This window comes from Streptomyces sp. AC627_RSS907 (genome assembly GCF_019049165.1).
The window spans coordinates 113,893-168,538 of sequence record NZ_JAGMUE010000042.1; the positions used below are offsets into that span (position 1 = coordinate 113,893).

The 54,646-nt window shown below is 72.2% G+C and carries 45 protein-coding genes and 1 pseudogene; 7 read left to right on the forward strand and 39 right to left on the reverse strand.

What is annotated here, in order from left to right:
- From KUM32_RS11745 to KUM32_RS11800, 13 genes are all read right to left on the reverse strand, one after another.
- The coding region (locus KUM32_RS11745; protein WP_302185134.1) for a carboxyl transferase domain-containing protein at nt 1-342 on the reverse strand (342 nt) is incomplete at its 3' end.
- A gap of 326 nt (nt 343-668) precedes the next feature.
- Nucleotides 669-1,247: a cysteine hydrolase family protein gene (locus tag KUM32_RS11750; protein ID WP_217141787.1), complete on the reverse strand. Its 579-nt coding sequence runs from the start codon at nt 1,245-1,247 to the stop codon at nt 669-671.
- Nucleotides 1,248-1,286: 39 nt separating this feature from the next.
- Nucleotides 1,287-2,642 (reverse strand): hypothetical protein, encoded by a 1,356-nt coding sequence (locus KUM32_RS11755; RefSeq protein WP_217141788.1) that lies wholly within the window; start codon nt 2,640-2,642, stop codon nt 1,287-1,289.
- Between the two features lie 70 nt (nt 2,643-2,712).
- On the reverse strand, nt 2,713-4,317 hold the full coding sequence (gene cimA / locus KUM32_RS11760; RefSeq protein ID WP_217141789.1) for a citramalate synthase: 1,605 nt from the start codon (nt 4,315-4,317) through the stop codon (nt 2,713-2,715).
- A 309-nt stretch (nt 4,318-4,626) separates the two neighbouring features.
- Nucleotides 4,627-5,241, reverse strand: a complete 615-nt coding sequence (locus KUM32_RS11765; RefSeq protein WP_217141790.1) for a TetR/AcrR family transcriptional regulator — start codon at nt 5,239-5,241, stop codon at nt 4,627-4,629.
- A gap of 11 nt (nt 5,242-5,252) precedes the next feature.
- Nucleotides 5,253-6,272 carry an agmatine/peptidylarginine deiminase gene (locus KUM32_RS11770; protein ID WP_217141791.1) on the reverse strand — a complete coding sequence of 340 codons (1,020 nt, stop codon included), beginning with the start codon at nt 6,270-6,272 and terminating at the stop codon, nt 5,253-5,255.
- Nucleotides 6,273-6,289: 17 nt separating this feature from the next.
- Nucleotides 6,290-7,969: an urease subunit alpha gene (locus KUM32_RS11775; protein WP_217141792.1), complete on the reverse strand. Its 1,680-nt coding sequence runs from the start codon at nt 7,967-7,969 to the stop codon at nt 6,290-6,292.
- Nucleotides 7,966-8,649 (reverse strand): urease subunit gamma, encoded by a 684-nt coding sequence (ureA, locus tag KUM32_RS11780; RefSeq protein ID WP_217141793.1) that lies wholly within the window; start codon nt 8,647-8,649, stop codon nt 7,966-7,968. The genes KUM32_RS11775 and ureA overlap by 4 nt, the downstream gene beginning before the upstream one ends.
- A 204-nt stretch (nt 8,650-8,853) precedes the next feature.
- Nucleotides 8,854-9,954, reverse strand: a complete 1,101-nt coding sequence (locus KUM32_RS11785) for a branched-chain amino acid aminotransferase (protein WP_217141794.1) — start codon at nt 9,952-9,954, stop codon at nt 8,854-8,856.
- 262 nt (nt 9,955-10,216) lie between these two features.
- Entirely contained in the window at nt 10,217-11,269 is a 1,053-nt protein-coding gene (locus KUM32_RS11790) for a 3-isopropylmalate dehydrogenase (protein WP_217141795.1), read from the reverse strand.
- Nucleotides 11,270-11,346: 77 nt separating this feature from the next.
- On the reverse strand, nt 11,347-11,478 hold the full coding sequence (locus KUM32_RS44700) for a hypothetical protein (protein ID WP_302185135.1): 132 nt from the start codon (nt 11,476-11,478) through the stop codon (nt 11,347-11,349).
- Nucleotides 11,479-11,785: 307 nt separating this feature from the next.
- Nucleotides 11,786-13,426 carry an L-glutamate gamma-semialdehyde dehydrogenase gene (gene pruA, locus KUM32_RS11795; RefSeq protein ID WP_217141796.1) on the reverse strand — a complete coding sequence of 547 codons (1,641 nt, stop codon included), beginning with the start codon at nt 13,424-13,426 and terminating at the stop codon, nt 11,786-11,788.
- A 49-nt stretch (nt 13,427-13,475) separates the two neighbouring features.
- On the reverse strand, nt 13,476-14,402 hold the full coding sequence (locus KUM32_RS11800; RefSeq protein WP_217141797.1) for a proline dehydrogenase family protein: 927 nt from the start codon (nt 14,400-14,402) through the stop codon (nt 13,476-13,478).
- Nucleotides 14,403-14,567: 165 nt separating this feature from the next.
- Here KUM32_RS11800 and KUM32_RS11805 point away from each other — a divergent pair, with 165 nt between their 5' ends.
- A complete protein-coding gene (locus KUM32_RS11805) occupies nt 14,568-15,785 on the forward strand; it encodes a CdaR family transcriptional regulator (RefSeq protein WP_217141798.1) in 1,218 nt (405 codons plus the stop codon).
- Here KUM32_RS11805 and KUM32_RS11810 read toward each other — a convergent pair.
- Entirely contained in the window at nt 15,766-16,356 is a 591-nt protein-coding gene (locus KUM32_RS11810) for a TetR/AcrR family transcriptional regulator (protein ID WP_217141799.1), read from the reverse strand. The genes KUM32_RS11805 and KUM32_RS11810 overlap by 20 nt on opposite strands.
- 110 nt (nt 16,357-16,466) lie before the next feature.
- Between KUM32_RS11810 and KUM32_RS11815 the strand changes: the two genes are divergently transcribed.
- Nucleotides 16,467-18,014: an MFS transporter gene (locus KUM32_RS11815; RefSeq protein WP_217141800.1), complete on the forward strand. Its 1,548-nt coding sequence runs from the start codon at nt 16,467-16,469 to the stop codon at nt 18,012-18,014.
- Between the two features lie 53 nt (nt 18,015-18,067).
- Here the strand turns inward: KUM32_RS11815 and serA are convergent, their stop codons facing one another.
- From serA to KUM32_RS11845, 6 genes are all read right to left on the reverse strand, one after another.
- Nucleotides 18,068-19,657, reverse strand: a complete 1,590-nt coding sequence (serA, locus tag KUM32_RS11820) for a phosphoglycerate dehydrogenase (RefSeq protein WP_217141801.1) — start codon at nt 19,655-19,657, stop codon at nt 18,068-18,070.
- Nucleotides 19,658-19,924: 267 nt separating this feature from the next.
- Nucleotides 19,925-20,923 carry a ketol-acid reductoisomerase gene (gene ilvC / locus KUM32_RS11825; protein WP_217141802.1) on the reverse strand — a complete coding sequence of 333 codons (999 nt, stop codon included), beginning with the start codon at nt 20,921-20,923 and terminating at the stop codon, nt 19,925-19,927.
- Between the two features lie 117 nt (nt 20,924-21,040).
- A complete protein-coding gene (gene ilvN, locus KUM32_RS11830) occupies nt 21,041-21,565 on the reverse strand; it encodes an acetolactate synthase small subunit (protein ID WP_216723142.1) in 525 nt (174 codons plus the stop codon).
- Nucleotides 21,566-21,600: 35 nt separating this feature from the next.
- Nucleotides 21,601-23,445, reverse strand: a complete 1,845-nt coding sequence (locus KUM32_RS11835) for an acetolactate synthase large subunit (RefSeq protein ID WP_217141803.1) — start codon at nt 23,443-23,445, stop codon at nt 21,601-21,603.
- A 242-nt stretch (nt 23,446-23,687) separates the two neighbouring features.
- The gene (locus KUM32_RS11840; RefSeq protein ID WP_254405389.1) at nt 23,688-26,993 is read right to left on the reverse strand and encodes an EAL domain-containing protein; all 3,306 of its coding nucleotides are present in this window, start codon (nt 26,991-26,993) and stop codon (nt 23,688-23,690) included.
- 196 nt (nt 26,994-27,189) lie between these two features.
- Nucleotides 27,190-28,131 carry a 2-hydroxyacid dehydrogenase gene (locus tag KUM32_RS11845; protein WP_217141805.1) on the reverse strand — a complete coding sequence of 314 codons (942 nt, stop codon included), beginning with the start codon at nt 28,129-28,131 and terminating at the stop codon, nt 27,190-27,192.
- A 75-nt stretch (nt 28,132-28,206) separates the two neighbouring features.
- On the opposite strand from KUM32_RS11845, the gene KUM32_RS11850 reads away from it, so the two are divergent.
- Together KUM32_RS11850 and KUM32_RS11855 are read left to right on the forward strand one after the other, a co-directional pair.
- Nucleotides 28,207-29,205 carry an aldo/keto reductase gene (locus tag KUM32_RS11850; RefSeq protein ID WP_217141806.1) on the forward strand — a complete coding sequence of 333 codons (999 nt, stop codon included), beginning with the start codon at nt 28,207-28,209 and terminating at the stop codon, nt 29,203-29,205.
- 170 nt (nt 29,206-29,375) lie between these two features.
- On the forward strand, nt 29,376-30,575 hold the full coding sequence (locus KUM32_RS11855; protein ID WP_217141807.1) for a sorbosone dehydrogenase family protein: 1,200 nt from the start codon (nt 29,376-29,378) through the stop codon (nt 30,573-30,575).
- Nucleotides 30,576-30,587: 12 nt separating this feature from the next.
- On the opposite strand, the gene KUM32_RS11860 is transcribed toward KUM32_RS11855, so the two are convergent.
- The 14 genes from KUM32_RS11860 to KUM32_RS11925 all read right to left on the reverse strand — a co-directional run bounded on the left by KUM32_RS11860 (nt 30,588) and on the right by KUM32_RS11925 (nt 49,180).
- A complete protein-coding gene (locus KUM32_RS11860) occupies nt 30,588-30,890 on the reverse strand; it encodes a DUF6191 domain-containing protein (RefSeq protein WP_217141832.1) in 303 nt (100 codons plus the stop codon).
- Nucleotides 30,891-30,928: 38 nt separating this feature from the next.
- Nucleotides 30,929-34,024, reverse strand: coding sequence for a LuxR family transcriptional regulator (locus KUM32_RS11865; RefSeq protein ID WP_217141808.1), 3,096 nt, complete (start codon nt 34,022-34,024; stop codon nt 30,929-30,931).
- A 321-nt stretch (nt 34,025-34,345) separates the two neighbouring features.
- Nucleotides 34,346-34,939 carry a hypothetical protein gene (locus tag KUM32_RS11870; RefSeq protein ID WP_217141809.1) on the reverse strand — a complete coding sequence of 198 codons (594 nt, stop codon included), beginning with the start codon at nt 34,937-34,939 and terminating at the stop codon, nt 34,346-34,348.
- Between the two features lie 35 nt (nt 34,940-34,974).
- The gene (locus tag KUM32_RS11875; RefSeq protein ID WP_217141810.1) at nt 34,975-35,559 is read right to left on the reverse strand and encodes a GNAT family N-acetyltransferase; all 585 of its coding nucleotides are present in this window, start codon (nt 35,557-35,559) and stop codon (nt 34,975-34,977) included.
- Nucleotides 35,537-37,783: an MMPL family transporter gene (locus tag KUM32_RS11880; protein ID WP_217141811.1), complete on the reverse strand. Its 2,247-nt coding sequence runs from the start codon at nt 37,781-37,783 to the stop codon at nt 35,537-35,539. Before KUM32_RS11880 ends, KUM32_RS11875 begins: the two co-directional genes overlap by 23 nt.
- Nucleotides 37,784-38,211: 428 nt before the next feature.
- Nucleotides 38,212-39,723 carry an Asp-tRNA(Asn)/Glu-tRNA(Gln) amidotransferase subunit GatB gene (gene gatB, locus KUM32_RS11885; RefSeq protein WP_217141812.1) on the reverse strand — a complete coding sequence of 504 codons (1,512 nt, stop codon included), beginning with the start codon at nt 39,721-39,723 and terminating at the stop codon, nt 38,212-38,214.
- Between the two features lie 15 nt (nt 39,724-39,738).
- Nucleotides 39,739-39,978 (reverse strand): hypothetical protein, encoded by a 240-nt coding sequence (locus tag KUM32_RS11890; protein ID WP_030402391.1) that lies wholly within the window; start codon nt 39,976-39,978, stop codon nt 39,739-39,741.
- The gene (gatA, locus tag KUM32_RS11895) at nt 39,975-41,468 is read right to left on the reverse strand and encodes an Asp-tRNA(Asn)/Glu-tRNA(Gln) amidotransferase subunit GatA (RefSeq protein ID WP_217141813.1); all 1,494 of its coding nucleotides are present in this window, start codon (nt 41,466-41,468) and stop codon (nt 39,975-39,977) included. The genes KUM32_RS11890 and gatA overlap by 4 nt, the downstream gene beginning before the upstream one ends.
- Before the next feature lie 5 nt (nt 41,469-41,473).
- Complete coding sequence (gene gatC / locus KUM32_RS11900) at nt 41,474-41,770, reverse strand: Asp-tRNA(Asn)/Glu-tRNA(Gln) amidotransferase subunit GatC (RefSeq protein WP_003973500.1); 297 nt, start codon at nt 41,768-41,770, stop codon at nt 41,474-41,476.
- Nucleotides 41,771-42,190: 420 nt separating this feature from the next.
- The gene (locus tag KUM32_RS11905; RefSeq protein ID WP_217141814.1) at nt 42,191-44,413 is read right to left on the reverse strand and encodes a bifunctional diguanylate cyclase/phosphodiesterase; all 2,223 of its coding nucleotides are present in this window, start codon (nt 44,411-44,413) and stop codon (nt 42,191-42,193) included.
- Between the two features lie 261 nt (nt 44,414-44,674).
- Nucleotides 44,675-46,870: an NAD-dependent DNA ligase LigA gene (ligA, locus tag KUM32_RS11910; protein WP_217141815.1), complete on the reverse strand. Its 2,196-nt coding sequence runs from the start codon at nt 46,868-46,870 to the stop codon at nt 44,675-44,677.
- Nucleotides 46,871-46,885: 15 nt separating this feature from the next.
- Nucleotides 46,886-47,893, reverse strand: a complete 1,008-nt coding sequence (locus tag KUM32_RS11915) for a methionine synthase (protein WP_217141816.1) — start codon at nt 47,891-47,893, stop codon at nt 46,886-46,888.
- 30 nt (nt 47,894-47,923) lie between these two features.
- A complete protein-coding gene (locus KUM32_RS11920; RefSeq protein ID WP_217141817.1) occupies nt 47,924-48,613 on the reverse strand; it encodes an SDR family oxidoreductase in 690 nt (229 codons plus the stop codon).
- A 27-nt stretch (nt 48,614-48,640) separates the two neighbouring features.
- A complete protein-coding gene (locus KUM32_RS11925) occupies nt 48,641-49,180 on the reverse strand; it encodes a TIGR00730 family Rossman fold protein (RefSeq protein WP_217141818.1) in 540 nt (179 codons plus the stop codon).
- Nucleotides 49,181-49,275: 95 nt separating this feature from the next.
- On the opposite strand from KUM32_RS11925, the gene KUM32_RS11930 reads away from it, so the two are divergent.
- Nucleotides 49,276-49,599 (forward strand): DUF427 domain-containing protein, encoded by a 324-nt coding sequence (locus KUM32_RS11930; RefSeq protein ID WP_217141819.1) that lies wholly within the window; start codon nt 49,276-49,278, stop codon nt 49,597-49,599.
- A gap of 225 nt (nt 49,600-49,824) precedes the next feature.
- On the opposite strand, the gene mnmA is transcribed toward KUM32_RS11930, so the two are convergent.
- Nucleotides 49,825-50,955, reverse strand: a complete 1,131-nt coding sequence (gene mnmA, locus KUM32_RS11935; RefSeq protein WP_217141820.1) for a tRNA 2-thiouridine(34) synthase MnmA — start codon at nt 50,953-50,955, stop codon at nt 49,825-49,827.
- A 60-nt stretch (nt 50,956-51,015) separates the two neighbouring features.
- On the opposite strand from mnmA, the gene KUM32_RS11940 reads away from it, so the two are divergent.
- Nucleotides 51,016-51,738 carry an N-acetylmuramoyl-L-alanine amidase gene (locus KUM32_RS11940; protein ID WP_217141821.1) on the forward strand — a complete coding sequence of 241 codons (723 nt, stop codon included), beginning with the start codon at nt 51,016-51,018 and terminating at the stop codon, nt 51,736-51,738.
- Between the two features lie 70 nt (nt 51,739-51,808).
- Here the strand turns inward: KUM32_RS11940 and KUM32_RS11945 are convergent, their stop codons facing one another.
- The 3 genes from KUM32_RS11945 to KUM32_RS11955 form a co-directional block, all read right to left on the reverse strand.
- A complete protein-coding gene (locus KUM32_RS11945; protein ID WP_217141822.1) occupies nt 51,809-52,978 on the reverse strand; it encodes a cysteine desulfurase family protein in 1,170 nt (389 codons plus the stop codon).
- 86 nt (nt 52,979-53,064) lie between these two features.
- On the reverse strand, nt 53,065-53,334 hold the full coding sequence (locus tag KUM32_RS11950) for a DUF4190 domain-containing protein (RefSeq protein WP_217141823.1): 270 nt from the start codon (nt 53,332-53,334) through the stop codon (nt 53,065-53,067).
- Between the two features lie 86 nt (nt 53,335-53,420).
- On the reverse strand, nt 53,421-53,588 hold the full coding sequence (locus tag KUM32_RS11955) for a hypothetical protein (RefSeq protein ID WP_217141824.1): 168 nt from the start codon (nt 53,586-53,588) through the stop codon (nt 53,421-53,423).
- Between the two features lie 115 nt (nt 53,589-53,703).
- On the opposite strand from KUM32_RS11955, the gene KUM32_RS11960 reads away from it, so the two are divergent.
- Nucleotides 53,704-54,330 carry a TetR family transcriptional regulator gene (locus tag KUM32_RS11960; RefSeq protein WP_217141825.1) on the forward strand — a complete coding sequence of 209 codons (627 nt, stop codon included), beginning with the start codon at nt 53,704-53,706 and terminating at the stop codon, nt 54,328-54,330.
- Here KUM32_RS11960 and KUM32_RS43410 read toward each other — a convergent pair.
- Nucleotides 54,299-54,646 (reverse strand): annotated as a pseudogene (locus KUM32_RS43410) (hypothetical protein); the annotation flags it as partial. The gene KUM32_RS11960 and the pseudogene KUM32_RS43410 overlap by 32 nt on opposite strands.

Genomic DNA, 54,646 nt, shown 5'->3' on the forward strand with positions numbered 1-54,646 from the left:
GCCCAGCGCACCCCCGAAGATCCGGAAGTCATGCGCGTAGACGAAGACCGTACGGCCCTCCACCGTCCCCCAGCCGGTGACCACACCGTCCGTGTACGGCTTCTTCTCCTCCAGCCCGAAACCCGTCGCCCGGTGCCGCCGCAACTGCTCGACCTCACGGAACGAACCCGCGTCCAGCAGCAGCTCGATCCGCTCCCGCGCCGTCAGCTTGCCCTTGGCGTGCTGCGCCGCCGTCGCCTTCTCGCTCGGCCCCGCCAGCGCCTGCGCACGCACCCCGTGCAACTCGGCCACTCGCCCGCGCGCGTCCGTCGGCTCACCCGGCGCCTCATCCAAAACGGTCATGTAGTGACTCTACGAAGCAGACCGCGGAATGCGAGCCGTCGACTCCGTACAGTCTCCGGCGTGTTTTCCTGGTACCCCTGAACAGAAACACGAGGGCATGCAGCTCTTCTGACTGCTCAGAGGGCGTGTCGCTTGTAGGAGACGTACAAAGGCGTCACCTGAGAGTCACCTCACATTCATGGGTGGCGCATACCGCCCCTGGAGTGACACGGACGTGCGGTCGGCGGCCCGTCGCGAGGATCCCGGCCCTCTCGTCGACGCTCTCGCCGCCTCGCGCAGAGGGCAGCGGCGCGGCTCCCCGCGGCTGGGACGCGCCATCTCGGCGATCAAGCAGACGTGCCGCCCGGCGCACCCCCGGAGGCGGCGAGTTCCACGTCGGCGGCGGCCCGGACCCGGATGCGGCGGCCGGGCCAGCCGATCGTCCGGTAGATCGCGTTGTAGTGGGCGACCGACCGGTCCGCCGGCGCAAGGTCACCGTCGTCCGCCGCGGTCCGCACCGACGTGGTGTGCCCGTCGGCCACGACGACCAGGTCGTACCCGAGGCTCAGGGCCTGCCGTGCCGTGGTGTCCACGCAGACCTCCGTGGCGAACCCGGTGACGATCACCTCGCTCACCCCGAGCCCCTTCAGGAGCGCGTCGAGACCGGTGCCGAGGAAGCTGTCCGGGGTCGTCTTGTCGACGACCGGCTCCCCCGCGCGGGGCGCCAGCTCGGACACGACCCGCCAGTCCCCGGTCCCGGGCACCAGGTCGTCGCCCCGCTGCCGCACCGTCACCACCGGCACTCCGGCACTCCGGGCCCGCCGGCTCAGCCCCGCGATCGCGGCCACCGTCTCGGCGGCCCGGTGCGCCATGGCGACCACGGCGTTCTGCATGTCGATGACGAGGAGTGCGCTGCGAGGTGGCATGGGCCCCACCGTAGCGACCCGCGGCACCCCCGCGCCCGTTCAGAAGCCTCCGCCGAAGTCACCGCCCCCGCTGAAGCCGCCACCGCCGCCGAAGTCACCGCCCCCGCCGAAATCGCCTCCGAAGTCACCGGCGTCGAAGTCCGCGCCGGAGACGTCGCCGCCTTCGTAGCCGCCGAAGTCGCCATAGCCCGCACCGTAGCCCGCGCCGTAGGCGGGGCTCGCCATCATGCTGCCCAGCAGGGTGCCGACCAGCAGGCCGGGCAGGATGCCGCCGCCGAAGTAGCCGCCCGCCCAGGGACCGTAGGCCGGGCCCGCGTCCCAGTAGGGGCGGCGGCCGTGGTCGGTGTCCACCTCGCGGATCGCGGGGTCCAGGCCCTCGGACAGCCGGGTCCGGTCGGCCGCGCAGACCGGGACCTGGCGGGTGGCGCCGCCCGGCGGGGTCCAGGTGACGTCGGCGACCGAGGGGCCGTGGCGCGGGTCGAAGAAGCAGGGAGGCCGGCGTTCGGGCAGCGGCTCTCCCTGGCGGCGGGCGGCGAGGCGGGCGAGCGAGAAGCGCCCGTCCTCGATGGCCTGGGTGACCGCGCGGACGTCCTCCGGTTTCCGGGCGTCCGCCATGAACGTCTTGGCCTGCTCGTAGGCGTCGAGGGCGTGGGCGTAGTCCGCGCGCATCGCGTCGTCGGCGCCCGGTTCCGCCGGGTGGAAGTCCAGGCGGTCCAGTTCCTCGCCGAACGCGGTGATGTCCTCGTCGACCACCACCCGCAGCCGGTCCAGTGCCGCCCGCTGCTCCTCCTCGCGGCGGCGCCGGTTGCGCCGGGCGATCGCGTAGGCACCCGCCCCGCCGGCCGCCACGACCGCGCCGGCGGTGATCAGGGCGCCGGTCGGCACGGAGGCGCCGCCGGAGTCCCAGGACGAGGGGGCCGAGCCGCGCACGCTGCGCAGCGCGTCGTCGACGAAGTCGTTGAGCTGGGCCTTGGGGTCGCCCGCGCCCTGGGCGGCCGTGACCAGGTTGTTCACGCCCTGGCGGCTCAGCACGCTGCTGTCCGCCCGCGCGTCGAAGCGGTCACCGAGGCGTACGCCGTACAGGCCGGTGATGCCGGTCTCGGTGCGCAGGTTCCGGAAGAGGTTCTCGGTCGGATAGCCGGCCGGGAGGACCGCCACGAAGACGGGTTCGTCCGCGTCCTCGATCTTGTCGGCGAGCGCCTCCGCGTCCGACCTCGACAGCAGGTCGGACGCGGCCGGGTCCACGTACACGGGGGACTCGCGCAGGGCCGCGCCGATCTCGGAGACGTCGGTGGCCGCCTGCGCGCCGGGCGCACCGGCCATCAGCACCGCCAGCGCGGCGATGACCGGCGCCACCAGGAGGCGTATGAGGACTCGGATGCGGGCGTCCTTCATACGTTCGAAAATACCCGAATCCCCACGAATAAGACATCAGTGCGGCCAAGAAGCCGCGGGGACCGCGCGCTCACTCGGCGGGCGAGACCCCCGCCCGCAGCAGCCCGTACGTGTAGGCGTCCTCCAGGGCCTGCCACGAGGCGGCGATGACGTTCTCCGCGACGCCCACCGTGGACCACTCCCCCGCCCCGTCCGACGTGGAGATGAGGACCCTGGTCGTGGACTGGGTGCCGTGGACGCCCTCCAGGATGCGGACCTTGTAGTCGACCAGGTCCAGCTTGGCGAGCTCCGGGTAGATCTTCTCCAGGGCGACGCGCAGCGCCCGGTCCAGGGCGTTGACCGGGCCGTTGCCCTCGGCGGTGGCGACGATGCGCTCACCCTTGGCCCAGAGCTTGACCGTGGCCTCGTTGGCGTGGGTGCCGTCGGGGCGGTCCTCGACGATCGCGCGCCAGGACTCGACGTCGAAGTACTTGAAGGCCCTGCCCTCGGCCTCCGCGCGCAGCAGGAGCTCGAAGCTCGCGTCCGCCGCCTCGTACGTGTAGCCCGCCAGCTCCCGCTCCTTCACCCGCTCGACGACCCGGCCGACCAGTTCGCGGTCGCCGCCGAGGTCGATGCCGAGTTCCTTGCCCTTGAGCTCGATGGACGCGCGGCCCGCCATGTCGGAGACGAGCATCCGCATGGTGTTGCCGACCAGCTCCGGGTCGATGTGCTGGTACAGGTCCGGGTCGACCTTGATCGCGGAGGCGTGCAGGCCCGCCTTGTGCGCGAACGCGGAGACGCCGACGTAGGGCTGGTGGGTGGAGGGCGTGAGGTTGACGACCTCGGCGACGGCGTGGGAGATCCGCGTCATCTCCCGCAGACGGCCCTCCGGCAGGACCCGCTTGCCGTACTTCAGCTCCAGGGCGGCCACGACGGGGAACAGATTGGCGTTGCCGACACGCTCGCCGTAGCCGTTCGCCGTGCACTGGACGTGGGTCGCGCCCGCGTCCACCGCGGCGAGGGTGTTGGCGACCGCGCAGCCGGTGTCGTCCTGGGCGTGGATGCCGAGCCGGGCGCCGGTGTCGGCCAGCACCGTGGTGACCACGGCCTGGATCTGCGCGGGGAGCATGCCGCCGTTGGTGTCGCACAGGACGACGACGTCGGCGCCCGCCTCGGAGGCGGCGCGGACGACCGCCTTCGCGTACTCGGCGTTGGCGCGGTAGCCGTCGAAGAAGTGCTCGCAGTCGACGAAGACGCGGCGGCCCTGCGCCTTGAGGTGGGAGACGGTGTCGGCGACCATCGCCAGGTTCTCGTCCAGAGTGGTGCGCAGGGCGAGTTCGACGTGCCGGTCGTGGGACTTGGCGACCAGCGTGATCACCTGGGCGCCGGACTCCAGAAGCGCCCTGACCTGCGGGTCCTCGGCTGCGGTCGTGCCGGCGCGTCGGGTGGAGCCGAAGGCGACCAGCTGGGCGTGCCGGAAGGCGATCTCCTCCCGGGCGCGGGCGAAGAACTCGGTGTCCCGCGGGTTCGCGCCGGGCCAGCCGCCCTCGATGAAGCCCACGCCGAAGTCGTCCAGGTGCCGCGCGATCGCCAGCTTGTCCGCGACCGTGAGGTTGATGCCCTCGCGCTGTGCGCCGTCGCGCAGGGTGGTGTCGAAGACGTGGAACGAATCGTCGAGTTCGCTGGTTGCGGTCATGATCTGAAGGCTCCTGTAGGGGATCTCGGTCTACCGGAATGACCGGCTCCACCGTCCTGCCATGATCCCTCGCGCTCTCTTCCCGGCTCCGGGTGGGCCAGGAAAACGAAAAACCTCTCGCGGGTGCGAGAGGTCTGCGCGCGGGTCGAGGACGACGGTGTCCACCCGTACCTGGTCGTACGTGGTGGTCACTGCGGACCGGCGCGCCTGCTGCCAATAATCATGGCGAACGAGAGCACGGGGGAAGTCTGGCACAGTCCGTCCGCGTTCTCACCGCCCGTCTCAGGATGCGAGCGGGGAGTGTCCACGTCACGTCGGCGCGACCAGGGTGTCGGTGAGGAACTCCCGCACGTGGCCGAGGACCTGCTCCCGGTCCGTGCCGCGCAGCCCGATCGCCACGTGGATGGCGAAGCCGTCGAGGAGGGCGCGCAGACGCGCCGCGAAACGGTCGGGGTCGACACGGCGGAACTCGCCGCGCGAGACGCCCTCGGCGAGCAGGGCGACCAGGTCGCGGTGCCAGGCCCCCTCGATGGCGGCCTGCCGGTCGCGGGCGTCGGATTCGACGGCGGCGCTCTGCGAGCGGTTCCACACCTCCAGCCACAGCGTCCAGTGCGGGTCGCGGTGGCCGTCGGGCACGTACAGGTCGACGTAGGCGTCGAGACGTTCGCGGGCCGTGCCGGTCCGGGTGAGCAGGCGGGCGCGCTCGGCTCCGAGGCGGCCCTCGCTCCACTCCAGGGTGCGCAGCAGCAGCTCGTCCTTGGAGCGGAAGTAGTACAGGAGGTGGCCGCTGCTCATGCCGACCTCGCGGCCGAGCGCCGCCATGGTGAGCTTCTCCAGACCGCGCTCGGCGATCATCTCCATGGCGGCGGCGAGGACCTCCTCGCGCGGCGGTGCGTTCTTGCGCGCCCTGGCCGCACCGGCCATCCCCGGCTCCTTCAGATCCTCGGCTGCTGTTGGGTGATGCAGTGGATGCCTCCACCGTTGGCGAAGATCGTACGGGCGTCCACCAGCGTCACCGTGCGTTCGGGGAACAGCCGCCGGAAGATGCCCGCGGCGAGCTCGTCGTTCGGGTCGCCGAAGGCGCACAGGACGACGCCGCCGTTGCAGAGGTAGTGGTTGATGTACGAGTAGTCGACCCAGTCGCCCTCCTCGTCCTTCAGGACGGTCGGGGCGGGCACCTCGACGACCTCCAGCGGGCGGCCCTTGGCGTCGGTCTGGCCGCGCAGGATCTCCAGGTACGTCTGCGAGCGGGCGTGGTCCGGGTGGACGGGGTCGCGCTGACTGTGCACGACGACGGTGCCCGGCCGCGCGAAGGCCGCGACGATGTCGACGTGGCCCTGCGTGCCGTACGTGCCGTAGTCGGCGGCCAGGCCGTGCGGGAGCCAGATCGCCTTGCTGGTGCCGAGCTTGGCGTGGACCTCCGCCTCGACCTGCTCGCGGGTCCAGCCGGGGTTGCGGCCCGCGCCGAGCTGGACGGTGTCGGTCAGCAGGACCGTGCCCTCGCCGTCGACGTGGATCGCGCCGCCCTCGTTCACGAGCGGGCTGCTCAGCACGGGAACCCCGGCGAGGTCCGCGACCTGGCGGGCGATCTCGGAGTCGTGCCCCCAGCGGGCCCAGTCCTGGGCGCCCCAGCCGTTGAACACCCAGTCCACGGCGGCCGGCCGGCCCTCCTCGTCCTTCACGAAGGTCGGGCCGATGTCCCGCATCCACGCGTCGTCCAGCTCGCGCTCCACCAGCGCGACGTCCGGTCCGAGCAGTTCGCGCGCCGAGTCGCCCTGGCCGGGGCCGTGCACCATCGTCACCGGCTCGAAGCGGCTCACGGCACGGGCGACGGACGCCCAGGCGGCACGGGCGTCCGCCAGCTCGGCTCCGTCGCCGAACGTCGGGTTGGGGCCGGGCCAGGCCATCCAGGTGCGCTCGTGCGGGGCCCACTCGGGGGGCATGCGGAAGGTCATGGAGGTGTCCCAGGAGGTCAGAGGAAGTACAGGCGGTTGAGGGAGACGGACTCGGCCGGTTCGGAGCGGAGGGGGTCGCCGTCCAGGGTGACCAGGCCGGTGCGCTGGTCGACGTCGACCTGCCCGGTACGGGAGTTGAGGCGCAGGTCGGCCGGGCCGATGCCGCGGGTGCCGCGCACGGCGACCCTGCGGCGGCGGGTCGGCATGGTGTCGTTGCCCTGGTCCAGGGCGGCCTGCGCGACGAAGGCCACGGAGATGTCGGCGGGCGTCGCGCCGTGCGCGCCGAACTGGGGGCCGAGGACCAGGGGTTCGCAGGTGTCGGTGGCCGCGTTCGGGTCGCCGACCACGCCGTAGGCCGGGAAGCCGGACTTGAGGACGAGCTGCGGCTTGGCCCCGAAGTACTCAGGGCGCCACAGCACGATGTCGGCGAGCTTGCCGGTCTCGATCGAACCGACCTCGTGGGCCAGGCCGTGGGCGATGGCGGGGTTGATGGTCAGCTTGGCGATGTAGCGCAGGACGCGCTCGTTGTCGTGGTCGGCGTCCGGTGCGCCGAACTCGGCCTTCATCTTCCCGGCCATCGCGAAGGTGCGGCGGACCGTCTCGCCGGCGCGGCCCATGCCCTGCGCGTCGGAGGAGGTGATGCCGATCGCGCCCAGGTCGTGCAGCACGTCCTCGGCGCCCATGGTCCCGGCGCGGATGCGGTCGCGGGCCATGGCGGCGTCGCCCGGCAGGTCGGTCTTGAGGTCGTGGACGGAGACGATCATGCCGTAGTGCTCGGCGACCGCGTCCCGGCCGAAGGGCAGGGTGGGGTTGGTGGAGGAACCGATGACGTTGGGGACGCCGGCCATCTTCAGGACGTTGGGGACGTGTCCGCCGCCGCAGCCCTCGATGTGGAAGGCGTGGATGGTGCGGCCCTCCAGGACACGGAGGGTGTCCTCCACGGAGAGGCACTCGTTCAGGCCGTCGCTGTGCAGGGCGACCTGGACGTCGTGCTCCTCGGCGACGCGCAGCGCGGTGTCGAGCGCGCGCGTGTGGGCGCCCATGTCCTCGTGCACCTTGAAGCCGCTCGCCCCGCCCTCGGCCAGCGCCTCGGTCAGGGGCGCCGGGTCCGAGGACGAACCCCGGCCCAGGAAGCCGATGTTGACCGGCCAGGCGTCGAACGCGCCGAACGCGTGCCGCAGCGCCCAGGGCGAGTTGACGCCGACGCCCCAGACCGGGCCGAACTCCTGCCCGATGATCGTCGTCACACCGGACGCCAGCGACGCCTCCATGATGCGCGGGGAGAGCAGGTGGACGTGGGTGTCGACGGCCCCGGCGGTGGCGATGAGTCCCTCACCGGAGACGATGGACGTGCCCGTGCCGACCACGACGTCGACGCCGTCGAGGGTGTCGGGGTTCCCGGCCCGGCCGATCCCGCATATCCGGCCCTCGCGGATGCCGATGGAGACCTTCCTGATCCCCTGCGCCGCGTCGATCACGACGACGTTGCTGATGACGACGTCGCAGGTCTCGCGTACGGCGGCGGCCTTGAGGTGCAGTCCGTCGCGGGCGGTCTTGCCGAAGCCCGCGAGGAACTCGTCGCCGTAGTGCTGGGCGTCGGACTCCACCCGGATCACCAGGCCCGAGTCACCGAGCCGGAGCCGGTCGCCGGCGCGGGGGCCGTGGGTCGCGGCGTACGCGTACGGGTCCATGCTCATCGGTCTGCTCCCAGGTATCCGCAGGCGGCGGCCCGGCGCAGGGCCTCTTCCTTCGCGCCCGGCGCGTCCAGCGGGCCGTCGACCAGTCCGGCGAAGCCGATCGCCACGCGCGCGCCGCCGATGGGCACGAGGCCGACCTCGACGCGCTCGCCGGGGCCGAAGCGGACCGAGGAGCCGGCGGGGACGGCGAGGCGCATGCCGTAGGCGCGTGCACGGTCGAAGTCCAGGCGCGGGTTGGCCTCGAAGAAGTGGAAGTGGGAGGTGACGGAGACCGGCACGGTCGCGGTGTTGGTGACCGGGATGCGCACCGCGGCCTCGGGTTCGGCGTGGTCCGGGCCCGGCAGCAGGGCTCCCGGGCCCGCCTCCCCGAGCGCCCCGCCCCCGATGGGGTCGGAGACGATCGCGAGCCGCGACCCGTCGTCGAAGACGGCCTCCACGTGGACCTCGGTGACCACGTCCGCGACGCCGGGCAGCACGTCGTCCGGGCCGAGTACGGACCGGGCGCGCTCGATGGCCTGCGCGAGGCGCGCGCCGTCGCGGGCGGCCTCGCACACCGTGTCGGCGATCAGCGCGGTCGCTTCCGGCACGTTCAGCCTGAGTCCGCGCGCACGGCGGGCGCGAGCCAGCTCGGCCGCCCCGAAGAGCAGCAGCCGGTCGCGTTCCGTGGGAGTCAGTCTCACTACGCGGCACCTCCTCGCCTGTGTCGTTTAGAACAGGACTCTAAACACTGACGCCAGGAAGCGAAAGGGATCCACGAGGTTCAGGCGCACATCACATGGAACGTCACTCTAACTACGGGCGAGGGTGTGGCGCCGGTCCGGAAAAGCGGCGGGCCGCCACGGACACGGAGTCCGGGGCGGCCCTGTGGACGACCGGGGAGGCTGCTAAGACACGGCCTGGCCGAGCCGGTGCATCCAGCCGTGCCGGTCCTCGGTGACACCGCGCTGGATGCCGAGCAGCGCCTCGCGCAGGCGCGAGGTGACCGGGCCGGGCGTGCCGTCGCCGTGGGTCCAGGCGTCGCTCTTGGTCTTGACGTGGCCGATGGGCGTGACCACGGCGGCGGTGCCGCAGGCGAAGACCTCGGTCAGGGCCCCGGACCTGGCGTCCTCGCGCCACTGCTCCAGGGTGACGACCCCCTCCTCGGCGGTGTAGCCGAGGTCACGGGCGACCTGGAGGAGGGAGTCGCGGGTGATGCCCTCCAGGATCGAGCCGCTCAGCTCGGGGGTGACGACGCGATCGCCGTAGACGAACGCGATGTTCATGCTGCCGCTCTCCTCGACCTTGGTGCGCGTCACCGCGTCGAGGTAGACGACCTGGTCGCAGCCGTGCGCGGCGGCCTCGGCCTGGGGCAGCAGGGAGGCCGCGTAGTTGCCGCCGGTCTTGGCGTCGCCGGTGCCGCCGGGGACGGCGCGGACGTGGTCCTCGGAGACCCAGATGGTGACCGGCTTGACGCCGCCGGCGAAGTAGGCGCCGGACGGCGAGGCGATCAGCATGAACAGGTACTCGTTGGCCGGGTGGACGCCGAGCCCGGTCTCCGAGGCGAACATGAACGGGCGCAGGTAGAGGGACTCCTCGCCGCCGTGCGGCGGCACCCAGGCGGCGTCCTGGGTGAGCAGGGCGTCCAGGGCCGCGATGAACAGTTCCTCGGGCAGCTCGGCCATGGCCATGCGGCGGGCGGAGTTGCGGAAGCGGCGCGCGTTGGCCTCGGGACGGAAGAGCGCGACCGAGCCGTCCGGCTGGCGGTAGGCCTTCAGGCCCTCGAAGATCTCCTGGCCGTAGTGGAGGACGTGCGTCGAGGGATCGAGGGAGAGCGGCCCGTAGGGGACGAGCTCCGCGTCGTGCCAGCCCCGGCCCTCCGTCCATTTGATCGTCACCATGTGATCGGTGAAGTGGCGGCCGAACCCCGGGTTGGCCAGGATCGCCTCGCGTTCGGCGGCGGAGAGCGGGCTGGCGGAGGGCTTGAGCTCGATCGTGGGCGTCGTCATGGATTGATGTCCTTCACCGGTTGTCGTGACGGGCCGCGGTCACGCCCGTACGGCCGGTGGCCGGTGCTAGGACGTCCGAGCATTCCCTCATGTCGCGGCTTCGCGTTCGATTATCGCGCGCGGGTGACGACGGGTGAAACGGGGTGAATGCGGCCCAGGATTCAGATGGTCGCACCTGGCGGACGCAGGAGAAAGCCGCCGGGTGCCTTGTTCTGGGACCCGGCGGCTTCGATGGAGATTCGATCGAGTGGCGCGGCGGGTGTCAGCCGGCTACTCGTACGGCGAGCGCGTCGCCGATCTCGGAGGTGCTCCGGGCGGGCAGGTCGCCGCGCTCGCCGAGGTCGGCCGAGACCGCGTCCTCGATCCGGGTGGCCTCGGCCTCGTAGCCGAGGTGGCGCAGCAGCAGGGCGACGGACAGGACCGTGGCGGTGGGGTCGGCCTTGCCCTGGCCGGCGATGTCGGGCGCGGAACCGTGGACCGGCTCGAACATCGAGGGATAGGCGCCGGACGGGTTGATGTTCCCGCTCGCGGCGACGCCGATGCCGCCGGAGACGGCCGCGGCGAGGTCGGTGATGATGTCACCGAAGAGGTTGTCGGTGACGATCACGTCGAAGCGCTCGGGCTGGGTGACCAGGTAGATGGTCGCCGCGTCGACGTGCATGTACTCGGTGGTGACGTCGGGGTACTCCTCGGCCACCTTGTTGAAGACGTTCGTCCACAGGTGACCCGCGAAGGTCAGCACGTTGTTCTTGTGGATCAGCGCCAGCTTCTTGCGCGGGCGGGCCTGCGCGCGGGCGAAGGCGTCGCGGACCACGCGCTCCACACCGAAGGCCGTGTTGACGGAGACCTCGGTGGCGACCTCGTGCTCGGTGCCCTTGCGGATGGTGCCGCCGTTGCCCGTGTACGGGCCCTCGGTGCCCTCGCGGACGACGACGAAGTCGATCTCCGGCTGGCCGGCGAGGGGGGTGGCGACACCCGGGAGCAGCTTCGACGGCCGCAGGTTGACGTGGTGGTCGAAGGCGAAGCGGAGCTTCAGCAGGAAGCCGCGCTCCAGCACACCGGACGGCACCGAAGGGTCGCCGATCGCGCCGAGCAGGATGGCGTCGTGGGCCTTGAGGGCGTCGAGGTCGGCGTCGGTGAGGGTCTCACCGGTGGCGTGGTAGCGCCGGGCGCCGAAGTCGAACTCCTTGGTCTCCAGCTTCACATCCTGCGGAAGGACGGCGGAGAGGACCTTGAGACCCTCGGCCACGACCTCCTGGCCGATGCCGTCACCGGGAATCACTGCGAGATTGAGGATGCGAGAGCTTGCCGACATGCGCAGCACCCTACCCTTCGTCCCACGGGATGACATGAGGCGTCCGCCATGCGGACGCCCCGGCCGTCACGTCCGGCTCAGTGGCCGGTGGCGCCACCGTTGTCCCGGCGGTCGAGGGCGCGCTGGAGGGCGGCGGCGGCGTTCTTGCGGTCGGAGTCGCCGGTACGGGAGAGGTGGCGGACTCGGCGGCGGACGGTCGTCTCGGCCATGGGAATCGACTCCTTCGGCACGGCGCAGGCAAGTGCGGAGAAACGGGTGTGCGAGACGCCGGAAGGGGACGGGGAGCACGGTGCCGCAGGGGTTGCCTGCACGGGGCCCGGCTCACGACCGTCGTTCGCTCGATCGAGCGTGACGTTCGGCTCCTACAAAGCTAAGGGAGCGCGGAGCGTCTGTCTCCACAATTACTCGGACTTCCTACTATCTGAGACGGTGTCCTCGGGCACCCGGCCCCGACGTGCGAGAACGCCCGACGGGCCAGGTCGGGTGACCTGGCCCGTCGGGCGGCGCTCGCGGGCCTCAGCCCATGTGCGGGTACGTGTAGTCGGTCGGTGCGACCAGCGTCTCCTTGATGGCGCGGGTCAGGGTCCAGCGCATCAGGTTCTGCGGGGCGCCGGCCTTGTCATTGGTGCCGGAGGCACGGCCGCCGCCGAAGGGCTGCTGGCCGACGACGGCGCCGGTCGACTTGTCGTTGATGTAGAAGTTGCCGGCCGCGTAGCGCAGCTTCTCCATCGTGTACGCCGCCGCCGCGCGGTCGTTGGAGATGACCGAGCCGGTGAGGGCGTAGTCGGACACCGACTCCATCTGGGTCAGCATCTCGTCGTACTTCTCGGGGGAGCTGTCGTCGTACACGTACACGGCGAGGATCGGACCGAAGTACTCGGTGCGGAAGACCTCGTTCTCCGGGTCGGTGCACTCGATGACGGTCGGGCGGACGAAGTAGCCGACCGAGTCGTCGTAGGAGCCGCCCGCGACGATCGTGCAGGTGTCGTCCTCCTTGGCGCGGTCGATGGCGGCCTTGTTCTTGGCGAAGGACCGCTCGTCGATGACGGCGCCGATGAAGTTCGACAGGTCGGTGACGTCACCCATGGTGAGGTAGTCGACCTCGGCGGCGAACTCCTCCTTGAAGCCGTCGTTCCAGATCGACGCCGGAATGTAGGCGCGGGAGGTGGCGCTGCACTTCTGGCCCTGGTACTCGAAGGCGCCGCGGGTCAGGGCGGTCTTCAGCACCGCGCGGTCGGCGCTCGGGTGCGCGACCAGGAAGTCCTTGCCGCCGGTCTCGCCGACCAGGCGGGGGTAGGTGCGGTACTTCTCGATGTTGTTGCCGACCGTCTTCCACAGGTGCTGGAAGGTCTTGGTCGAGCCGGTGAAGTGGATGCCGGCCAGGTCGCGGTGGTTCAGGGCGACCTCGGAGACCTCCAGGCCGTCGCCGGTGACCAGGTTGATGACGCCCTTGGGCAGACCGGCCTCCTCCAGCAGCTCCATGAGCAGCACGGCGGCGTGGGTCTGGGTGGGGGACGGCTTCCAGACCACCACGTTGCCCATCAGGGCCGGGGCGGTGGGCAGGTTGGCCGCGATCGCGCTGAAGTTGAACGGCGTGATCGCGTAGACGAAGCCCTCCAGCGGGCGGTGGTCCAGGCGGTTCCACACGCCCGGCGAGTTGGCCGGGGGCTGCTCGGCCAGGATGTTCCGCGCGTAGTGGACGTTGAAGCGCCAGAAGTCGACCAGCTCGCAGGGGCTGTCGATCTCGGCCTGCTGGGCCGTCTTGGACTGGCCGAGCATGGTGGAGGCGGCGATGGTCTCGCGCCACGGGCCGGACAGCAGCTCGGCGGCGCGCAGGATGATCGCCGCGCGGTCGTCGAAGGACATCGCGCGCCACGCCGGGGCGGCGGCCAGGGCGGCGTCGATCGCGTCCTGGGCGTCCTGCTGGGTGGCGTTGGCGTAGGTGCCCAGGCGTGCCTTGTGGTTGTGCGGCTGCACGACGTCGAAGCGCTCGCCGCCGCCCATCCGCTTGACGCCGCCGATGGTGCACGGCAGGTCGATCGGGTTGTCGGCCAGCTCCCTGAGCTTGGCCTCCAGACGGGCGCGCTCGGGCGAGCCGGGGGCGTAGCCGTGCACCGGCTCGTTGACGGGGGTGGGGACCTGGGTCACAGCGTCCATGGGTTCCGTAGCTCCTTGACTTCAGCGGGTTGTGCGAGCGGGTGCGGGCTCAGCCCTTGGTGACCATCGAGCGGACGAAGAACCGGAGGTTGGCCGGCTTCTCCGCCAGACGGCGCATGAAGTAGCCGTACCAGTCGGTGCCGTAGGCGGTGTAGACGCGCATGCGGTGACCCTCGGCCGCCAGCCGCAGGTGCTCGTCGCCACGGATGCCGTACAGCATCTGGAACTCGTACTCGTCGAGCTTGCGTCCGGCGGTCCGGGCCAGCTCCTGGGCGATGGAGATCAGACGTGGGTCGTGCGACCCGACCATCGGGTAACCCTCGCCCTCCATCAGCGTCCGCAGGATGCGCACGTACGCCTTGTCGATCTCGTGACGCTGCTGGTACGCGACCTCGGCGGGCTCCTTGTAGGCGCCCTTCACCAACCGTACGCGAGAGCCGCTGTCGGCGAGGCGGCGCGCGTCGGCCTCGGTGCGGAAGAGGTAGGCCTGGATGACGCAGCCGGTCTGCGGGAAGTCCTTCCGCAGCTCCTCGTGGATGGCGAACATCGAGTCGAGGGTGGTGTGGTCCTCGGCGTCGAGGGTGACCGTGGTGCCGATCCCTGCGGCGGCCTCGACGACCGGGCGGACGTTCTTCAGGGCCAGCTCGTGCCCGCCGGCCAGCGCCTGGCCGAACATGGACAGCTTCACCGACATCTCGGCGCGGGGGCCGAGGTCCAGCGGCTTCAGCCGGTCGATCAGCTCCAGGTAGGCGTCCCGGGCGGCCTCGGCCTGCGCGGGGCTGGTGATGTCCTCGCCGACGACGTCCATCGTCAGCTCCAGTCCCTGGTCGGTCAGCTCCCGGATGATCGGCACGATCTCGTCGACCGTCTCGCCGGGGATGAACCGGTCGACGACCGGCTTGGTCACGGGCGCGGCCGAAACCAGACGACGCATCCGGTCGCTGCGCGACGCGGCGAGAATCACGGGACCCAGCACGGGGCACCTCCACTTACCAACCAACACAGGGGCCGCCACCCGACGATTCGGGAACGGCACGGAGAACCACCGTGAAATCTAAGGATCCCCCCGATCGCCGACCATCGACAGCTGTCACGCATCCGTGCCGCAGATCTCAGACAGGTGTATGAAGGGCCTCCACAAATGCGGCAGAATGCCCGGGTGACGTCGGATTCCAGAAGCTCCGGAGGTTCCCGTGGCGACTACCAGGAGCTGGTCGACGAGATCTCCGAGCTGCTGGGCGCGCCCGCGACCCTGGAGAACCGCGACTTCGAGCTGATCGCCTTCGGCGCGTACGACAGCGAGGGCGACCTGGACCCCTCCGCCCTGGACCCGGTGCGCACCCGTTCGATCCTCACCCGGCGCTCCACCGCGGCGGTCCGCGCCTGGTTCGAGAGCTTCGGCATCGCCCGCGCGACCGGCCCGGTCCGCATCCCCCCGACTCCGGAGGCGGGCGTGTACCGGGGGCGCACGTGTCTGCCGGTGCGCCATCGGGGTGTGGTGCTGGGGTACGTGTGGCTCCTGGACACCGACCCGGGCCCGACGCAGCGGCAGCTCACGGCGGCCATGGAGGTCACCGTCCGCATCGGCGCCCTGCTCGCGGACGAGGCGCAGCACGGCGCCGACCTGAGCCGGGAGCTGCGGGCGGTGCTGACCGCCGAAAGGGACTGGCAGCGGGACATGGCCGTGGCGGAACTGCGCACCGCGCTGGGCTCGCGCGCGGACACGCCGCACGCGGTGGTGTGCGTGGCGCCCTGGCCCTCGGCCGACCCGGACGACGCGCCCTCGGTGCGTACGGTGCCGGGGGCGACGGCCTTGTGCACGGTGCCGTGGGAGACCGCCGGACAGTCACTGGCGCTGCTCGTCCGGCTGCGCTCGGCGGACGCGGTGACCCCGGCGACGTCGGCGGCGGGGCGGCTGCTGGAGCGGGCGCGGGGTGCGGGCGGGGCCGGGGCGGCGGCGGGGGTCTCCGCGCCGCGCACCGGACTGGCGGAGCTGGGGGCGGCCTGGGGCGAGGCGTCGGCGGCGGCCCGGGCGGCACGGGCCGAGGCGCGGTTCGGCCCGGTCGCGGAGTGGACGTCCATCGGGCCGTTCCGCCTGTTGACCGCGCTGCCCCCGCGGTCCGCCCACGATCCGGCGGTGCGGGTGCTGCTCTCCCCCGCCCACCGGGAACTGGCCCGCACCGCCGAGGCGTACCTGGACTGCGCGGGACAGGCCGGCCGCACGGCTGCCGGGCTGGGCATCCACCGTCAGACGCTGTACTACCGTCTCTCCCGCGTCGAACAGCTCACGGGCCTGGACCTGGACGACGGCGAGGACCGGCTGCTGCTGCACATGGCGCTCAAGGCCTGTCGCCTGTAGCGGCCGCGATCACCTGGCGCAGCCCCTCGGTGAGTTGCTCCGCCTCGGGGGCGGACTTCGGATCGAAGGTCCACTGCGCGATGAGCCCCGTCATCAGGGTCACGTAGAACATGCCGAGGGTGTCCGCCGTCTCGTCGGAGACGTCCTCCTCCCGGCCGCCCATGAGCGAGGGGATGAGGCCGCGCCCGGCCTCCCACTGGGCCCGCGCCAGATGGTCGCGCACCTCGGGCATCCGGTCACCCATGACCACGATCTCCATGCTGAGGTGCCAGATGGACCCCGGCTCCCGCATGGTCCGGATGATGTTGGACCACACGATCTGGAACCGCTCGGTCGAGCCGGGTGCGGTCCTGTCGAACGCGGCCCGGTCCCCCTCGAAGGCGTCGCCCATCTCCTCGACCAGCGAGATGTAGGCCTGGGCGAGCAGCGCGTCCTTCGAGCCGTAGTGATAGCCGATGGACGCCAGGTTGGTCCCCGACTCCTTGACGACGTCCCGCGCGGTCGTACGCGCGAAGCCCTTCTCCAGCAGGCAGCGCTTGGCGCCTTCCAGCAGATCCTCGCGGTGTCCCATGGCGTCACTCTACCCCGCGATCCATACAGCCGTCCCATACAGTCGTCCCATACGCATGTCCTATACGTGTGTACTAGACGTGCGTATAGGACACGCGTACAGTCGCCGGCATGACAACCAACCCGCCCCGGGCCGGCCGCCGCGAGTGGACCGCGCTCACCGTGCTGATGCTCCCGCTGCTGCTGGTCTCGATGGACGTCTCCGTCCTCTACTTCGCGATCCCGGAGATCAGCGCGGACCTGGAACCGAGCGGCAGCCAGCAGCTGTGGATCTTCGACATCTACGGCTTCGTGCTGGCCGGTCTGCTGATGACGATGGGGTCGCTGGGCGACCGCATCGGCCGCCGCAGGCTGCTCCTCATCGGGGCGGCGGCCTTCGGCGCGGCGTCCCTGCTCGCGGCCTACGCGCACACCGCCGAGACGCTGATCGCGGCCCGCGCGGTCCTCGGCGTCGGCGGCGCCACCCTGATGCCGTCGACGATGGCGCTGGTCCGCACGATGTTCACCGATCCCGCCCAGCGGGCGAAGGCGATCGGGCTGTGGTCCGGCGTGATGACGGCCGGGATCGCACTCGGCTCGGTGCTGAGCGGCGTCCTCGTCGAGCACTTCTGGTGGGGCTCGGTCTTCCTGGTCAACCTGCCCGCCATGGTCCTGCTGCTGGTCCTCGGCCCGGTGCTGCTCCCCGAGTCCAGGAACCCCTCCCCCGGCCGCTTCGACCTGCTGAGCGTCCCGCTGTCGATGGCGGCGGTACTGCCCGTCGTCTACGGCCTGAAGGAACTGCCCTCCGAGGGCTGGAACGTCCGCTACGTCGTCTCGATCACCGTCGGCCTGCTGTTCGCGGCGCTGTTCGTGCAGCGCCAGCGCACCGCGGCCTCGCCGATGATCCCGCCCTCCCTCTTCCGCGGGCACGGTTTCACCCCGGCGCTCGTCCTCAACACCGTGTCGGCCTTCGGGATGATGGGCTCGGCGTACTTCACCACCCAGTACCTGCAGTCGGTCCTGGGCAAGAGCGCGCTGGAGGCCGCGCTGTGGAGTCTGCTGCCCTCGGTGCTCATCGGCGCCGCCGCACCGGTCGCCGCCCAGCTGGTCCAGCGCGGTGTCGAGCGCGCGTACGTCGTGACGGCCGGCTTCGTCATCGCCGCGGCGGGCTACGGGCTGCTCGCCCTGGCCGGCACCGACTCGTTGTGGCTGGTGCTGGCCGCGTGCGGCGTCCTCGCCGCCGGCATCGTCATCGTGCTGTCGCTGCTCACCGACCTGGCCCTGAGCTCGGCCCCGGTCGAGAAGGCGGGCGCGGCCTCCTCACTGCTCGAAACCGCCACCGAGTTCGGCGGCGCCCTGGGCATGGCCGCCCTCGGGTCCATCGGTACGGCCCTCTACCGCCACGGCATCCCCTCGGGCGCCCCCGCTCCGGCCCGGGAGACCCTGGGTGGCGCCCTGACAGTCGCCGCCGAACTGCCGGGACGCACGGGAGACACCCTGGCCGCGGCGGCACGCGAGGCGTTCACCGACGGAATGCGGGGTGCCGCGGTCGCGGCGGCGCTGCTGCTCCTCGGGGCGGCGGGACTGGCCGCGATGGGGCTGCGGCACATCAGGGTGCGGCCCCCTACGTCCACGGAAAACGCCGGACAGGCTGATCGACTCAGCCCGTCCGGCGTTTGAGGACGGCCCGTTCGGAGCGAACGGAGGCCCGGGGGCGGAGCCCCCGGGTCAGGTCAGACCAGGTTCACCGACCGGGCCGACGTCGCGCCGATCTCCGCCGCGACCTCCGCCAGGACCGCGGCGGGCACCGTGTCGTCCACGGTCAGCACGGCCAGCGCCTCGCCGCCGACCGTCGCGCGGGCGACCTGCATGCCGGCGATGTTGATGCCGGCCTCGCCGATGACGCGGCCGACGGTGCCGACGACGCCGGGGCGGTCCTCGTAGCGCAGCACCACCATGTGGTCGGCGAGGGCGAGGTCGACGTCGTACTCGCCGACGGCGACGATCTTCTGGAGGTGCTTCGGGCCGGCCAGCGTGCCGGAGACCGACACCTCCTCGCCGTCCGAGAGGGTGCCGCGCACGGTGACCACGTTGCGGTGCTCCGGGGACTCCGAGCTGGTGGTCAGCCGCACCTCGACGCCGCGCTCCTGGGCGAACAGCGGGGCGTTGACGTAGGACACGGTCTCGTCGACGACGTCCTCGAAGACTCCCTTGAGGGCGGAGAGCTCCAGCACCTTCACGTCGTGCTGGGTGATCTCGCCGTAGACCTCGACGTCGAGGCGGACGGCGACCTCGCCCGCGAGCGCGGTGAAGATGCGGCCGAGGCGCTCGGCGAGCGGCAGACCCGGCTTGACGTCCTCGGCGATGACGCCGCCCTGGACGTTCACCGCGTCGGGGACCAGCTCACCGGCGAGGGCGAGGCGGACCGACTTGGCGACGGCGATGCCGGCCTTCTCCTGCGCCTCGTCGGTGGAGGCGCCGAGGTGCGGGGTGCAGACGACCTCGTCGAACTCGAAGAGCGGGGAGTCCGTGCACGGCTCCTTGGCGTACACGTCCAGGCCGGCGCCCGCGACGCGGCCCTCCTTGAGCGCCGAGTACAGCGCCTCCTCGTCGACGATGCCACCGCGCGCGGCGTTGACGATGCGGACGCTCGGCTTGACCTTGCGCAGCGCCTCGTCGCCGATCAGCCCGAGGGTCTCGGGGGTCTTGGGCAGGTGGACGGTGATGAAGTCGGAGACCTCGAGCAGCTCGTCCAGCGACAGCACCTTGACGCCCATCTGCGCGGCCCGCGCGGGCTGCACGTAGGGGTCGTAGGCGACGACCTTCATGCCGAAGGCCGACATGCGCTGCGCGACGAGGGCACCGATGCGGCCGAGGCCGACGACACCGAGGGTCTTCTCGGCCAGCTCGACACCGGTGTACTTGCTGCGCTTCCACTCGCCGTTCTTCAGCGCGGCGTTGGCCTGCGGGATGTTGCGGGCGGTGGCGATGAGCAGACCGCAGGCCAGCTCGGCGGCGGTCACGATGTTGGAGGTCGGGGCGTTGACCACCATCACGCCGGCCTTGGTGGCGGCGGAGACGTCGACGTTGTCCAGGCCGACGCCGGCTCGTGCGACGACCTTGAGCTTCTTGGCGGCGGCGATGGCCTCGGCGTCGACCTTGGTGGCGGAGCGGACCAGGATCGCGTCCACGTCGGCGATGGCGGGGAGCAGTTCGGCCCGGTCCGCGCCGTTGCACTGGCGGATCTCGAAGTCGGGGCCAAGCGCGTCCACGGTCGCGGGCGACAGCTCTTCAGCGATGAGTACGACGGGTTTCGAGCTCACGTGAGTCCTCACAAGTCCAATGCGGACGGCCGTCCCGACGGCCGCATGCGGTGGAGGTTTGCTAGCCGCGTGGAAGACGCACGACGCTGTGGGCCTGACGCGTATGTTGTTCAGCAGTCTAGTGGCGTGGCGGGCGCCGTCCTGCGCCTCCGCGGAAGGATCACCCGTCCGTGGGTGGACGGGTTGGACAACGCCGTGCGTCCGACGTCACCCGGGGCTGGGCGCGGGGGCCGGGGCGGCGTCCGCCCCGGCCCCCGCGCCCGAGGCTCACGCCTCCTCGTCGACCCAGCTCATGAGCTTGCGCAGCTCCTTGCCGGTGGTCTCCAGCAGGTGCTCGGAGTCCTGCTTCTTGTACTCGTTGTACTTCTTCAGACCGCCGTGGTACTCGTCCATCCAGTTCTTGGCGAACGTGCCGTCCTGGATCTCGGCGAGGACCTTCTTCATCTCGGCCTTGGTGGCGTCCGTGATGATCCGCGGGCCGGTGACGTAGTCGCCCCACTCGGCGGTCTCGGAGATCGACCAGCGCATCTTCTCCAGGCCGCCCTCGTACATGAGGTCCACGATCAGCTTCAGCTCGTGCAGGCACTCGAAGTAGGCGATCTCCGGCTGGTAGCCGGCCTCGGTCAGCGTCTCGAAGCCCGCCTTCACCAGCGCGGCGGTACCACCGCAGAGGACGGCCTGCTCACCGAAGAGGTCGGTCTCGGTCTCCTCGGTGAAGGTCGTCTTGATGACACCGGCGCGGGTGCCGCCGATGCCCTTGGCGTAGGACAGGGCCAGCGCGAACGCCTTGCCGGTCGCGTCCTGCTCGACGGCGGCGATGCACGGGACGCCGCGGCCCTCCTCGTACTGACGGCGCACCAGGTGGCCCGGGCCCTTGGGGGCGACCATGCAGACGTCCACGCCGGCCGGGGGCTTGATGAAGCCGTAGCGGATGTTGAGGCCGTGACCGAAGAACAGCGCGTCGCCGTCCTTCAGGTTGTCCTTGATGTGCTCCTCGTAGACCTGGGCCTGGATCGGGTCCGGGACCAGGATCATGATGACGTCGGCCTCGGCGGCGGCCTCCGACGGGCTCACCACGCGCAGGCCCTGCTCCTCGGCCTTGGCCTTGGACTTGGAGCCCTCGTGCAGACCGACGCGCACGTCGACGCCGGAGTCGCGCAGCGACAGGGCGTGGGCGTGGCCCTGGCTGCCGTACCCGATGACCGCGACCTTGCGGCCCTGGATGATGGACAGGTCGGCGTCGGCGTCGTAGAACAGCTCGGCCACTGGGTTCTCTCCTTGTGTGCAGGTGTTGCGTCCCACCGTATGCGGTGAGGGGAGGGGAAGTTTCGGGGTCTCGGAATGCGGGCGGCCGGACGGGGCGCCGACCGCCCGTTTCCGTCGTTATGCGGACCGGTCGAGCGCGCGCAGCGAGCGGTCCGTGATCGAACGGGCGCCGCGGCCGATGGCGATCGTGCCGGACTGGACGAGTTCCTTGATGCCGTACGGTTCCAGCATCCTGAGCATGGCGGACAGCTTGTCGCTGCTGCCGGTGGCCTCGATGGTGACGGCCTCCGGGGAGACGTCGACGGTCTTGGCGCGGAACAGCTGGACGATCTCGACGATCTGTGAGCGCGTCTCGTTGTCGGAGCGCACCTTCACCAGAACGAGTTCACGCTGGACGGCCTGGGTGGGCTCCAGCTCGACGATCTTCAGCACGTTGACCAGCTTGTTGAGCTGCTTGGTCACCTGCTCCAGCGGGAACTCCTCGACGCTCACCACGATGGTGATGCGGGAGATGTCGGGGTGTTCGGTGACACCGACGGCGAGCGAGTCGATGTTGAAGCCGCGGCGGGAGAAGAGGGCGGCGATCCGGGCGAGGATGCCGGGCGTGTTCTCCACCAGGACGGAGAGCGTGTGCTTGGACATGGTCTGCTTCCTCTGCTTGAAAGTCCTGACGGCTCTCAGTCGTCTTCGCTGTCGCCGAAGTCGGGGCGGACGTCCCGGGCGGCCATGATCTCGTCGTTGGAGGTGCCGGCGGCGACCATCGGCCAGACCATCGCGTCCTCGTGGACGATGAAGTCGACGACGACGGGACGGTCGTTGATGGAGTTGGCCTCCTCGATGACCTTGTCGAGGTCGGCCGGGTCCTCGCAGCGGATGGCGTAGCAGCCCATGGCCTCCGACAGCTTCACGAAGTCGGGGACGCGGGTGCCGCGGGCGTCCGGGTTGACGTCGTCGGGACCGGAGTGCAGCACGGTGTTGGAGTACCGCTGGTTGTAGAACAGGGTCTGCCACTGGCGGACCATCCCGAGGGCGCCGTTGTTGATGACGGCGACCTTGATCGGGATGTTGTTCAGGGCGCAGGTGGTCAGTTCCTGGTTGGTCATCTGGAAGCAGCCGTCGCCGTCGATGGCCCAGACGGCCCGGTCGGGCATGCCGGCCTTGGCGCCCATGGCGGCCGGGACGGCGTAGCCCATGGTTCCGGCGCCGCCGGAGTTCAGCCAGGTGGCGGGCTGCTCGTACTGGACGAAGTGCGCGGCCCACATCTGGTGCTGGCCGACGCCGGCCGTGAAGATCGTGCCCTCGGGCGCCAGCTGTCCGATGCGCTCGATGACCGCCTGCGGCGAGAGCGAACCGTCCTCGGGCTGGTCGTAGCCGAGGGGGTAGGTGTCGCGCCAGCGGCTGAGGTCCTTCCACCAGGCGGTGTAGTCGCCGCGGTTGCCCTCGCTGTGCTCCTTCTGGACCGCCTGCACCAGGTCGGCGATGACCTCGCGGGCGTCGCCGACGATCGGCACGTCGGCGGCGCGGTTCTTGCCGATCTCGGCCGGGTCGATGTCGGCGTGGACGATCTTGGCGTGCGGGGCGAAGCTGTCCAGCTTGCCGGTGACGCGGTCGTCGAAGCGGGCACCGAGGGCGACGATCAGGTCGGCCTTCTGCAGCGCGGTGACGGCGGTGACCGAACCGTGCATGCCCGGCATTCCGACGTGCAGCGGGTGGCTGTCGGGGAATGCGCCGAGCGCCATCAGGGTGGTGGTGACGGGCGCTCCGGTGAGTTCTGCGAGGACCTTCAGCTCGGCGGTGGCCTGCCCCTTGATCACGCCGCCGCCGACGTAGAGCACGGGGCGCTTGGCGGCGGTGATGAGCTTGGCCGCCTCGCGGATCTGCTTGGCGTGCGGCTTGGTGACCGGGCGGTAGCCGGGCAGGTCCATGACCGGCGGCCAGGAGAAGGTCGTCTGCGACTGCAGCACGTCCTTCGGGATGTCGACGAGGACCGGGCCGGGGCGGCCGGTCGAGGCGATGTGGAACGCCTCCGCGATCGTCTTCGGGATGTCCTCGGCCTTGGTGACCAGGAAGCTGTGCTTGGTGATCGGCATCGTGATACCGACGATGTCCGCCTCCTGGAAGGCGTCCGTGCCGATCGCCTTGGTGACCACCTGACCGGTGATCGCGACCAGCGGCACCGAGTCCATGTTCGCGTCGGCGATCGGCGTCACCAGGTTGGTGGCGCCGGGACCCGAGGTCGCCATGCAGACGCCGACCTTCCCGGTCGCCTGCGCGTAGCCGGTGGCCGCGTGGCCCGCGCCCTGTTCGTGACGGACGAGCACGTGGCGCACCCGGCCGGAGTCCATCATCGGGTCGTACGCGGGGAGGATCGTGCCCCCGGGAATGCCGAATACGGTGTCGACCCCGACCTCCTCAAGCGAGCGGATGAGGGACTTCGCACCCGTGACGTGCTCGGGGGCGGACTGTCCTCCGGATCGGGGCCGCGGCTGCGGGTGATGGGCCCCGGTGGCCTGCTCGGTCATCGGCATTCTCTTCTCGATGCTGAGGGTTTTTGCGAGGTTTCGGGCGGTGTGCGACTGTTGCTCAGCGGTGCTGGTGCAACAAAAAACCCCTCGTGCCATAAGGCAAGCGAGGGGAGCGCGCCGGATGTGTGTCGCTGGGAGTCCGGGTCGGTCCGGACATCACCAGCTCAGCCGACGCGCTGTCCAAGTACGAGAATTCGGGTGCGCATGGCACTGACCTTCCTCCCCACACGCACCTACTGTCAAGTGGGTGGGACGGGAGTCTCATTATGTGAGCGCAGGGACGTGCCACCGTGCAGGACGGCCGGGAGCCCGGAGGCGACGCCGCCCGCGAACACCGGTTCGACAGGCCCGTGCGGCACCGGGTAGTGGCCGGAACCGAGCGCTCTGCGCAGCCGGTACTCGTCCAGCGGCCCGGAGAAGGCCATGCCCTGCCCGTGCGTGCAGCCCATCGCCCGCAGGGCGACGATCTGTTCGGGCAGATCGACGCCGTCGGCCACGGACTGCAGTCCGAGGTCCGTGGCGATGCGCAGCAGTCCACTGGTGATCTTGTGCAGCCGCGCGGACTCCACGACTCCCTCGACCAGGCCGCGGTCGAGCTTCAGGATGTCCACGGGCAGGCGCCTCAGTGCGGTGATCGCCGCGTACCCGCTGCCGAAGCCGTCCAGGGCGATGCGGACGCCGACTCTCCGCAGGGCGTTCAGGCGACGGTCGAGCTCGTCCAGGCCGACCCGTGGGTCGATGTCCGACAGCTCGATCACAAGGGAGCCGGGGGGCAGTCCGTGCCGGGTCAGCAGGGCCTCCACGGAGCCCAGCGGCATGGAGCGGTCCAGCAGCCGGCGCGCTCCCATACGGACGGCCACGGCCACCGGCAGCCCTGCCGCCGTGCGTTCGGCGGCCTGCTCGACGGCTTCCTGGAGCACCCAGCGGTCCAGTTCGGCGGTCTTGTCGCCGTCGTCGGCGACGCGCAGGAACTCCGCGGGGGTGAACATCACCCCCTGGGAGGAACGCCAGCGTGCCTGCGCGCAGACCGACGTGATCCGGCCGTCCGTCAGGGCGACCACCGGCTGGTGCAGCAACGCGAACTCCCCGTCGTGCAGGGCGGCCCGCAGCCGCGTGGCCAGCTCCGCCTTGCGGACGACGTCCTGCTGCATCTGCGGTCTGTACAGCTCGACGCGTCCCTTGCCGGCCGCCTTGGCCCGGTACATCGCTAGGTCGGCGTTGCGCAGCAGCTCGCCCGCGCCGAGGCCCGGTTCGGCGAAGGCCACGCCGATCGAGGCGTTGACCCGGACATCGTTGCCGTCGATGAGGTAGGGCTGCGAGAGGGTCAGCCTGAGACGGTCGGCGAGCTCCAGGATGTGTCCCTCGCGGGCGGCCCGGTCCCGGGCGCCGTCCCCGACGATCAGTGCGGCGAACTCGTCGCCGCCGAGCCGCGAGGCGGTGTCCCCCTTGCGGACGGCCTCGTGGAGTCTGCGGGCGGCCTGGACGAGCAGCTCGTCCCCGGCCTGGTGCCCGATGGTGTCGTTGACGGCCTTGAAGCCGTCGAGGTCGATGAAGAGCACCGCCGTACCGCGCAGGGCGGCACCCCGGTCGGAGGCACGGCGGCCGGACAGGGCCTGCTGGACGCGCCGGGTGAACAGGGCGCGGTTGGGCAGGTCGGTGAGCGGGTCGTGCTCGGCGTTGTGCTGGAGCTGCGCCTGGAGACGCACTCTTTCGGTCACGTCCCGGCTGTTGAAGATCAGGCCGCCGTGGTGGCGGTTGACGGTCGACTCGACGTTCAGCCAGCCGCCGTCGCCGGAGCGGAAGCGGCACTCGATGCGCGTGGTCGGCTCCTCGAACGGGCTGGCGGCGAGGAACCGGCGCACCTCGTGCACCACGCAGCCGAGGTCCTCCGGATGGATGAGACCGGCCAGTTCGCTGCCGACCAGTTCCTCCGCGGACCGCCCGTAGACCCCGGCGGCGGCCGGGGAGACGTAGCGGAGGATGCCGTTGGGAGCGGCGATCATGATGACGTCGCTGGAGCCCTGCACCAGGGAGCGGAAGTGGTTCTCCTTCTGGGCCAGTTCCTGGGTGAGGGTGATGTTGTCGAGCAGCATGATGCCCTGGCGCACGACGAGCGCGAGCACCACGGTGCCGCCCGTCAGCAGCACGACGCGGTCGACGCTGCGGCCGTTGAGGACGTTGTAGAGGATCCCCAGTGTGCAGACCGCCGCGGCGAGGTACGGCGTGAGCGCGGCCAGCGACCCGGTGATGGGCCGGGAGGCCGGATAGCGGCCGCGCTCGCCCGGCGCGAGCACCGCCGCGGGTGCGGCCACGGGTACGGGCACCGGCGCGGGCGTGACGGGTGGAACGAAGGTGTCCACAGGTGCGTGGGTGGGTGGGACCGCGGTCGTGGGGTCCGGTGCGGGCTGGTGGCCGGCGCCGCGCTGTCCGGGCGTGGGCTCGCACACCACGCGCGTGTGCTCACCGGATCCGTCCCCGTCCGACGATCGCGCGCGCCGGGACGCGGCCCAGGGCGCGTACGCGAGCAGCAGCGAACCCGCGAACCAGCCCGCGTCGAGCAGCTGCCCGGAACGGTAGCTGTTGTGCAGCAGCGGCGAGGTGAACAGGGCGTCACACATCACCGTCAGGGCGAGCGCGCCGATGGCGGTGTTGACGGCCGATCTGCAGACCGGCGACCGCCTGAAGTGCAGCGCGAGCACCATGCTGACAAGGGCGATGTCGAGCAGCGGATAGGCGACCGAGAGCGCGGACTGCGCCACGCTGGAGCCGCCGTCGGCCTTCGCCGCCTGGGCGAGCGCCAGGCTCCAGGCCAGGGTCAGCAGCGAGCCGCCGATCAGCCAGGCGTCGAGCCCGAGGCAGATCCAGCCCGCCTTCGACACCGGCCGTTTGGCGAGGACCAGCAGCCCCACGATGGCGGGCGGCGCGAAGCACAGGAAGAACAGGTCCGCGTAGCTGCGGCTGGGTACGGGCTGGCGCAGGACGACCTCGTACCACCCCCAGACCAGGTTGCCCAGGGCCGCCATCGCCGAGGAGAGGGCGAACAGCAGCCAGGCCGGCCGGAAGCGGACGTGCTGCCCCCGGGCGTAGAGGAAGCAGGAGACGGCGGCGATGCCCGCGGCGGCGCTCAGCCCGAAGTCGCCCATGATCTTGGCGACGTACTCCGAGCCCCAGCCGAGCGCGGCACCGACGGCGTATGCCGCGCAGAGCAGGGCCAGACCGAGCTGGCGGACGAGGGCCGGGCGGCCGGTGGCGGCCGACCACCGCGACGGCACGTGGCCGGGCGGGGACTGCGTGCGCAGCGCTCCGTCCAGAGTGGGCAGCAGGGGCGCCGGACTCACCGGGTCCTCCCGGTCCGCGCCGCGCCCGCGTCCCACGGGTCCCGGTGAGCCGTCGGCCGGGGCTGCCGCACGCGGCTGCTCTGCCGGCACCGGTGAGGGTCGTAGTGACCGTGGTGGCCGCCGTGGTGGCCGTGCCGACCCCGTCCGCGCGTGGTCGTGCGCCAGGGTCGCCGGCGGCGGCTCCGCCGCGTCGGGTCGTTCGTCCATAGGCCGTGCATCGCCCGTCGCCCCCCTCACAGTCTGAGATTCCATCCCCGGCGCCGAACGGTGCGCGGCGCATCCCTTGTCGGACGATACACCAGGATCGTCACTCAGGGACATAGGTTCTCTACGCTCCGTGACGACCAGCGGATATGCGGGCACCCACCGCTTCCGGGAGGTCGCGGAGGGTACCTGAAGCGGACTACCCGCCTGTCGTCAGGATCACGTTGCGCAACGGCTGCCGGTTCACGAAACGGCTCAACTGGTCCACCAGCAGCCGCTTGGCGCGCGGCAGGAAGGCGGAGGTCGGTCCGCCCGCGTGCGGGCTGATGACGGTGCCGGGAGCATTCCACAGGGGGTGGCCCGGCGGCAGCGGTTCGGGGTCGGTCACGTCGAGGGCGGCCGTGAGGCGCCCGCTCTCCAGTTCGGCGAGCAACGCCTTCGTGTCGACGACGGGCCCGCGGGCGACGTTGACGAGCAGGGCCCCGTCCTTCATCCGGGCCAGGAAGCCCGCGTTCACCAGGCCCCGGGTGGCCTCGGTGAGCGGGGTGGAGAGGACGACGACGTCCGCCCGGGGGAGCAGGGCGGGGAGTTCGGTGAACGGGTGCACCGGACCGCGCGCCGTGGTGCGGGCGGAGCGCGCGACGCGCACCACCGGCGCGACCTCGAACGGCACGAGCCGGTCCTCGATCGCGGCGCCGATCGATCCGTACCCGACGATGAGCACCTTCCGGTCGGCCAGCGCGGGCCGGAACCCGCCGAGCCACTCGCCCCGGTCCTGCGCCCGGACGAAGTCGGGGATGCCGCGCAGCGACGCCAGGATCAGGGTCAGGGCGAGCTCCGCGGTGCTGGCCTCGTGCACTCCGCGCGCGTTGCACAGGCGAACGCCCGCCGGCAGGTGCTTCAGACCCGGCTCCACGTGGTCGATGCCGGCGGAGAGGGTCTGGACGACCTGGACGGAGCTCATCCGCGGGAGCGGGCGTATGCCGATCCCGCTGGGCTTCATGTAGGGGACGACGTAGTACGCGCAGTCGGCCGGGTCCGCGGGGAAGGTCTCCTCGCCGTCCCAGTAACGGTACGCGGGGCCCTCGGGGAGGCCCTCGATCTCGTCCGGCGGGATGGGCAGCCACACGTCAGCAGTCATGTCAGGAGGCTATGTCAGGGACGCGGAAGGGCAGAGGTTAGGTTGGGTGGCCTGACGAGGGAGGGTCACGACCAGGTGGAGCGCAGGACGATCGGCGCGACGGCACTCTCGGTGGGGGCCGTCGGACTGGGGTGCATGCCGATGAACTGGGCGTACAGCGCCTCGCGGCAGCGGGGCGACGAGTCGGTCAGGGCCGTGCACCGGGCTCTGGACCTGGGCGCGTGCCTGCTGGACACGGCGGACATGTACGGCCCGTTCACCAACGAGCTGCTGCTGGGACGGGTGTTGAGGGAACGGCGGTCGGACGCCTTCGTGTCGACCAAGGTCGGTCTGCTGGTGGGCGATCAGCACATCGTGGCCAACGGCCGCCCCGGTTACGTGAAACGTGCCTGTGACGCGTCCCTGCGGCGGTTGCAGACGGACGTCATCGACCTCTACCAGCTGCACCGCGCCGATCCGGAGGTGCCCGTCGAGGAGACCTGGGGCGCGATGGCGGAGCTGGTGCGGGCCGGGAAGGTGCGGGCGCTCGGGCTCTGCGCGGTCGGCGCGCGGTCGGCCCGGCGGTCGGGGGCGCGGCTGCACGACACGACGATCCGGCAGCTGGAGCGGGTGCAGCAGGTCTTCCCGGTGAGCGCGGTCCAGGCCGAGCTGTCGGTGTGGTCGCCGGAGGCGCTGCGCACGCTGCTGCCGTGGTGCGCCTCGCGCGGCGTCGGCTTCCTCGCCGCGATGCCGCTCGGCAACGGCTTCCTGACCGGCACGCTGACGCCCGGACAGGGCTTCGAACCGGAGGACCTGCGCGCCCGGCACCCCCGCTTCACCGCCGAGATGATGGCCGCCAACCAGCCGATCGTGGCGGGCCTGCGCCGGATCGCGGCCCGGCACGGCGACGGGGTCACGCCGGCACAGGTGGCGCTGGCCTGGGTCCTGGCGCAGGGACCGCACGTGGTCGCGGTGCCGGGGACCAAGCAGGAGCGCTGGGTGACGCAGAACGCGGGGGCGTCGGCGCTGCGGCTGACCGTGCGGGACCTGGCGGAGGTGGGCGAGCTGCCGGCGGCGCAGGGGTCCTGGGACTGACGCCCGTCGCGTGGTTCCCGGACGGGGGGGTGGCCGGCCGGGCCCGGGGTGCCGTGTCCGGGGACATCCGGGACATCGGGACACCGGGGCGCCGGGGCACCTGGGAGATCGGGACACCGGGACACCTGGGACATCGGGGTCATCGGGAACCTGGACGGCCTCGGCGGTGTATGACAGGGAGAACCCGCCGCGTCGAAGGGACCATGATCGTGCAACGTCGAGCCGTGACGGCCGTGTTGGCCGCCGCCCTCCTGCTGACGGCCGGCTGCTCCTCCGACGACCCGGGTCCGCCGGACCCGGACGGGAGCACCTCCCCCGGCCGTACGACAGCCCAGTCGTCGCCCTCCGGCCCGGCCACCGCGGAGACACCGCCCGCGAAGGGCGCCGTGAAGGTGGTCCGTACGGTCGCCACGGGGCTGAAGAGCCCCTGGGGGCTGGCACCGCTGCCCGGCGGTGACCTGCTGGTCTCCTCCCGTGGCGAGGCCACGATCACGCGGGTCGACGAGAAGACGGGCAAGAAGACGGAGCTGGGCGAGGTGCCCGGGGTGTCACCGGCCGGAGAGGGCGGCCTCCTCGGCATCGCGCTCTCCCCCGACTTCGCCTCGGACCACATGGTCTACGCGTACTTCACCGCCGCCTCCGACAACCGCATCGTGCGCATGCTGTACAACGAGAAGAAGCCCCCCGGTCAGCAGCTCGGCGCGCCGGACACGGTCTTCCGGGGCATCCCCATGGGCTTCGTCCACAACGGCGGCCGGATCGCGTTCGGCCCCGACAAGATGCTGTACGCGGGCACGGGCGAGAGCGGCATCACGGGTCTGTCCCAGGACAAGGAGTCCCTGGGCGGCAAGATCCTGCGGATGACCCCCGACGGCGAACCGGCGCCCGGCAACCCGTTCCCCGACTCCCCGGTGTACTCGTACGGCCACCGGAACGTGCAGGGGCTGGCCTGGGACGACAGGCAGCGGCTGTTCGCCGCGGAGTTCGGACAGGACACCTGGGACGAGCTGAACGCGATCAGGCCGGGGGGCAACTACGGCTGGCCCGAGGCCGAGGGCAAGGGCGGCGGCTCCGGGTTCCACGATCCGCTCGCCCAGTGGAGCACGGACGAGGCCTCCCCCAGCGGCATCGCCCACGCCCAGGGCTCCGTCTGGATGGCGGGCCTGCGGGGCGAGCGTCTGTGGCGCGTTCCGCTGAAGGGCACCGAGGCCGCGGCCGAACCGCAGGCGTTCCTGGAGGGCGAGTACGGGCGCCTGCGCACGGTGGTCCCGGCGGGCGGCGACAAGCTGTGGCTCGTGACCAGCAACACGGACGGGCGCGGCGACGCGAAGGACGACGACGACCGGATTCTGGAGCTGGAGGTGACGTAGGCGCGGCGCCGTTCAGTTCTCACCGGGGCGGCCCCCGGCGGACGCTTCCCCGGCGGGCGCTTCCCCGGCGGGCGCTTCCCCGGCGGGCGCTTCCCCGGCGGATGCTTTCCCGGCAGGCGCTTCCCCGGCGGGTGCTTTCGGCTCCGTGTCCTCGGGACGCGGCACGTGCACGACGACCTTGCCCGACGTGAGGTCTATCGGGCCGTGTCCCGGATCGCCGTCGCCGACGTCCTCGCGGGTCAGTTCCAGGCGATTGTGCTCGTCGCGGGTGTGCTTGCGGCCGGGAGCGAACAGGTCCTCGAACGCGTTGAACACGCCAGTCTCCGTCCGTCGGCGTCCCTCCAGCGTAAACCTCACCGCGCCGGACGGGCCGTGAGTTCTCCGGGCGGGAACAGCGCCAGCCGGTGGGCCACCGCCGCCGCCTCGCCGCGGCCCGAGACGCCGAGCTTGGCCAGGATGTGGGAGACGTGCACGCTGGCCGTCTTCGGGGAGATGAAGAGCTCCTCGGCTATCTGGCGGTTGGTGCGGCCGTCGGCGACCAGGCGCAGCACGTCGCGTTCGCGGCCGGTGAGGCCGAGGGCCCCGGCCGGGTCGCGGGGGTCGGTGTCCGGCTCGGGGGCCCGGCCGAGCGGGAGGCGGGCGCGCTGGGCGAGCAGGGTGACGGCGTCGGCGAGCGGGCGCGCGCCGAGGTGGCCCGCGACGCTGCGGGCCAGGCGGAGCAGGTCCCTGGCGCGAGCGCGCTCGTCCTCGCCGCCGGCCGCCACGAGGGCGCCGGCCAGCCGGTACCGGACGCGGGCGAGATCGTAGGGGCGCTGCAGGCACTCGAAGGCGGTGACCGCCTCCGACCAGAGCTCGGGGGTGTCCCGGGCCTCGGCGCGGTGGAGTTCGGCGCGGACCCACTTCTCGTGGGCGAGCCAGACCGGGGCGCCCGCGGTCAGGGACCTGGCGGCCCCGGCGAGCCGTTCCAGGATCCCCGCGCGGCCCTCCTCGGCGGCCGGCAGACCGCGGGCGTCGGCCTCGGTCCCGGCGGCGGACACCAGCAGGGGCCACCCGAAACGCTGGGTGCCGGGCGGGAAGCCCGCGTCCAGGACCCGGAGCAGTTCCGCGCGGGCGTCCAGGACGCGGCCCTCGGCGGCGGCGAAGGCGATGGTGAGGGCGGCCAGGGGCAGGCGGTGCTGCGGCACGAGGTCGTGCGTGCCGAAGGCGGCGCGGGCGTCGGCGAGCAGCCGGCCGGCCTCGGCCCTCTCGCCGCGGGCGAGCGCCACGGCGGCGCGCTCGAGGGCGGCGCCGCCACGTGGTGCGGCACCCCGGCCCGGGGCCCCGGCCACGGCCGCGGCCTCGACCGCCTCGTCCCAGCGGCCCAGCGAGATGAGCGACTCGGCGAGGTTGCCCCACACCCAGGCCTCGGACTCCAGCAGCCCCATCCGCCGCGTCAGGTCGACGCCCTCGCGCAGGACGCCGAGCGCCTCCTCGGAGCGGCCGACGCCCTCCAGGACGGACGGCAGGTCGACGTGGCTGCGGGCCACCACGGCGGCCCGCCCCCGCGCCACCGCCGCGTCCTTGACCCGGTACATCTGCGCCAGTCCCGCGTCGATGTGGCCCGCGTCCACCAGCAGGCCGCCGAGGGTGAGCCGGGCGTTGAGCTCGATGTCGTCGGCGCCCACCATGCGCGCGTACTCGACGGCCCGCTCGGCGGCGGTCACCGCGTCGGGGCCGGGGTCGCGGAGCATCGACCAGTTGGCGGCCATGGCCAGTACCTCGGCGTGCACCTCGGACGGCGGCAGTCCGCGGACGAGCTCCTGGGCGACGCCGAGTTCGCGCCGGCCGTCGCCGCGGCCCAGGGCCTGGACCAGCAGCGAACGCTGTGTCCAGAACCAGGCGGCGCGCTGCGGGTCCTGCCCGCTGCCGCCCGGCGGGGCGCCGGACGCGGCGTCCCGCTCGTCCTCCAGCAGGCGCAGCGCGCGGTCGGTGATCTTCATGGCGCGTTCGCGTTCGCCGCACAGCCGCCCGGCGACGGCGGCTTCGGCCATCAGGTCCAGGTACCGCAGGGGCGTGCTCCGCGGGTCGCGGCCGCAGGGCGGGTGGACCGCGGTGCGGTCGACGGGGCGCAGGGTGGCGCGGACCTCGTCGGGGACGGAGTTCCACAGCTCCATGGCCCGCTCCAGCAGCCGGAGCTGCTCGGAGTAGGCGTGGCGGCGCCGGGCCTCCACGGAGGCGTCCAGTACGGCGGGCAGGGCCCTGGCCGGGTCGCGGGCGTGGTACCAGTAGCTGGCCAGGCGCATCACGCGCTCGGTGGCGGGCACCAGCGTCGGATCGGCGTCGAGGGCCTCGGCGTAGCGGCGGTTGAGGCGGGAGCGCTCGCCGGGGAGCAGGTCGTCGGCGACGGCCTCACGGACCAGGGAGTGGCGGAAGCGGTAGCCGTCGCCGTCGGGCGCGGGGAGCAGCAGGTTGGCGTCGACGGCGGCGCGCAGGGCCTCGATGAGGTCGTCCTCGGCGAGCCCGGCGACGGCGGCCAGCAGCCGGTACTCGACGGTGGAGCCGCCCTCGGCGACGGTCCGGGCGACCCGCTGGGCGCTCTCGGGCAGGGCTTCGACGCGGACCATCAGCAGGTCGCGCAGGGAGTCGGTGAGGCCGGTGCGGCAGCCCTCGCGGGCGGCCACCGCGAGTTCCTCGACGAAGAAGGCGTTGCCGTCGGAGCGCGCGAAGATCTGGTCGGCCTGGAGCGGGTCGGGTTCGTGGGCGAGGATGCCGGCGATCTGGCGGCCCACTTCCTCGCGGGTGAAGCGGCCCAGTTCGAGGCGGCGGACGGTGCGCAGCCGGTCGAGTCCGGCGAGCAGGGGGCGCAGCGGGTGACGGCGGTGGATGTCGTCGGAGCGGTAGGTGGCCAGGACGACGAGGTGGCCGGTGCGCAGGGTGCGGAAGAGGTAGGCGATCAGGTGGCGGGTGGAGGCGTCGGCCCAGTGCAGGTCCTCCAGGACGAGGACGACGGTGTGCCGGGCGGTGACGCGCTCCAGCAGGCGGGCGGTGAGTTCGAAGAGGCGGGCCACGCTCTCCTCGTCGTGCCGGCCGCCGCCGGGGCCGGTGGCGGTCTCGCCCAGTTCGGGCAGCAGCCGGGCCAGTTCCTCCTCCTGCCCGGTGGCGGCGGCGGCCAGTTCCGTGGGCAGTGCGCGGCGCAGGGCGCGCAGCGCGGTGGAGAAGGGCGCGAAGGGCAGTCCGTCGGCACCGATCTCCACACAGCCGCCCAGCGCGACGACGGCGCCCCGCCGGCGTGCGGCGGCGGCGAACTCCTCGACGAGGCGGGTCTTGCCGACGCCCGCCTCGCCGCCGAGCAGCAGTGCCTGCGGCTCGTCCGCGCCGGCGCGGACGAGCGCGTCGTTCAACGTGTCCAGTTCGCCGGCGCGGCCGACGAACACGGGACTGACGGACCTGGACTCCACGGGCCCGAGCATCGCACGGGGGGCCGGCGGCGCGGCAGTGGTTTCGGGGAGGACGGCCGTCCCGCCGTCCTCCCCGGACCCCCCGCTCACGCGGCCCGGGCGAACCGGTGCCGGCGTGGCCGGGGCGTATGGCTCTCCGCCCGGGCGGCTCCGCGGCGGGCATCCCGGCGGGCGGCGCGACGGGCGCGGACGGCCTCGCGGGCCAGCCGGGCCTCGTCGGCGCGGCGGACCAGTTCGGCGGGGTGAGGGCCTCAAGACGCGCGTGAGGGGGCCTCAGGGCGGGCGCGTCGTGCGCGCCGGGTGCCCTAAGACCCCCCGTGAGCTGGGTAAGGGTCAGCCCGCGGACGGCACGGCCAGCATGACGTCGGTGTACTTCAGTACGGCCAGGATCAGGCCGATCACGCCCAGCGCGACGCCCGCCCAGGAGACCGACTTGATCCACGCGGCCTGCGGCTTGCCGGGCGCGCCGAACGCGGGCCGGACCAGCACCACGACGCCGACGATCAGCGCGACCAGGGCGAAGACGCCGCCCCAGAGCGCGGTGGCCTGCCAGGCGTCGCCGTACCCCTTTTCGAGCATGGTCTGGACGTTCGACGACTGGGTCGTCTCCAGTTGTCCGAAGACCGCCTCACGGGCGGAGGCCACGGTGCCGACCCAGCTGCCCGTCAGCGAGACGATGCCCAGTCCGGCGGAGACGACCGCCCCCGCGCCCTGGCCGACGCCGGTGGGGCCCTCGGTGCCGGCGGCGCCGCGCGCGAGGTCGTCCGCGGCGGCGTCCTCGGCGTCGGCGTTCGTGGCGTCGGCGCCGTCCGGGGTCCCGGTCACCGCCTTCTCGTCGGTCCCGGGCGCCTCAGTCGCCCCGGTCGCCTCGTCCGTCTTGTCCTCGTCGGTCTTCAGGCCGGTCTCGTCCACTGTCTTCGTTCCCATGTCTCGCACCGTACGGACGCTGTCTGAGAGGTCCCTTAACGATCCTTGTGCGCGGCACGCGCGCGTGCCTCGCGTGCCGCACGCCACTCCGGCGCGAGCACCGCCCACACCTCCATGTCCTGGCGGGCGCCCCGGTAGGGGAAGCTCTCGCGGTGCACGCCCTCACGCATCATGCCGAGTCGCCGGGCGGCGTTGACGCTCGGGGTGTTGGCGGACGACGCGTGCCACTCCACGCGGTGCATGCCGCGCTCGTCGAACGCCCAGTCGATCAGCACGCGGGCGCCGCGTGTGACCAGGCCACGCCCCGTTCCGGCGGGCTCCAGCCAGCAGCCGATCTCGCAGACGCCGGTGGCGGCGTCGAAGACGCGCATGAGCAGGCCGCCCACGAGCGTGCCGTCCAGCCACAGCCCGTGCAGGAAGCCGCTGTCGGTCGCGTGCCGGTCGGCGTAGGACTGGAGCAGCGCGCGGGCGGAGTCGACGTCGGTGGCCTTCGCCCCGAAGGGGATGTGCTGTGTGATGAAGTCCCGGCCCCGCTCCAGGTGGGCCAGGAACTCCTCGGCGTGCCAGGTCTCCAGGGGGCGCAGTTCGGCTCCGTCGTCACCCAGTGGTATCGCGTACATCCCGCTGCCGTTCCTCCTTCTCGAGGACGTCCGCCACTTCGGCGTCCGTCGCCGCGGCCAGCCTCTCATGGGCCGCGCGGCACTCGGGCGGCTCGATGCTGATGCGCGGCAGGAGTCCGTCCAGCCGGCGCGGCAGCCACCAGTTGGCGCTGCCGAGCAGGTGCATCAGGGCGGGCACCAGGAGGGTGCGGAGCACGAAGGCGTCCAGGGCGACGGCGGCGGCGAGCGCGATGCCGAACATGGCGATCACCCGGTCACCGGTGAGGACGAAGGCGAGGAAGACCGAGATCATGATGACCGCGGCGGAATTGATCACCCGGCTGGTCTCGGCGAGGCCGACGCGGACGGCGCGGCGGTTGTCACCGGTCTCCAGCCACTCCTCGTACATCCGGCTGACCAGGAAGACCTGGTAGTCCATGGAGAGTCCGAAGAGCACCGACACCATGATCACGGGCAGGAAGGGTTCGATCGGACCCGCGCTGCCGAGACCGAGCAGTTCACTCCCCCAGCCCCACTGGAAGACGGCCACCACGATGCCGAAGGAGGCGGCCACGGCGGCGATGTTCATCGCGGCGGCCTTGAGGGGGATGCCGACGGACCGGAAGGCCAGCAGGAGCAGCAGGCAGCCCAGACCGATGACGACGCCGACGAACAGGGGCAGCTTGCCCACTATGACGGCGGCGAAGTCGTCGTAGCCGGCCGTCACGCCCCCGACGTGCACGTCGAGCGCGGTGCCGGACTCGGCGCGCGGCAGCGCCTCGGAGCGCAGCCGTTCGACGAAGTCGCTGGTGGCCCTGGACTGCGGGGCCGACTCGGGTACGACGGTGAGGTACGCGGTGTCACCGGCCGAGCTGTACGTCACCGGCGTCACCGCGGCGACGCCGTCGGTGGTGCGCAGGGAGGCGCCGAGGTTGTCCAGGGCGAGTCGGTCCTCGGCGCCGCTCACCTTGGTGACCAGGGTGAGCGGGCCGTTCACGCCGGGCCCGAAGCCCTCGGCCAGCAGGTCGTAGGCCTGGCGTGTGGTCGTGCCCCGCGGGTCGTTGCCCTGGTCGGAAGTGCCGAGGCGCAGTCCGAGGGTGGGCAGCGCGAGGACGGTGATGACGACGAGGGCGACGGCGCCGAGCAGCTTGGGGTGGCGCTCGACCAGCGCCGACCAGCGGGCGGCGAACCCGGTGGGCAGCTCGGGTTCGGGCCCGTGCTCCGCGAGCCGGCGCCGCTCGCGGCGGCTCAGGGCGCGCGGGCCGATGTACGACAGCAGGGCCGGCAGCAGCGTCACGGAGGCCGCGACGGTGAGGACGACGGTCAGTGACGCGGCGACGGCCACGCCGTTGAGGAAGCTCAGCCGGAGGATCAGCATGCCCAGCAGGGCGATGCAGACGGTGGCACCCGCGAAGACGACCGCGCGTCCGGTGGTCGCGACGGCGCTCTCGGCGGCCTCGGTGACCGACAGGCCCCGCTTCAGGCCGCGCCGGTGCCTGGTGACGATGAACAGGGCGTAGTCGATGCCGACGCCGAGTCCGATGAGGGTGCCCAGCATGGGCGCGAAGTCCGCGACGGTCATGACGTGGCCGAGCAGGGTGATACCGGCGTAGGCGGTGCCGACCGAGACCAGCGCGGTGGCGATGGGCAGCAGGGAGGCGGCGAGGGAGCCGAAGGCGAGGAAGAGGACGACCGCCGCGACGGCCACGCCGACGGCCTCGGCGAGGTGGCTGCCCATCGCCTCGGTGAGCGCGACCGCACTGCCGCCCATGTCGACCTGGAGCCCGTCGGTCTCGGCGGCCTTGGCGGTGTCGAGCACGGTGCGCGCCTGGCCCGGGGCGACGTCCTGGGACTCGTCCGCGAAGGTCACCGAGGCGTACGCCGTGCGGGCGTCCTCGCTGATCCGGGGCGAGTCGGGGTCGTCGTACGGGTTGGTCACCGAGGCCACCCCGGGCAGGTCCGCGATGCGGTCCAGGGTGCGGGTCATGGTCTGTTCGACGTCGGCGGCGCGGACGGAGCCGTCCGTGGTGTGCCAGACGATCGTGTCGCTGTCGCCGTCGTGGCCGGGGAATCCGGCGGCGAGCAGCCGGGAGGCACGGTCGGAGTCGGTGCCGGGGACCCCGTAGTCGTTGGAGTACGCGGAGCCGGTGACGACGGCGGCCGTGGCGACCCCGCCGAAGGCGAGGAGCCAGAGCAGGACGGCGACGAGGCGGCGTTGGACACACCAGCGTGCGAGGGCTGCCACGAACGTGCTCCCAGGGTTTCCGATTGTGGATCTTTGACCGGGAACAGTCGTTCATGGTGTGAACGGCCCGCAAAGAACGCATGAGCTATGCGAAACCACTCTTGCAGGCGGAAATGATCGTTTGCGGATTTCGTGGCCCTATTCACAACATTGTCGTACCGCGCTCCTCGCATGCGGATGCGGGTGACGGCCGGTGGCTCGTCGAGCACCGGATGGGCCCTCATCTGCTGTCGCTGCCAAAGTGCCTGGTCCCGGCGCTCGGCCTGGAGGACCTGCCGCCCGACGCCCACGTGCTGGACCCCGGCTGCGGCCGGGCGCTCGCCTCGGTGACACTCCGACGGTGGACGCACCCGCCACCCCGTGACACCCCGAGGGGGGACGCACCGGTCGGCGGTGCGTCCCCCCTCGGGTCTGCGGGCGGGCCGGGCTCAGCCCTCGACGCCCAGCTTCTCCAGGATCAGCTCCTTGACGCGGGCGGCGTCCGCCTGCCCCCGGGTCGCCTTCATGACCGCGCCGACCAGGGCGCCGGCCGCGGCCACCTTGCCGCCGCGGATCTTGTCCGCGACGCCCGGGTTGCCGGCGATGGCCTCGTCGACGGCGGCGGTGAGCGCGCCCTCGTCGGAGACGACCTTCAGGCCGCGCTTGTCGACGACCTCGTCCGGCGTGCCCTCGCCGGCGAGGACGCCCTCGATGACCTGGCGGGCGAGCTTGTCGTTCAGGTCGCCCTTGGCGACCAGCTCGGTGACCCGGGCCACCTGTTCGGGCGTGATCGCCAGCTCGTCCAGCGACTTCTGGGACTCGTTGGCGCTGCGGGCCAGCTCGCCCATCCACCACTTGCGGGCGGAGGCCGCGTCGGCACCGGCGTCGATCGTGGCGACGATCAGGTCCAGGGCGCCGGCGTTGAGGATCGCCTGCATGTCGGTACCGGAGACGCCCCACTCCTCACGGAGCCGGTTGCGGCGCACCAGCGGCAGCTCGGGCAGGGCGGAGCGGAGCTCCTCGACCCACTCGCGGGACGGGGCGACCGGCACCAGGTCGGGCTCGGGGAAGTACCGGTAGTCCTCGGCCTCCTCCTTCACGCGGCCCGAGGTCGTGGACCCCGTGTCCTCGTGGAAGTGGCGGGTCTCCTGGATGATCGTGCCGCCGCCGCCCAGCACGGCCGCGTGCCGCTGGATCTCGAAGCGGGCCGCGCGCTCCACGGACCGCAGCGAGTTGACGTTCTTCGTCTCCGAGCGGGTGCCGAACTTCTCGGTGCCGTGCGGGCGCAGCGACAGGTTCACGTCGCAGCGCATCTGGCCCATCTCCATGCGGGCCTCGGACACGCCGAGGGCCCGGATGAGCTCGCGCAGCTCACGCACGTAGGCCCGGGCGACCTCGGGGGCGCGCTCGCCCGCTCCCTCGATCGGCTTGGTGACGATCTCGATGAGCGGGATGCCGGCGCGGTTGTAGTCCAGGAGGGAGTGGGACGCGCCGTGGATACGGCCCGTGGCGCCGCCGACGTGCGTCGACTTGCCGGTGTCCTCCTCCATGTGGGCGCGCTCGATCTGGACGCGGAAGGTCTCGCCGTCCTCCAGCTGCACGTCGAGGTAGCCGTCGAAGGCGATCGGCTCGTCGTACTGGGAGGTCTGGAAGTTCTTCGGCATGTCCGGATAGAAGTAGTTCTTCCGGGCGAAGCGGCACCACTCGGCGATCTCGCAGTTCAGCGCGAGACCGATCTTGATCGCCGACTCGACGCCGGTCGCGTTGACGACCGGGAGCGCGCCGGGCATGCCGAGGCAGACGGGACAGGTCTGGGTGTTGGGGTCGGCGCCCAGTGCGGTCGAACAGCCGCAGAACATCTTGGTCCGGGTGCCGAGTTCGACATGGACCTCGAGGCCCATGACGGGGTCGTACGACGCCAGCGCGTCCTCGTACGACACCAGGTCGGTCGTGGTGGTCACGGTGTAACTTCCCTCTCAGCCCAGCAGGACGTCGTCGTCGCCGAGGCGCTTCAGCTCGCGGTAGAGGATGGCGAGGTTGGTGACGACCGCGGCGCCGGTCACGACGGCGTCGAGCAGCCGCAGCGTGTCGTTCTCGCCACGCGCCTTCTTGATCTGCTTGTAGACACCGACGGCGCCGAACGCCGAGGTGGCCATCGAGACGTACAGACCGGACTTGGACTTCTTGAAGCCCTTGGCCTTGGACAGTGCGCTCACAGCGACGGTGCCTCCTCGATCAGCGGGTGGCCCCACTTTTCCACGAAGGCGGCCTCGACGGCGGCGCCGACCTTGTACAACCGGTCGTCCTTCATGGCGGGGGCGATGATCTGCAGACCCACCGGCAGGTTGTCCTCCGGCGCGAGACCGCAGGGCAGCGACATGGCCGCGTTGCCCGCCAGGTTGGTGGGGATGGTGCACAGGTCGGCCAGGTACATCGCCATCGGGTCGTCGGCGCGCTCGCCGATCGCGAAGGCGGTGGTCGGGGTCGTCGGGGAGACGATCACGTCGACCTGCTCGAAGGCCCGCTCGAACTCCTCCTTGATGAGGGTGCGGACCTTCTGGGCGCTGCCGTAGTAGGCGTCGTAGTAGCCGCTCGACAGCGCGTAGGTGCCGAGCATGATGCGCCGCTTGACCTCGGGGCCGAAGCCGGCCTCGCGGGTCAGGGAGGTGACCTCCTCGGCGGAGCGCGTGCCGTCGTCGCCGGTCCTCAGGCCGTAGCGCAGGCCGTCGAAGCGGGCGAGGTTGGAGGAGCACTCGGACGGCGCGATCAGGTAGTACGCCGACAGCGCGAGGTCGAAGGACGGGCAGTCCAGCTCGACGATCTCGGCGCCGAGCTCCTTCAGCAGCTCGACGGACTCGTCGAAGCGCTGGATGACGCCGGCCTGGTAGCCCTCGCCGCGGAACTGCTTGACGACGCCGACGCGCATGCCCTCGACGCTGCCGTTGCGGGCGGCCTCGACGACCGCGGGGACCGGGGCGTCGATGGAGGTGGAGTCCATCGGGTCGTGCCCGGCGATCACCTCGTGCAGCAGGGCCGCGTCCAGGACCGTACGGGCGCAGGGGCCGCCCTGGTCGAGGGAGGAGGAGAAGGCCACCATGCCGTAGCGGGAGACGCCGCCGTAGGTCGGCTTGACGCCGACCGTACCGGTGACGGCCGCCGGCTGGCGGATGGAGCCGCCGGTGTCGGTGCCGATGGCGAGCGGGGCCTGGAAGGCGGCGAGCGCGGCGGAGGAACCGCCGCCGGAACCGCCGGGGATCTTGGTGAGGTCCCAGGGGTTGCCGGTCGGGCCGTAGGCGCTGTTCTCGGTGGAGGACCCCATGGCGAACTCGTCCATGTTGGTCTTGCCGAGGATGACGACGTCGGCGGCCTTCAGCCGCTTGGTGACCGTCGCGTCGTACGGCGGGATCCAGCCCTCGAGGATCTTCGAGCCGACGGTCGTGGGGACGCCCTCGGTGGTGAAGATGTCCTTGAGCGCGAGCGGGACGCCGGCCAGCGGGCCGAGCTTCTCGCCGCGCTCGCGCTTCTCGTCGACGGCGCGGGCCTGGGCCAGGGCGCCCTCGCGGTCGACGTGCAGGAAGGCGTGCACCTTCTCGTCGACGGCCTCGATGCGCGCCAGGTGGGCCTCGGTGACCTCGACCGCGGTCAGCTCGCCGGAGGCGATCTTCGCGGCGATCTCGGCCGCGGTGAGCTTGATGATGTCGCTCATGGCGGTTACTCCTCCCCCAGGATCTGCGGCACCTTGAAACGCTGCTGCTCCTGGGCCGGGGCGCCGGAGAGCGCCTGCTCGGGCGTGAGCGACGGACGGACCTCGTCCGGCCGCATGACGTTGGTCAGCGGGAGCGGGTGCGAGGTCGGCGGTACGTCTTGGTCGGCGACCTCGCTGACGCGGGCGACCGCGCCGATGATGTCGTCCAGCTGTCCCGCGAAGTGCTCGAGCTCTTCGGGCTTCAGCTCCAGACGCGCCAGCCGGGCGAGGTGGGCGACCTCCTCGCGCGTGATGCCAGGCATGCAGCGTTCCTCTGGGGTGAGTGTGTGTGGTTTCGGGCCAATCGGTTCGGGCCCAATCCTATGGGGCCGGGCCCGGTGGCCGTTAAACGGTTTCCCCCGGGGGGCCGCTCGCCGGCCCCGGCCGCACGGACGAGCACGTGCTCGGACGGCGAAGAGCGGGCCGGCCCTGATCAGGACGACGGCCGCGGCGGCGAAGCGGATACCGAAGGCCACGGCCCTCGTACCCCCGTGGCGCAGCACTGCGAGCGTGTCGCCGAGGGGCACGAGGGCCCCCGCTGATCGACCGCTTCACGCCGCGGAACACCGCCGGCTGAGCGGAACGGGCCGGGAGCGCCGCCGCACCGTGCCGGGTGGACAGCCGTCGGCGGGCGCCTCCCCCCGGGAAGGCGCTCCGTCCGGCCGTGCCGCACGGTGGTCGGGTCACTCGTCGGCCGCCGCCGCGGGCAGTGCGGCGGCGGCCCGCACCCAGCCCCGGGAGCCGCGGGCGAGCAGCCAGGCGGTGGTCTCCTCCGGCGGCATCGCGGCCGCGACCAGCCAGCCCTGCACGGCGTCGCAGCCCAGGTCGCGCAGGCGCTCCCAGGTCTCGTCGTCCTCCACGCCCTCGGCGACGACGAGCAGGCCGAGGGAGTGCGCGAGGTCGACGGTGCAGCGCACGATCTCGGCGTCCTCGGTGTCGACGGCCAGCCGGGCCACGAACGACCGGTCGATCTTGAGCTCGCTGACCGGGAGCTTGCGCAGGTGGACGAGGGAGGAGTAGCCGGTGCCGAAGTCGTCCAGGGACATCTTCACGCCGTGCCCGGTCAGCGCGTTGAGGGTGTCGGCGGCGCGCTGCGGGTCCTCCAGGAGGACGTGCTCGGTGATCTCCAGCTGGAGCGCTCCCGCCGGCACGCCGTGCCGGGCCAGCCGGGCGGCCACCGAGCCCGCGAAGCCGGGGGTGTGCACGTCACGCGGGGAGACGTTGACCGCGACCGGCACGAACAGCCCCTGGGAGCGCCACCGGGCGACCTGCGCGAGCGCCGTCTCCAGCACGTACTCCGTCAGGTGGGGCATCAGCCCCGAGGACTCGGCGATCGCAATGAACTCGTCCGGCGGCACCTTGCCGCGCTCCGGGTGCACCCAACGGACCAGGGCCTCCAGGCCCGCGACGTGCCCGTCGAACCGGACCTTGGGCTGGTAGTGCAGCTGGACCTCGTGGGCGTCCAGGGCCCGGCGCAGATCGCCCAGCAGCCCGAGCCGGTCCGGGGTGTTGGAGTCCCGCTTGGACTCGTAGACCTCCACGCCCGTACGGTCCCGCTTCGCCTGGTACATCGCCACGTCCGCCCGGCGCAGCAGCCCTTCGGCGTCCAGCGCGTGGTCGGGGAAGACGGCGACCCCGGCGCTGGCCTCCAGGACGAGGGTGAGTCCGTCCAGGTCCAGCGGTGAGCTGAGCTCGGCGACGAGGCCCCGGGCGATCCGGGTCGCCGACGTGGTGGAGTCGGCGACGGGCAGTAGGACGACGAACTCGTCGCCACCGAGCCGCGCGGCCTCCGCCCCGCGCGGCAGGGCCAGCCGCAGCCGGTCGGCGGTCTGCAGCAGCAGCCGGTCGCCGGCCAGGTGTCCGAGCGTGTCGTTGACCGACCGGAAGCGGTCGAGGTCGAAGAGCATCAGGGCGGCGCGGGCACCGGTGCGCTCGGCGTCGTCCAGCGCCGTCCAGGTCCGCTCCAGCAGCCACTGCCGGTTGGGCAGTCCGGTGAGCGGGTCGCGCAGCTGCTCCTCCGCCCGGGCGCGGGCGATCCACAGCGTGGAGTCGAGGGCGATCAGCGGAATGGCGAACAGCGGCAGCAGCAACGGCTTGGCGACGGCGACCACGCACACCAGCGGCGCGATGCCGAGCAGCGCGACGGCCACCAGGCCCTGTCTGACCAGGGCGGTGCGGGCGACCGTGGGCAGGCCGGGGCGCGGTGTCTGCAGGTACCACAGCAGGGCCCGGGTGACGGTGAGATAGGCGACGGCCACGAGCACCACCTGGGGGGCCGCGGACATCCCCCAGGTGTCCGGGTCCCAGGGGGCCTCCACGGACGGCACGGAACCGCAGACGCCCAGCAGCAGGGCGCCCGCGGCTATGCCGAGGATGTCCACCGCGCCGTGCAGGACGCCCTGCCGCCAGCGGCCCCGGCGGGCCACGCCGACCAGGACGACGACGGTGAGGCTGACCATGCCGGCCGGAACCCACCCGTACAGCAGCAGGACGGCGAGGGTGAGGGCGGCGCCCGAGCCGGTGCCGCCCCACCAGCGGGAGCGGCCGAGCATGACCAGGTGGCCGACGACGATGCCGGTCAGCACGGCCAGGGCCCAGCCGGCGGTGCCGGAGGGGAAGAGGGCGTGGCCGTCGGTGAACGCCCGGTAGAAGCCGGCGCCCAGCACGAAGGCGGCGGCCGCGACGATCGCCGAGGGCAACGCGGGCCAGGACGGGTGCCGTTCGCCGTCGGTGCCGGGCAGTCCGGAGGCGTGGCCGGAGGCCTGCGGCGCCGGGCCGCGGGCGTTCACCGCGGAAGGCGGCGCGCCACCACCGCGCTGCCCGGGGCGCCGGCTCACGTGCCACGCCGCCACCAGGCGCCGCGGACGCAGCCGTGAGCCCGCGGCGGCGCTCTCGGTCGGTTCCATTTCCGTCCCTCTCACCAGCCGGCGGTGCCCACGCCACGCGGCCCCACGCCCGACAACCCTCGATGACTCCGCGTTGGAGAACTCTTCCCCCTGTCCCTCGGGGGCAGGGAGATGCCCCCAACCGCAGCTGGGCACGGCAGGCGCACACCTCAACACTAGGCCGCGGAAGGCTTCCACGGGCAGCGGTCGCCGGCGGTTGCCCGAATGCGTCCCGGCCACCCGTATGCATCTGGTATGCGCCGATCGGGTGTCCTTCAACCGCTATTCCTCGGCCGAAAGCGCGGCGTCGGCGGCCGCTTCGGGGCCCTGTTCGAGCAGGACGGTGAAGCCGTCCTCGTCCAGAACCGGCACCTTGAGTTGCATCGCCTTGTCGTACTTCGACCCGGGGTTGTCACCCACCACGACGAACGACGTCTTCTTGGACACCGATCCGGTCACCTTCGCGCCCTTGCCCTGGAGGGCGTCCTTGGCCGCGTCCCGGGTGAAGTTCTCCAGGGTGCCGGTGACGACGACGGTGAGTCCTTCGAGCGGGCGCGGCCCCTCGTCCTCCCCCGTCGACCGGTCCTCGAGCGGAACCCCGGCCGCCTTCCACTTGCGGACGATCTCGCGGTGCCACTCCTCGGCGAACCACTCCTTGAGGGCGGTGGCGATGATCGGGCCGACGCCGTCGGTGTTCGCCAACTCCTTCTCGGTGGCCTGCTCGATGCGGTCGAGCGAGCGGAACTCGCGGGCCAGGGCCTGCGCGGCGACGGGTCCGACGTGCCGGATGGAGAGACCGTTGAGGAAGCGGGCGAGCGGGCGGGTCTTGGCCTCCTCGATGTGCTTCAGCAGCGCGAGGGTGTTCTTCTTCGGCGCGCCCTCCTTGTTGGCGAAGACCGTGGCGATCTTCTCCTCGCCGGTCTTGGGGTCGCGCTTGGGCAGCCCGCTGTCCGGGTCGAGGACGTACGCCTTGATGGGCAGCAGCTTCTCGACGGTGAGGTCGAAGAGGTCTCCCTCGTCCACCAGCGGCGGGTCGACCGGCTCCAGCGGCCCGGTGAGCGCGGCCGCCACGACCCCGCCGAAGTGCTCGATGTCCAGGCACTCCCGGCCGGCGAGGTAGGCGACGCGTTCCCTCAGCTGCGCGGGGCAGGTCCGGGCGTTGGGGCAACGCAGGTCGATGTCGCCCTCCTTCATGGCCCGCAGCGGCGTCCCGCACTCGGGGCACTCGGCGGGCATCACGAACTCCCGCTCGCTGCCGTCCCGGAGGTCGGCGACCGGCCCGAGGATCTCGGGGATCACGTCACCGGCCTTGCGCAGCACCACGGTGTCGCCGATGAGCACGCCCTTGGCCTTGACGACCTCCTGGTTGTGCAGCGTGGCGAACTCCACCTCGCTGCCGGCCACCGTGACCGGCTCGACCTGCGCGTACGGCGTGACCCGGCCGGTGCGGCCGACGCCCACCTTGATGTCGAGCAGCTTGGTGTTGACCTCTTCCGGCGCGTACTTGTAGGCGATGGCCCAGCGGGGTGCGCGGGCGGTGGAGCCGAGCCGTCCCTGGAGGCGGATCTCGTCGAGCTTGACGACGACACCGTCGATCTCGTGCGCCACCGAGTGGCGGTTCTCGCCGTAGTACGCGATGAACTCCCGCAGGCCGTCGAGGCCGTCGACCACCCTGTTGTGCGGGGAGGTGGGCAGGCCCCAGCTCTTCAGCAGGTCGTAGGCCTGGGAGAGGCGGGTCATGCCGGAGAAGCCCTCCAGGACGCCGATGCCGTGGACCACCATGTGCAGCGGACGGCCGGCCGTGACGCGCGGGTCCTTCTGGCGCAGCGAACCCGCCGCCGCGTTGCGCGGGTTGGCGAAGGGCTTGTCACCGGCCGCGTTCAACCGGGCGTTGAGCTCCTGGAACTTCTCCATCGGGAAGTAGACCTCGCCGCGGATCTCCACGAGGTCGGGGACCTCGTCCCCCGTGAGGCGCTCCGGGATCTCGGCGATGGTGCGGACGTTGGGCGTGATGTCCTCGCCCGTGCGGCCGTCGCCGCGGGTGGCCGCGCGGGTGAGGCGGCCACGCTCGTAGGTGAGGTTGACGGCGAGGCCGTCGACCTTCAGCTCGCACAGGAAGTGGTACTCCTGCTCGCCCAGCTCCTTGGCGATGCGCTCGGTCCACGCGGCGAGCTCGTCGTCGTTGAAGGTGTTGTCCAGGGAGAGCATGCGTGAGCGGTGCTCGACAGCGGTGAACTCGGTCTCGTACGAGCCGGCGACCTTCTGGGTCGGGGAGTCCGGGGTGCGCAGCGCCGGATACTCCTCCTCCAGCTGCTCGAGGGAACGCAGCAACCGGTCGAACTCCGCGTCGCTGACGACGGGGGCGTCCTTCACGTAGTACCGGAAGCGGTGCTCCTCGATCTGCTCAGCGAGCTGCACGTGCTTCTCGCGTGCCTCGGCGGGCACACTCGTCGTCTCCGCTTGCTTGTCGCCGGCCACCGTGTGGTCCTCCCGTTACTCTGGGTTGTCCGCGAGGGATCTCGCCGCCAGGACACAGTGGGCGAGCGCCCGGCGGGCGTACTCGGGGGAGGCGCCCGCGAGTCCGCACGACGGGGTGACGGTGACCGCCTCCGCGAGAAGCCCCGGATGCAGCCCCAGCCTGCGCCACAGCGTCCTGACACCCATGACGCTACCGGCAGGGTCTGACAACGGGCCGTCCGTGCCGGGCAGGACACCGGCGAACAGCCGGGTACCGCCCTCCACCGCCTCGCCGATCGCTTCGTCATCACGCTCGGTGAGGAGCGAGAAGTCGAAGGAGACGCCCGCGACACCCGCCCGGCGCAGCAGGGCGAACGGCACGTCGGGGGCGCACGAGTGCACCACGACGGGGCCTTCGCCCTGCACCCCGGCGACGTCGCGGAGCGCGGCCTCGACGACCTGGCGGTCGACGGCCCGGTGGGTGCGGTAGCCGCTGGCGCTGCGCACCCGGCCGCGCAGGACGGCGGTGAGGGACGGCTCGTCCAGCTGGAGCACGGGCCGCGCGCCGGGCACCCGGCGCCGGACCTCCGCCAGGTGCAGGCGCAGTCCCTCGGTGAGCGAGGCGGCGAGGTCGCGGCAGGCGCCGGCGTCCGAGAGGACCGCCTCGCCGTTCCTGAGCTCCAGGGCGGCGGCCAGCGTCCAGGGGCCGACGGCCTGGACCTTCAGCGGCCCTTCGTAGCCCTGGGTGAACTCCTCCAGGGCGTCGAGGTCCTCCCCGAGCCAGGCCCTCGCCCGTTTGGTGTCCCGGCCCGGCCGGTCACCGAGCCGCCAGCCACTGGGCTCCACGCGCGCGTACAGCTCGACGAGCATCCCGGCGGTGCGACCGATCATGTCGGCGCCGGGACCGCGGGCGGGCAGCTCGGGCAGGAAGGGGAAGTCCTCGAAGGTGCCGGTGGCGGTCTTGACGGCCTCGCGCGCGTCGTCCCCCGGCAGGGAGCCGACACCGGTGGCGGGGCCGAACCTGGTCTGGCTGTTTTCACTCACCGCAGCAGCCTACGGAACACCGCGGCGCCGTCACCTTCCCGGGCGCACCGTCAGGTCGTTGACCTCCGCGTCCCTCGGCAGGTCCAGGGCCATCAGGATCGTCGTGGCCACCGACTCGGGGTCGATCCACCGCGCGGGGTCGTACTCCTTGCCCTCCTGCTGGTGGACCTTGGCCTGCATGGGGCTGGCGGTGCGACCGGGGTAGACCGAGGTGACGCGTACGCCGTTCGGGTGCTCCTCCTGGCGCAGGGAGTCGGCGAGGGCCTTCAGGCCGTGCTTGGAGGCGGCGTACGCGGACCAGCCGGCGTGGGCGTTGAGCCCGGAGCCGGAGTTCACGAACAGCACGTGGCCCTGGGCTACGCGCAGCTGGGGCAGGAAGAGGCGGGTCAGTTCGGCGGGAGCGACCAGGTTGACGTTGAGCTGGCTGCGCCAGGTCTTCGGGGTGAGGTCGCCGACCGGACCGAGGTCGACCACCCCGGCGATGTGCAGCAGCGAGTCCACGCGGTCGGGCAGCGTCTGGTGGGAGAAGGCCCAGGAGAGCTTGTCCGGGTCCGCCAGGTCGCCGACCAGCGTCCTGGCGCCGGGGTAGGCGGCCGCCAGCTCCTTCGCCCGGCCCGCGTCGCGCGCGTGCAGCACGACCTCGTCGCCGCGCTCGTGCAGGCGGCGGGTCACGGCCGCGCCGATGCCGGAGCCCGCTCCGGTGATCACATGTGTAGCCATGCCCGCCATGCTCGCATCACCGCGGGCTCACTCCACGCCCCGGCTCTCCTCCAGGTAGGCCAGTGCCCCGACCGGCTCCTCGGCGAAGAACACCAGCTCGGTCAGGGGGCGGGGCAGGAAGCCCTCGTCCTCCATGCGGCGGAACTGCTCCCTGAGGCCGTCGTAGAAGCCGGCCGTGTTGAGCAGGACGACCGGCTTGTCGGTGTGCCCGTGCTTCTTCAGCTCCAGGATCTCCGTCGCCTCGTCCAGCGTGCCGGTGCCACCCACCATGATCACCACGGCGTCGGCCTTCTCCAGCAGCAGCCTCTTGCGCTCGGCGAGGTCACGCGCGATCACCATCTCGTCGGCGCCGTCGCGCGCCTTGGCCGCGAGGAAGTCCACGGAGACGCCCAGGAGCCGCCCTCCGGCCTCCTGCACGCCGTCGGCGACCACCTTCATCAGCCCGACGTCCGAGCCGCCCCACACGAGCGTGTGGCCGCCCTTGCCGAGCAGCTTGGCGAACTCCTTGGCGGGGCGCGTGTAGCGCTCGTCGAGGTCGGCGGCGGAGAGGAAGACGCAGATGTTCATGGGGCCACGGTACGTTCGGAGTCCCGCGGGGAAGAACTCGGCTTCCGGCCGTGCTGTCGTCGGCAGAGCGAGCCGGCCACCCGAGGAGGACGATCGTGACCACTGGGCACCGCATCACCATCGAGCGAAGCGACCGGCACGTGCGCGTGGTGCACGGCGACCAGGTCCTGGCGGAGAGCGACGGGGCACTGGTCCTGCGGGAGACGGGCTGTCCCGACCGGTACTACATCCCGGCCGGGGACGTACGGCTGGACCTGCTGACGCCGTCCGGCACGCACACGCACTGCCCCTTCAAGGGCGACGCGTCCTACTGGTCGCTGCCGGACGCGGCGGACCTCGCCTGGGCGTACCCGGACCCGGAGCCGGACGTGGCGGAGATCAAGGACCACGTGTGTTTCTACGAGGTCGAGCTGTCCTGAGCCGCCGGCCCCGTGGGCACCGGCGGTCGCCCCGTCATCTTCTTCGCGGTCCTGCAAGAGGGCCGCTGGCCTCCGGGCCCGGCATGACTGTTGGCCCCCTCACGGCGACGGCCCCGCCCGAGCGCCTGACCGGCGGCTCGGCGTACTCCGCGCCGGGCCCACCGCGCGAGGAGTCCGGCCGGGGCGCCGGCGGAGCTCCTCGCGGAACGGGACGGCACCGGCGGCTCAGGCCACGTCGGCCGTCGCCCGTGCCGTGGACGCGATCGTCGCCGAGCCCACCACGCGCGTGCCGTCGTACAGCACGATCGCCTGGCCGGGGGCGACGCCGCGCACCGGCTCGGTGAAGGAGACCTCCAGGACGCCGCCGACCAGCTCGGCCCGTACCTCGGTCTCGCCGCCGTGGGCGCGGAGCTGGGCGGTGTAGGTGCCGGGTCCGGCCGGGGCGGCACCGCACCAGCGGGGCTTGATCGCGGTGAGCGCGGTGACGTCCAGGGCCTCGGCCGGGCCGACGGTGACGGTGTTGTCCACGGGCGAGATGTCCAGGACGTAGCGCGGCTTGCCGTCGGGGGCCGGGGTGCCGATGCGCAGGCCCTTGCGCTGGCCGATGGTGAAGCCGTACGCGCCCTCGTGGGTGCCGAGCTTGGTGCCGGTCTCGTCGACGATGTCGCCCTCGGCCCGGCCCAGCCGGTCCGCCAGGAAGCCCTGGGTGTCGCCGTCGGCGATGAAGCAGATGTCGTGCGAATCGGGCTTCTTGGCGACGGCCAGTCCCCTGCGCTCGGCCTCCGCGCGGATCTCGTCCTTGGTGGTGACCGTGTCGCCGAGCGGGAACATGGCGTGCGCGAGCTGCCGGTCGTCGAGCACTCCGAGGACGTACGACTGGTCCTTCGCCATGTCGGACGCGCGGTGCAGCTCGCGGGTGCCGTCCTCCTTGAGGATCACCTTCGCGTAGTGACCGGTGCAGACCGCGTCGAAGCCGAGCGCGAGCGCCTTGTCCAGCAGCGCGGCGAACTTGATCTTCTCGTTGCAGCGCAGGCAGGGGTTCGGGGTGCGGCCGGCCTCGTACTCGGCGACGAAGTCCTCGACGACGTCCTCCCGGAAGCGGTCGGCGAGGTCCCAGACGTAGAACGGGATGCCGATGACGTCCGCGGCGCGGCGGGCGTCCCGCGAGTCCTCGATGGTGCAACAGCCCCGCGCGCCCGTGCGGAAGGACTGCGGGTTCGCGGAGAGCGCGAGGTGGACGCCGGTCACGTCGTGCCCCGCCTCGGCCGCGCGGGCGGCGGCGACGGCGGAGTCGACTCCGCCCGACATGGCGGCGAGGACGCGGAGGGGCCGGGTGGGCTGCGGGGTGTCAGTCATAGCCCCTCCAGAGTACGGGGAGCCGGGAACCGGAGCCCGCGAGTATGCGTTGAAGATCGTATGGGGGCGAAGCACGGAACCACGAGCGGATCGAAGGACGCCGACCGGCGCATCGGTCGGCGGGCGCTGCTCGTCGGCGGCACGGCCGCGGCCGTGGGCACGGCGGTGCTGGCGCGCGACGAGCTGGCTCGCCTGTGGTGGCGTGTACCCGGCGTGGAGAAGCCGCGTGAACCGGGCGCGGTCGACTACACGGGAGCCCGGTGGGTGGCGGCCTCGGACGCGAACTGGCGGCGTGCGGACCGGCCCGACGACTTCGGCATCGACATGGTGATCGTCCATGTCACGCAGGGCAGCTTCGAGAGCGCGGTCAGGGCCTTCCAGGACCCGGGACACAAGGCTGCCGCGCACTACATCGTCGGGCAGGACGGGCGCGTCACCCAGATGATCCGAGAGCTGGACGTGGCGTACCACGCGGGCGACCGCGACTACAACGAGCGCAGTGTCGGCATCGAACACGCGGGGTTCGTGGACCGGCCGCAGGACTTCACCGGCGCGATGTACGCGGCCTCCGCGCGGCTGACGGCGGGGATCTGCGCGCGGTACGAGATACCCGTCGACCGCGAGCACATCATCGGCCACGTGGAGGTGCCGGGCACCGACCACACCGACCCGGGGCCGCACTGGGACTGGGACCGGTACATGGAGCTGGTACGGCGGGCGGCCACGAGCGGGCCGCCCTCCGGCGGGCCCACCGGCCCGACGCCGAGCGGGACCGGCGTCTGAGACGGGGCCGGCCGCGGTCCTGGCGCCGTTGCGGTAGCGGCACCGGCGCAGTCCTTGCAGCCCGTCCGCCCTAGGACAGCCCCGCCGCCCGCGCCCGTTCCACCGCCGGGCCGATCGCCTTGGCCAGGGCTTTCACGTCGGCCTGCGTGGAGGTGTGCCCCAGGGAGAAGCGCAGGGTGCCGCGGGCCAGGTCGGGGGAGGTGCCGGTGGCCAGGAGGACGTGGCTGGGCTGGGCGACGCCCGCGGTGCAGGCGGAGCCGGTGGAGCACTCGATGCCCTGGGCGTCGAGCAGGAGGAGCAGGGAGTCGCCCTCGCAGCCGGGGAAGGTGAAGTGGGCGTTGGCCGGGAGGCGGCCCTCCGGTGCCGGGTCGCCGCCCAGGATGGCGTCCGGGACCGCCGTACGGACCGCGTCGACCAGCTCGTCGCGGAGCGCGCCGATCTCGCGGGCGAACCACTCGCGCTGCTCGGCGGCGAGGCGGCCGGCGACCGCGAAGGACGCCACGGCGGGGACGTCGAGGGTGCCGGAGCGGACGTGGCGTTCCTGGCCGCCGCCGTGCAGGACGGGCACCGGCGTGTACGCGCGGCCGAGGAGCAGCGCGCCGATGCCGTAAGGGCCGCCGATCTTGTGGCCGGAAACCGTCATCGCGGCGAGCCCGGAGGCGGCGAAGTCGACCGGGAGCTGGCCGACGGCCTGGACCGCGTCGGCGTGCAGGGGGACGCCGGACTCGGCGGCCACGTCGGCGAGTTCCCGCACCGGCATGACCGTACCGATCTCGTTGTTGGCCCACATGACGGTGGCCAGGGCGACATCGGCGGGGTTGCGGGCGATGGCCTCGCGCAGCGCCTCGGGGTGGACGCGGCCGTGGGCGTCGACCGGCAGGTACTCGACGGTCGCGCCCTCGTGCTCACCGAGCCAGTGGACGGCGTCGAGGACCGCGTGGTGCTCGACGGGGCTGGCCAGGACGCGGGTGCGGGCCGGGTCGGCGTCACGGCGGGCCCAGTACAGGCCCTTGACGGCGAGGTTGTCGGCCTCGGTGCCGCCGGAGGTGAACACCACCTCGCTGGGGCGGGCGCCGAGGGCCTCGGCGAGGGTCTCGCGGGCCTCCTCGACGGTACGCCGTGCGCGGCGGCCGGCCGCGTGGAGGGAGGAGGCGTTGCCGGTGGCACCCAGGTGCGCGGTGAGTGCCTCGACCGCCTCGGGGAGCATCGGGGTGGTCGCGGCGTGGTCGAGGTAAGCCATGGTGAGGCCGATTCTACGGGGCGGCCCCGCCCGGCCTCAGATCAAGGTTGGCCTCTTCCGCGCGCCCGCGCGGAGGGTGCGGTGGCTCAAAGACTCCAGGACATCGTGTTGTCCGCGGCCATGAACGCCACCAGGACGAGCAGGTCGGCGACGCCCAGGCCGAGGCCGAGGAGGGCCCTGCCGCGGCGGGTGGTGCCGCGCCGCAGGGCGACGGCCGCCAGGGCGATGGCGACCGGGCCCAGGAAGACGTTGAGGACGAGCAGACCGAGCAGGCCGAGGACGAAGGAGGCGACGGCCATGCCGTCGGCGTCCCGGATCCCGGTGCGACGGGTGGTGGCCGGTGCGGTGAGCTGCATGGTGTTCTCCCTGCCGAGCGTGAGGGGGCACTGGGCCGTGCGCGGGTGGCCGCTGGACCGTGCGCCGACGGTCGCGGGCCCGTGCCTCAGTGGGCGGAGGTGCTCCGTCGGCGGCCGTGCCGCTCGCGGATCGCGAAGACGCCGAGCCAGACGGCGATGACCAGGCCGGCGGCGACGGAGAAGGTGAGCGGCGCGTGGGCGACGGTGCCCAGCACCACGCCGAAGAGCAGAAGGGCGACGACGAGAAACAGCATGGAGCGGATCCCCCAACCTTCGGTGAACGATTGTAGTTACACTTGTTCACTGACTTTCCAGTCTAACGCGTCTCATCGCTTTGCAATTCCGGAGAACAGTTGTTAACTGCATGGCATGAGTCACACGTCCGGCGTCCGGCAGGCCCAGAAGCAGAGGACACGGCAGGCGCTCCTGGACGCGGCGCTCGGGCTGCTGGAGGAGCAGAGCCTGAGCAGCCTGGGCCTGCGTGAGGTCACCCGCGCCGTGGGTGTCGCCCCGACCGCCTTCTACCGCCACTTCCGCTCCACGGCCGACCTCGGCGTGGCGCTGGTCGAGGAGGCGCTGGGCAGCCTGCACGCGATGATCCGCACCACGGTCTCGCCGGGCGAGGACAGTGACGAACGGATCGCCCGTGCGGTCGACCTGATCGCCGGTCACGTCTCCGCGTACCCCGCCCACGTCCGTTTCATCGCCCGGGAGCGGCACGGCGGGGTGCAGCCGGTCCGGGAGGCCATACGGGACCAACTCGCCCGCTTCGCCGGGGAGGTGAAGGCCGAGCTGGCCAAGGACCCTCTGTCGGCGGGCTGGAGCGACGCCGACCTGCTGATGCTCGCGGACCTCTACGTGGACCAGATGCTGATCACGGCCTCCCTGTTCCTGGAGACGCTGGACGCCCCGGAGGAGGAACGCCGGCGTGCCGCCCGGACGGCGACCCGTCAGCTGCGGCTGATCAGCATCGGCCGTCGGCACTGGCTGGACTGACCGGGCGCCGGCCGCCGGCCCCGTACAGCTCCGCGACGGCGGCGGCGGCGCGGGCCAGTTCCTCGCGCGCCTCGGGCGGGGAGACCACCTCCACCCGGTCGGAGAACGCGAGCAGTTGCCTGACCTCCACCACGGCGCCGAAGGTGAGCCGGACGGTCGGCCACGCGGCCGTGCGGGCCGCCTCGCCGACCCCGCCGTCCACGCCGCCTCCTCCGGCCACCCCCACCTCGCCGCTCGCGCCGGCCTCGCCGCGCGCCCCCACCCCACTGCCCTCGCCCGCCTCACCGACCCCGCCGTCCACGCCGCCCCCTCCACC

Coding starts and splice junctions, on each gene's coding strand:
- KUM32_RS11750 (WP_217141787.1), bottom strand. CDS start 1,247: ATGCCACCTCGCAGCGCACTCCTCGTCATCGACATGCAGAACGCCGTG.
- KUM32_RS11755 (WP_217141788.1), bottom strand. CDS start 2,642: ATGAAGGACGCCCGCATCCGAGTCCTCATACGCCTCCTGGTGGCGCCG.
- cimA (WP_217141789.1), bottom strand. CDS start 4,317: ATGACCGCAACCAGCGAACTCGACGATTCGTTCCACGTCTTCGACACC.
- KUM32_RS11765 (WP_217141790.1), bottom strand. CDS start 5,241: ATGGCCGGTGCGGCCAGGGCGCGCAAGAACGCACCGCCGCGCGAGGAG.
- KUM32_RS11770 (WP_217141791.1), bottom strand. CDS start 6,272: ATGACCTTCCGCATGCCCCCCGAGTGGGCCCCGCACGAGCGCACCTGG.
- KUM32_RS11775 (WP_217141792.1), bottom strand. CDS start 7,969: ATGAGCATGGACCCGTACGCGTACGCCGCGACCCACGGCCCCCGCGCC.
- KUM32_RS11785 (WP_217141794.1), bottom strand. CDS start 9,954: ATGACGACGCCCACGATCGAGCTCAAGCCCTCCGCCAGCCCGCTCTCC.
- KUM32_RS11790 (WP_217141795.1), bottom strand. CDS start 11,269: ATGTCGGCAAGCTCTCGCATCCTCAATCTCGCAGTGATTCCCGGTGAC.
- KUM32_RS44700 (WP_302185135.1), bottom strand. CDS start 11,478: ATGGCCGAGACGACCGTCCGCCGCCGAGTCCGCCACCTCTCCCGTACC.
- pruA (WP_217141796.1), bottom strand. CDS start 13,426: ATGGACGCTGTGACCCAGGTCCCCACCCCCGTCAACGAGCCGGTGCAC.
- KUM32_RS11805 (WP_217141798.1), top strand. CDS start 14,568: ATGCGGCAGAATGCCCGGGTGACGTCGGATTCCAGAAGCTCCGGAGGT.
- KUM32_RS11810 (WP_217141799.1), bottom strand. CDS start 16,356: ATGGGACACCGCGAGGATCTGCTGGAAGGCGCCAAGCGCTGCCTGCTG.
- KUM32_RS11815 (WP_217141800.1), top strand. CDS start 16,467: ATGACAACCAACCCGCCCCGGGCCGGCCGCCGCGAGTGGACCGCGCTC.
- ilvN (WP_216723142.1), bottom strand. CDS start 21,565: ATGTCCAAGCACACGCTCTCCGTCCTGGTGGAGAACACGCCCGGCATC.
- KUM32_RS11835 (WP_217141803.1), bottom strand. CDS start 23,445: ATGACCGAGCAGGCCACCGGGGCCCATCACCCGCAGCCGCGGCCCCGA.
- KUM32_RS11840 (WP_254405389.1), bottom strand. CDS start 26,993: ATGGACGAACGACCCGACGCGGCGGAGCCGCCGCCGGCGACCCTGGCG.
- KUM32_RS11845 (WP_217141805.1), bottom strand. CDS start 28,131: ATGACTGCTGACGTGTGGCTGCCCATCCCGCCGGACGAGATCGAGGGC.
- KUM32_RS11855 (WP_217141807.1), top strand. CDS start 29,376: ATGACAGGGAGAACCCGCCGCGTCGAAGGGACCATGATCGTGCAACGT.
- KUM32_RS11865 (WP_217141808.1), bottom strand. CDS start 34,024: ATGCTCGGGCCCGTGGAGTCCAGGTCCGTCAGTCCCGTGTTCGTCGGC.
- KUM32_RS11870 (WP_217141809.1), bottom strand. CDS start 34,939: ATGGGAACGAAGACAGTGGACGAGACCGGCCTGAAGACCGACGAGGAC.
- KUM32_RS11875 (WP_217141810.1), bottom strand. CDS start 35,559: ATGTACGCGATACCACTGGGTGACGACGGAGCCGAACTGCGCCCCCTG.
- gatA (WP_217141813.1), bottom strand. CDS start 41,468: ATGAGCGACATCATCAAGCTCACCGCGGCCGAGATCGCCGCGAAGATC.
- gatC (WP_003973500.1), bottom strand. CDS start 41,770: ATGCCTGGCATCACGCGCGAGGAGGTCGCCCACCTCGCCCGGCTGGCG.
- KUM32_RS11905 (WP_217141814.1), bottom strand. CDS start 44,413: ATGGAACCGACCGAGAGCGCCGCCGCGGGCTCACGGCTGCGTCCGCGG.
- KUM32_RS11920 (WP_217141817.1), bottom strand. CDS start 48,613: ATGGCTACACATGTGATCACCGGAGCGGGCTCCGGCATCGGCGCGGCC.
- KUM32_RS11925 (WP_217141818.1), bottom strand. CDS start 49,180: ATGAACATCTGCGTCTTCCTCTCCGCCGCCGACCTCGACGAGCGCTAC.
- mnmA (WP_217141820.1), bottom strand. CDS start 50,955: ATGACTGACACCCCGCAGCCCACCCGGCCCCTCCGCGTCCTCGCCGCC.
- KUM32_RS11940 (WP_217141821.1), top strand. CDS start 51,016: ATGGGGGCGAAGCACGGAACCACGAGCGGATCGAAGGACGCCGACCGG.
- KUM32_RS11945 (WP_217141822.1), bottom strand. CDS start 52,978: ATGGCTTACCTCGACCACGCCGCGACCACCCCGATGCTCCCCGAGGCG.
- KUM32_RS11950 (WP_217141823.1), bottom strand. CDS start 53,334: ATGCAGCTCACCGCACCGGCCACCACCCGTCGCACCGGGATCCGGGAC.
- KUM32_RS11955 (WP_217141824.1), bottom strand. CDS start 53,588: ATGCTGTTTCTCGTCGTCGCCCTTCTGCTCTTCGGCGTGGTGCTGGGC.
- KUM32_RS11960 (WP_217141825.1), top strand. CDS start 53,704: ATGAGTCACACGTCCGGCGTCCGGCAGGCCCAGAAGCAGAGGACACGG.